Origin of the sequence: Mycolicibacterium pyrenivorans (assembly GCF_025821625.1) — a bacterium.
GTDB classification, from domain to species: Bacteria; Actinomycetota; Actinomycetes; order Mycobacteriales; family Mycobacteriaceae; genus Mycobacterium; species Mycobacterium pyrenivorans.
The window spans coordinates 57,289-104,759 of record NZ_JACKSH010000257.1; the positions used below are offsets into that span (position 1 = coordinate 57,289).

A 47,471-nucleotide genomic window follows, 5' to 3' on the forward strand; every position below is an offset into this window, starting at 1 on the left:
TGAACGGCGGTTCCTGGCCTCCTGCCGAGTACGAGGTCACCGAAGTCGCCGATCCCGGTGACAGGTCGCGGCGGGTAACGGTGCGGCATCGAACCGACATCGACCCCAAAGATCACCGTAACCACATCCGCCACATTGTTAACATCGCTCGGTGCGAATATCCCGGCGTGACGCACTGCGCTGCGCCACGGCTGCCTCGGCATTGGCCGGGCTCAGCGCTGTGACGGGTGCCCGCGCACCCTCGGCGGCGGCTGCCGCTCCCACGCTGATCGACTACGCCATGCGCCAGATCCCGGCACAAGACATCAGAGCTGCCGGCCATGCCGGGGTGATCAACTACGTCTCGACCTCGCGGCCCGGCTCGTCCTTCGGTGCCAAACCGATCACCCTGCCCTACGCGAAGTCGCTGAGCTCCTCCGGTTTGGTGATTGTCAGCAACTACCAATACGGCAAGCCGGGCGGGACAGCGCCGTCGGACTTCACCCGCGGGTACGCCGGTGGCGTCGCCGACGCTCGCACCGGTTGGCAGCTGCACAGCGCCGCCGGTGGTGGCCAGAGCGCGCCGATCTTCTTCAGCGTCGACGACGACATCGACCGCGAGGCGTGGAACACCGTTGTGCTGCCGTGGTTTCGCGGAATCAATTCGGTGATCGGAGTGCAGCGGACCGGAATCTACGGGGGCATCAAGGCGTGCCAATGGGCCGCGGCAGATGGGGTCATCGGAAGGTCGCGTTCGCCGGGCCGCGTATGGGCCTGGCAGACCCGGTCCTGGTCCGGTGGTCAGATCTACCCCGCCGCAGTTCTGTACCAGCGCATCATCGACACCGCATCGAATCCGGGACCGGTCGTCGGCGGCATCCGCGTCGACGTCAACGACGTGCTGGCCCAGGATTGCGGCCAGTGGAACTTCCATCCGTGAAGACAGCCGGGCTGCTCAGCGGCGTGGCGTCACGGTGATGTGCACGTGGTCGTAGTGGCCGTACCCCGATGCCTGTGGACCGGCCGGCGTGTAATACGTGCCGCGCCAGATCACGTCCTGTAGCCCGAATCGGCCCGCATTGCTCATCGCGAACGCGAGGATCTGGTCGCCGAGCGCGACGCCCTCGGGGCTGTCGTGGTTGGGAATCATGATGTCGATCGCCAGACCGCTGGGATGCCACGGCTTCGAGTCCGGCCGAACCCCGTCGATTGCGGCAATCTGAGGGAACTGTCGGCTGACGGCCCTGGCGGCCAGGACGGTGTTGGGCTGCAACCCGGCCTCTGAGGCAACACCGACAGGCAACGCCTCCGGAATCTCGGCGATAGCGGCTGCCATGGGCGGTGGCGCAACATCGCCGGCAGGCAGGCCGGGCATCGCGACGATCGCCGGGTTCGCCGGAGCGGGCGCACTCTGCGGCGGAGGGGTGCTATCGACGATCGCTTGTTGCTGCGGTGTCAACGCAGCGTACTGCGCCTCCGCGGCGGCGATCTGACGGAGCAAGTCCCTCAGCTTGGCCTGCAGCTCTGCGCGCACCGCGGCGGCCGACTCTGCCGCGGCGCTGGCGTCGGCGGCCGATCTCTCCGACGCCTGGGCGGCGGCGGCCGCGCGCTCGCGTGCTGATCGAAAGGCCTTCAACTGATCGGCGATCCCAGCGCCGACTGTCCGCTGCATCGACAGCTGATCGATCAGCTGTTGAGGAGAGGCCGCGGTCAGCACCGCCGCGAACTGACCGTCACGCCCATTCATGTAGTTCATCGCCGCGATCCTGTCGACAGCGGCCTGACGGGGCTCCAGTTCGGAGTTCGCGGCCTCCAGGGCCGCCAGGTCGGCGCGATGGCGGTCGACGGCCGCCGCCTGCTCAGCCAGCCTGGCATCGGCCTCGCGCTGGGCAGCTGTGACGGCCTCGCGACTCTGCACCGCCTGCTGGGACAACTCGTTGAGCCTGGACAACGCGTCGGCCGCCGGGTCGGCCGCGACATTCCCCGTCGGCATGCCCATCGACGCAGCCAGCACCAAGACTGCGGTCGCGAGAGCACACATCGTTTGTCGAAGGGAGTGGCGCAGCCCGGTCACGCGGATTATCACGATCCTTGGCTCGAGGACCGATCTCGGCCCGGCTGAAGATGTCCCGGGCAAGGCTACGAACTGGCAACGACGATGTCTACTCAGGCGGGACGGCGGGTCAGCTTTCGCCAAACCCAACTCGAGGGCACGTGCCGTCCGTGGACGACGTACTCCCGGGTGGCGTCGACCAGGAGCGTGGCGTCGAGTCCGCGCCGCGCGGACGGCCAGCCGACCAGCAGCAGCTCGTCGGCAGGGGCCAACACGAAGTCATTTTCCGGGGCGACCTCGATGTCTGTGCCGTCGTTAACCCCGGTCGCACGGGCGAGCAGAAGCGGGACCGCGTGCAGCGGCTCGTCGCGGTCGTCGGGGTTGCGCAGCAGGTCCCCCAGGCGCGCTCCACCCTCGGCGAGCCACGCCTGCAGCGCCGGCGCTTCTGTCGCCGTCAGCCGCACCTTCCACACCGCCTGCAGGTGCTCGCCACACAGCTGCGTCAGGCGATCGATGACCGCGGCGGCCCAGGCATCTTCGCGGCGGGGCACCTCCTGCAGGAAGCGCCACAGCAAGGGCGTAGACAGCAGCGCGTACACCTCGTGTGCGACGACGTCCGCTGGGACGAGCAGCGAGTCGACCTCCACGGCCGCGAATAACGGCGCGCTGGCCGCCTTGTTCTGTCGGGCTGCGACGAACAACGACGGGTTGGCCTTTCTGGCCGAAGCGATCAGCGAGAGATTGGTGGTGTCGTTGTCCGTGCCGGCGACGAACCCGGCGGCGCGGTTGATCCCGGCGCGCACCAGCACGTCGGGTTCGTAGCCGAACCCGACGATGGTGTCCGGGTGGTGCTCCGCCACGTCTGCAGGCTCCACCACGGTGACGTCCAGGCCCTCCGCCCGGAGGTCCTCCGTAATCTCCCGACCGAAGCGGCCGTACCCGCAGATCACCCAGTGCCCGTCCGACAGCGGTAGTCCCCGGGGCGGCAGCGGTGCGCCGGGCCCGCTCTCTAGCCAGGTCATCAGCTGGTAGGAGGCGGGTGCGCGCAGCGCAATGCGGAGGTAGTCGCCAAACCGGTCGAACGGGTTGACGACCGTGGGCGTGCCGAAAGCACGCATCCGCTCGGCCATGGTCGGCGAGACCGCCCGGCTGATCACGGGGAGATCGGGACGCAGCAGCGCGGCCGCTTGCACGACGGCCAAGTTGGCCTCGTCGTCGTCGGTCAGCGCGACCACCCCTTCACACGACGGAAGATCCAGACCCGCGACCGCGAGGTGCCCGGGGTCGCCGGCGTCGGCGACCAGGCCGGGTACGTCCGCACGGTAGGAAGCCATGTCGAGGTCGTCGATGCGCCCGTCGTCGGAGTCGATCACCACGAAACGCCGGCCCAGCGCATCCAGTGAGCGCGCGAGAACCTCGCCGGTGCGCCCGTAGCCGACGATCAGCAGAAAGGGTTCGCGCATCCGCTCGACCTTGCGCATGAAGTGCTGCAAGGACAGCGCCTGCCGGAAACCGCGTTCCTGCAGCAGAGCCAGCAGTGATCCGATCGCGTACGCCCAGCCCACCACCGTGAGGTAGATCGAGATCGTCAACCACATTCGCTGGTTGTAGGTGAACGGGTAGGGGATCTCGCCGAATCCGATCGTGGAGGCGGTGTAGCTCATGACGTAGAACGCGTCGAAGAAGCCCATCTTCACCGGGCGGCCCGCTGTGTCCTGACCGGGTATCAACGTGAGACCCAGGGTGGTGATTGCGAAGATCACGATCAGCACGATCAGTGGCACCCGCATCCGGCGCATGACCAGAAAGATTGTGGCCGAGGCTTTCCTGGACGTGTGCATCGGTACTCGCCAGCGTGGCGTGCGGCGCGCCGGTTCCGTGGCGAACAAGCGGGACCAGAACACCAGCAGCGGATTGCTCACGGCCGGCTTCCTAGCGGCGCTGGAACGACACGGTCTCGACCACCAGCAGGATCACCGACACGATGTTCGCCATCAGCGCTCCTCCGGACAGCGAGACCACGCTGGCGGTCGCCTCCCGGGTCAGCCCCTCGGTGGCGACGTAGGACGCGTACCCCCAGACGAGCGCTGCAGCAATCAGTTGGAGGTCGGCGACCAGGCTGGTGGCCAGGTGCACGGCCCCGATCTGGGTGCGGTCACCGAACTTGAGCACGGTCGCGATGAGGTTGACCACCACCGCCGCGTAGAGCTCGTAGCTGTTGTGCAGTTCGGGGTCGCCGAGATCGCCGATGAAGAAGCCGAAGTTCAAGGTCGCGGCGAACAGCACGAAGAATCCGAAGACGACCTTCTCCAGGTTCATTCATCCCTCTTCACACCCGCAGCGATCCCCTGTACCGCGCCCCGTCAAACTTAACCAAGACGACCGTCGCAGCACGTACTTTAGGGCAAACCGCCGACGTTGAGATTGTTCACGCACCGAGGTGGCGTGCGTCTCGAAGATGACCGCCCTGTCGGGCGCACACAATCAAAACGGCTCGGCGTCTGCCGGCCGGAAGCCTTTGGTTCTCCCTTCGCGGCATCGGTATCTTCACTGAACAGCCGTGACGAACCGCGGCGCATCGATCGGTGGAATGCCGTCGAGGCTGGGCCGCCCGAGAGTGCGGCAGCGGCGCCACCGATGAGTTCCATACGGCGGGTATTTGGGCCGCGAGAACGTCAGGCTGATGACACTTGTGGCGTGCGATCGCTGCAGCGGGTGCCACCGTGGTTGCCCTACGACGGGAAGACGATGACCGAACATCCGTTCCGGCGTGCCCTGCGCACCCCGACGAGCGGCTTCGGTTGAGACACCGAGCCTCTGATGTCTCTGAACTCCGGCGCCAAACTCCAATGGACGCAATGCCTCTAGGCACGGCTGCGAGATCGATTCGCCACGGCGATATCCCGAGAGGAAGCGCACGTTCTCAAGCAGGGCCTCGGGTGACTCGAGGGGCTCGACACGCGACATCTGTGGTGCGCAGACGTCAATGGGCTTCTGGTGTGCGGTGTCTACATGCCTCAGAACACTGTCAAGCTTCCCTACTGCGAAACGCTGATCGCGCAGGCTCGCGTCAGCGGGATCGACCTGTTGATTGGTGACTTCAACACTGGCAACAACGATCTCGACAAAGACTTGAAGGAATCCAAGTTCATCGGTCCGGAAATGCCTGGGCGACTTATAGACTCGGGATACACCGACCTGTGGAGATCGCTACATCCCAGGCAGCGTGAGTACTCTTGGTACAGCCGCCCCGGCAACAATGGCTTCCGTCTCGACTACATCTTCGCCGCCCCCGAGCTCACGCGGCAGGCGTTCACATGCGAGTTCGACCACGCTCCAAGCTCACGCGGCAGGCGTTCACATGCGAGTTCGACCACGCTCCAAGGCTCGCTGGAGAGACCGATCACTCCGCGCGAGTGGCGTCACTGGGTTGGCCGTGACCGAGGCGGACTAAGAACACTGACATGCTCGTTCGACATCCCGAATCTGTCTCACGCTCGGTGACCAATTGGTCATTCGGTGGTCATCTCAGATGGGATTTGGTCATGAAGTATGAGAAGTCACACCAATGACCTACTGCTTGGCCATGTTCGCGAACCGCGACAAATGCAGTTGGTGCGCAACGGTAATCGTCTTGGTCGGGCCGTTGCGGTGCTTGCCGAGGATCAAGTCCGCCTCCCCGCCGCGTGGGTCGTCGCGCTCGAACGCATCTGGCCTGTGCAGGAGGATGACCATGTCGGCATCTTGCTCGAGGCTGTTATGTAGGCTAACTAAATTTGCGACGAAATTGTGTGTCCCGCTTACTGTTCCGTCGTATACATCCTGTTCGCCAATGCTCGTGATCTCGACAATCCGGTCCCAGAACACGTCGTTCGTTGCCAGGTCATGGAGTTCGGAATCGTTCAGGAGCGCGGCGGCCTTGTGCAGGCGCTTACGGCCAACGGGACGCTTCCACATTGTCGAACCGCAGAACTGGGAGCCCATCGCGGTTGCGAATGCTCTGTGCGACATCCCTTTGTCGGCCAGCCCATCTCGAACACGATCCCAGACATCGACTGGCACCGAGTCAGAGTTCGCAGTAGCTGTGACCTTCTCCAATTTCGACAAGACTTCGCGAGCGGAGAAGAACTTCTCGCCGTTGACATCGACGTCGCGGATGAACTTGCGCTGATTCTCCGCGCCGAATATTCGCACATGCCACGAGTCACGGTAGCCGGCCTTACGTGCCACATGAATGCGGCTCTGAATTCCCAGGCGCAGCAACAGTTGCATAACGTCATCGACCAGTTCGCGGCTCGTCGATGCATAGTAAACGTTACCGAGCCCGTTCTTCTCGTTCCAAAGAACTGAGCCATCGGTGGCCCACAGGTGTCGCAGGAACAGCGCCACCTGATCGTTCGGCAGGGCGAAAACCTCCGTCGGAACGAACTTCTCGTGACTGCGCTTCCCGAACAACCCGAGCTTGTCGAGCCACGCCGCGATCGGATTGCGCTTCCCATGGGTCAGCCGATACGGCGCCGGCAACCGTAGAGTCGTCACTCGGGCCGCCGGGTACTCGTCACGAATCGCCGTTACACCGAAGTGCTTGGCTGCGTTGGTGACCGCGACCAGGTTCTGCTCGTCCACCGACGCGTACCGGATCGGCTGGCGCTTCACGCACGAGCCGTCGCCGATCATGTGCGCCAGCATCACGACCTCGGAGTCATGCATCCGCTGCGTGTGCACCGGTTCCGGCACCCGACGCGGCGCTGCGACCCGCGCACCGACTTCGAGTTCGCCCAAGGGAGTCCAGCCGTCGAACGTCATGAACGGGTGGTTCGCCGTCGCCTCGACCTCGCGTCCCGACGCCAGCCGCACCTTGAAGACTTCCTTGTGTCCGCTGTAGAACACGTTCGTCATCGGCCGCGCGACCATCCGCTTGCGCTCGTCGAGCGACCACACCAGCGGCCGCTCCCCGGTTGCCATCAACTCGCCGAACGTCACCTCCGCGCCGGTGTCGGCACGCAGGATGCGGGTGTTGGCCGTCAGACACCCGGACTCACGCAGGTCAGAGACCTGTGGGCGCTTGTCGGTGCGCTGCTCCGGACCACGGTTGAGCTGGCTGATCGCCACCACAGGGACGTCGAGTTCCTTGGCCATCAGCTTGATGCTGCGCGAGAAGTCCGACACTTCCTGCTGACGCGACTCGTACTTCTTGCCCGAACTCATCAGCTGCATGTAGTCGATCACGATCAGCCGCAGTCCCGCCTTCTGCGACAACCGACGGGCCTTTGCGCGGATCTCCATCATCGTCAGATTCGGTGAATCGTCGATATACAGCGGCGCTTCGCTGATCTCACTCATCCGGCGGGCCAGTCGCGTCCAGTCGTCGTCACTCATCCGGCCGGACCGCATGTCGGCCAGCTTGATCTTCGCTTCGGCCGACAGCAGACGCATGACGATCTCGGTCTTGCTCATCTCCAACGAGAAGATCACGCTGGGCAACTGGTTCTTGATCGAGCACGACCGCATGAAGTCGAGGGCCAGGGTCGAGTTGTGCGTGGGCACCATGCCGCGGCCGGCGAGATACAGGTGCTCGGCGTTGTCGACCTGGACGCAGCGCACCGGCACGGCCGGAACCCGCCGAATCCAGTTGACCCCGACCGCGATTCGGCCGGGAGCCAGCACCGCGCTGTTACCAGATGAAGCACCGGCCATTGTCGCGGCGGTCACGGTGTCGGCGACCGCACGCAGCATGCCCGTCGTACGGATGCCGTGGCTCGTCGGCCACTGGTGCATCTCGTCGGCGACGATCCTCGTACCGTCCGAGAACTCGATCTCGTAGCAGGGCCGACCTAACAGGACATCGGTCGCGGCGACCACCCGCGTCGGCGCCCCGTCGGCGTCGAGCAACAAGTCCCCGACCGCGACGTCGCCCATCGTCGTCCACCCGGAGGGGGTCGGCAGCGGGGTGTTCAGCGCCAGCGCTTTCCCGACGCCCGGCCTGGCCGCGACGATGATCATCTGACCCGGATGCAGACCGTTGGTCACCTCGTCGAGTTCCACGAACCCCGTCGGCACGCCCTTGGAGATGCCGCCGACCGAGGCGATCGCGTCGATCTCGTCCATCGTGGGCTGGAGGATCTCCTCCAGGATCACGAAATCCTCGGCCGCCCGCCGCTCGGTGACGTCGTAGATCTCGGCCTGCGCCCGGTCGACGACGTCGTTGACGTCTGCGCCGTCGGCACCGGCGTAGCCGTACTGCACCACCCGCGTGCCGGCCTCCACGAGGCGCCGCAGCAGTGCCTTCTCGGCGACGATCTCCGCGTAGTACCCGGCGTTGGCCGCGGTCGGCACCGTCGAGATCAGGGTGTGCAGATAGGGCGCTCCACCGACGCGCCGCAGCAGCCCGCGCCGGTCCAGCTCGGCGGCGACGGTGACTGCGTCAGCCGGCTCCCCGCGCCCGTACAGATCCAGGATGGCGTCGTAGACGTTCTGGTTGGCGGGGCGGTAGAAGTCACCGGGACGCAGCTTTTCGAGCACGTCGGCGACCGCGTCCTTGCTCAGCAGCATCCCGCCCAGCACGGCCTGCTCGGCGGCCGCATCCTGCGGAGGCTGACGTCCGAAATCTTCGTTCGGCGGAGCGTCTTGTTCCGACGATCCACCTCGACCCAGGTCATCAACGACGGCCACGCAGCGCCTCACCCCTCCTGATCGCAGTCGAACGTACGTTCGATATCCATGGCCGCGATCCTAGCTCGCACCTCCGACAAGTCCCCCGTGGAGGCGCGGAACCGACCCCGCGACGGCCAACGTTAGACGTTGCTGAGAGGGAATCAAGCCGGCCCTGTTAGTAGACGTGTGGATGGAATGTGCATAGGTCCGGTGGGCGATGTTGAGTCGCTGGGGAGAACCTGTGGATAAACGCCTTCGACAACCATGTCTGTGCAGCTGAAAGCACCATAGGCCGGTGGAAACTCTGTGGATGGGAAATTCGTCGGCGTGTCGTGGCCGGTTGCCACTTCGGGCGTGTTGTGTTGCGCTCCGGGGCCGCCCAGGTTAACAGCAGGTTAGATTCGCTGTCAGCGCTTTGGCGCGGAATGTTCGCCAGTTGGATACAGCAACGACCGGGTGAAGACCTCGCGGTCTCCACCCGGTCGTTCGAGAGCCGGTGCTGCTAGGTCGCGACTAGCCGGCGACCACGTTCAGCGACAGCGCGGCATCCACATTCGGATGCAGCCGCACCTCGACGGGATGGGTGCCCACGGACTTGATGTGCGCCTTGGGCAGGCTGACGGTGCGCTTGTCGAGGTTGGGTCCGCCGGCCTTCTTGATGGCCGCGACGACGTCGGCCGCGGTGACCGAGCCGAACAGCTTGCCGGAGTCACCGGCGGTCTTCGCGGTCAACTCGACCGTGCCCAGACCCTCGATCGCGGTCTTGAGCTCGTTGGCGTGCTCGAGGCTCTTGACGCCCTTGAGCTCCTGGGCGCGACGGATGTCCTCGGCCTGGCGCTGGGCGCCACGGGTGGCCACGATGGCCAGCCCGCGGGGCAGCAGGTAGTTGCGGCCGTAGCCGTCCTTCACCTCGACCGCGTCACCGGGTGCACCGAGGTGGTCGACCTCGGCTGTGAGAATCAGTTTCATCTCTTCGTCCTGTCCTGACTTATCGCGTCGACGAGCTGAACGGCAACAACGCGACCTCGCGGGCGTTCTTCACCGCGATCGCGATATCACGCTGGTGCTGAACGCAATTGCCGGTCACCCGGCGGGCACGGATCTTGCCGCGCTCGCTGATGTAGGTGCGCAGCAGTTGGGTGTCCTTGTAGTCGATGTTCTGCAACTTGCCCTTCTTGGAGCAGAACACGCACTTGCGAGTCTTGACCGGCTTTTCCGGAGCCGGCCGCCTCTTTGTGGAGGACTTGGCCATGTGTCTATCTCTTTCTACAAATCACCGATGAATAAGGGTTGATCAGAATGGTGGTTCGTCGTCGGCGCCGCCGAACGATCCCGACGCGGGCGCGCTGCCCCACGGGTCGTCCTTGGGCTGCTCCGCGGGACGGGCGTTCGCGCTCCCGCCGCCGCCACCGCCGCCGAAGCCGCCGCCACCTCCGCCGCTGCGGCTGGCCTTGTTGACCTTGGCCGTCGCGTACTTGAGCGACGGGCCGATCTCGTCGACCTCGAGCTCCACCACGGTGCGCTTCTCACCCTCGCGGGTTTCGAACGACCGCTGCTTGAGGCGGCCGCTGACGATCACGCGTGACCCGCGGACCAGGCTCTCGGCGACGTTCTCGGCGGCCTCCCGCCAGATGTTGCAGCGGAGGAACAGCGCTTCGCCGTCCTTCCACTCGTTGGTCTGACGGTCGAACATGCGGGGCGTCGACGCGACCGTGAAGTTCGCGACGGCCGCGCCCGACGGCGTGAACCGCAGTTCGGGGTCGGCGGTCAGGTTTCCGATGACCGTGATGATGGTGTCACCAGCCACGAGGTCCTCCTGGATGTCGGCGGTGTGCAGCGATGTGCGCTGACGGGATAGCAGTCGCAGGCGAGCCTACGGAACTGCCCCGACGTGCACAGCCCGTCACCAGACTTAGTGCTTGTCTGTCCTCATGACCTTGGTCCGCAGCACGGACTCGTTCAGGTTGAGCTGACGGTCGAGTTCGGACACGGTCGCCGGTTCCGCCTTGACATCGACGATGGCGTAGATGCCCTCGGCATGCTTGGCGATCTCGTAGGCCAGCCGCCGACGTCCCCAGATGTCGACCTTGTCGACACTGCCGCCATCCTTGCGGATGACGTTGAGGAACGCCTCGAGCGACGGAGCTACGGTGCGCTCGTCGAGAGTGGGGTCGAGAATGACCATGATTTCGTATGGACGCATAAGGAACCCATCACCTCCTATGGTCGTGTGCGGCCACGGACTGTCCGTGGCAGGAGGGTCGCCTGCGTCGGCAACCGGGCCAGGTTACCCGAACCGGCCCTGATCTGGGAAATCCCCGGCGGATCGGGCGCGGTAACCGACCGCAGATGTCGGGTTTCGCGCCGGATTCGCCGGCAAGGGTGACGGGCGCGGTTGCAGCCAGTCCGGCAGCCACCCCGGCGGCGCGTCGGGGGCGCGGTCGAACACCCCGCCGGCCGGGTCGTCGACACCGCCGCGGCGCACCAGGTCCAGCCCGGGACGGTAGATCTGGCGGATCACCAGCGCGCACAGCGTCACCACGGCGACGTCGCGCAGCAGCACGGTGGCCGTGAACGCCTGCTCCGGCAGGCCCATGTTCTGCTCGCCGAACAGGTAGAGCATCCGCGGCACCCACACCAGCATGTCGATCGTCATCCAGGCCAGCAGGATTCGCCGATGCGGCAGCGCCAACACCGCCAGCGGCACCAGCCACAGCGAGAACTGCGGACTCCACACCTTGTTGGTCAACAGGAACGCCGCCACCACGAGGAAGGCCACCTGCGCCACCCGCGGCCGTCGCGGGGCCGTCAGCACTACGTACCCGATGGCAATGCAGCACGCCCCGAACAACGCCGCGCTCACCGCGTTCAAGGTGATCGGGGGCTCCCAGAAGCCGAGGTCCGGATCGAACCCGCGCCAGCCGGTGAAGGATTTCACGACGTTGTAGATCGAGTCCATGTCGTCGCCGCGGCGGGTGTTGAGCCGGAAGAACTCCGACCAGCCACGCGGGAACAACACCATCACCGGCAGGTTGACCACCAACCAGGCCACCACCGCGGCCACCGCCGTCTTGCCGGCCTCCCGCAGCCGTCCCGTGCGAACCGCCAACAGCGCCAGTGGAATCAGCAGCAGCAACGGGTAGAGCTTGGCCGCCACCCCCAGCCCGATGAGCACACCGGCAAGCACGGGTCTTCGCCGTGCCCAGGCCAACAGGGCGCCGGCCGCGAAAGCCGTTGCCAGCGCGTCGAAATTCGTGAAGATCTGGAAGATGACGATCGGCGACGCCGCGACCAGGGCCGCGTCCCAGATCCGCCGCGGACCGGCCAGCATGGCGGTCGCCCACACCGTCGTCAGCCAGGCCAGCGCAAGACCGAATGCGGCGATGTTGAAGAACATCACCACCTCGGCGATGACCGGCGCGGACACCAGCTTGGTCAGCGCGGTGTAGGCCTTGGCCATCGACATCGACAGGTACTGGTAGATGCCCGTCAGGACCGGATACTCCATGTAGCGCACGGCCGGGCTGCCGTCGTACTGAACGTGCGGCTTGCCCGTGGCGTCGCTTTCGATCCAGCTCGATTTGTACGGAAACTTGCCCAGGTTCAACAACTCTGCGGTGTACAGCGGGACCGTGTCGGAGTAGCACAGCTGGTAGTAGGCGCGCTGGTTCTCCCAGTTGCCCACCCGCTGATCGGCCGTACCCGTTCCGGTGGTCTGCAGGCACGCGGCCTTCGTCGAATAGCCGAGTGCCAGGAACACCAGCGCGACGATCAGCATGACCCGCAGCGGTGTCATGAACCGGGTGCGGCCTATCAACGCGTGACGACCGACGGGACCGCCGATGGTTTCCGACAGTGCGGCGCCGATGGTGTCGGTGCGACTGGGCATGTCGCGGTCGTCGAGGCTCCGCAGGTCTCGTGCCGGCGGTGCCGGCGATTCAGCCCCTGCCGGCGGTGCCGGCGATTCAGCCCCAGCCGGCGAATCTGTCGTCGGCGGCTCTGTCACGGAGGCGGAAGAGGACCGGGTGGTGGGGCACCGGGCGGCGGCAGTCCGGGCGCCGGTGCCGGCGGTGCGCCGACGGGGGCCGGCGGCGGTACGCCGGGCTCCGGTGCTGGTACGCCGGGCGCCGGCGGAGCGCCGGGAGGCACAGCAGGCACGGTGGTCGGGGGTCCCCACGGGATGGTGATCCCCGGGGCGATCTCCAGCGTCGGCTGGATCACCGTCTCCGAGGGCGGCGGCGGCTCGGTCGACGTCGGTCGCGGAGGAGGCGGCGCCTGCGGCACGCCTGCGTAACCGCCGATCTCCTCCGGCTTCGGGAACGACTCGTCGTCGGTGCCGTCGAGGGCCCCGTCCATCGTGGCCTTCCAGATCTGTCCCGGCAGCCCGGAGCCGTAGACCGCCGATCCCGACGCGTTCACCAGTGGCTTGGTGCCCTCGGTGGTGCCCACCCACACCGCCGTCGACAGCGACGGGGTGAATCCGACCATCCACGCGTCACGGTTGGCGCCGGTGTCGCCCAGCTGGTTGGTGCCGGTCTTGGCGGCCGACGGACGGCCACCCGCCAGCGCTCTGCCGGAGTACCCGGCGATGGGCTGCATGGCCGCGACGACGTTGTCCGCGACGTCCTTGTCGATGCGCTGCTCGCCGCTGTTGTCCTCCTGGCCGGCGTCGAAGAGCACGTCACCCTCGGCGTTGACGACCTTCTGCACGAAGTGCGGCTTGTGATAGACCCCGGACGCGGCGAGCGTGGCATAGGCCGACGCCATGTCGATCACGCGGGACTGGTACTGCCCCAGCACGATTCCGTTGTTCGGGGGTCCGCCCTGGCCGTCCTCGGACAGGGTGTGCTCCACACCGGGGAAGCTCTCGGCGATCCCGGCCTGGTGCGCGGCGTCGGCGACGTCCTGCGGGCCGTTGTCGAGCTCCAGCATCAGGCGGTAGTAGCTGGTGTTCAGCGAGCGCTTCAACGCCTCGGCGATGTTGCACCGCCCGCAGCTGCCGCCCTCGACGTTGTTGATCTCGATGCCGTTGACGTCCAGCGGCGAGCTGTCCACCTGGTAGCCCAGGCCCATGCCCTGCTCCAGTGCCGCCACCAACGCGAACACCTTGAACGACGACCCCGTCGGCAACCCGGCCTGCGCGAAATCGAACCCGGCGGCGTCCGAGCCGCCGTAATACGCCTTGACCCCGCCCGTTCTCGGGTCGATCGACACCACCGCGGACCGCATGTCGGGGTCCTGGCCGTCCAGGTACTCCTCGACGGCATCGACCGCGGCGGACTGCGCCTGCGGATCGATCGTGGTGGTGATCTGCAGGCCCTCGGTGTTCAGCGCCTGCTCGTTGATGCTGAAGATCTCGAGCAGTTCGTCGACCACCTGCCGCTCGATGAGCCCGTTGGGGCCGGTGGTCTGGTTCTGGGTGCTCGCGGCGTCCGGCGGGATCGTCGGCGGGAACACCTGGGCGGCGCGGTCGGCCGACGACAACGCCCCGATCTCCTCCATCCCGTCGAGCACCCAGTTCCACCGCACCGCGGAGGCGTCCGGGTCGACCGCGGGATCGAGGACCGAGGGCCGCTGGATGAGCGCGGCGAGCAGCGCGCCTTCGGCGACGTTGAGCTGCTCGACAGGCTTGTCGAAGTAGGCCTTCGACGCGGCCGCCACACCGTAGGCGCCGCGACCGAAGTAGATGATGTTCAGGTACGACTCCAGCACCTGGTCCTTGGACCATTCGCCGGACATCTTGGTCGAGATCACCAGCTCCTTGGCCTTGCGGATGACGCCGCCGATGCCGGAGCGGGCATCGCCCACCAGAGCGTTCTTGACGTACTGCTGGGTGATCGTGGATCCGCCCTGCAGGTCGCCGCCGAAGATGTTGTTCTTGGCGGCGCGCAGGAACCCGGTGAACGAGAAGCCGGGGTTTGAGTAGAAGTCCCGGTCCTCGGCGGCCATCACCGCATCCCGCACGTGCACCGGGATCTGGTCGATGTTGACGTCGACACGGTTGCCTTCGGGCGGAACGATTTTGGCGATCTCGGAGCCGTCGCTGGCCAGAATCGTCGACACCTGCGCGGTGCGTATGTCTCCCGGCTTCGGTACGTCGACGATCATGTAGGCCATACCGAACGTGAGCAGCGGCAGCACGATCAGGACGACCACCATGGCGATCAGACCGCGTCGCACCCACGTCCAGTTGAGCTGGTGGCGCAGTGTCGGACGTCCATCCGACGGCCCGTTCCCGCCCGGCCCTCCGCCGCCCGGCGGTCGACGCGGTGGTGGCGGGGGTGGCTGCTTGGGTGGCGATCCGTCGAGTGCCCGCCTGACGTCGTCGATCGGGTCGCGCAGGTGGGCCGGGGCGCCCTCCCTTACCGGGGGCAGCACCGCGGTCATGCGGTCGTCGGGGGTGGGTCGCGGACGGCGCTGGGCGCCCTGAGGAGGCGGTCGGTGCCTGGCACCGTCGGCGGGCCGACGCGGCGGTTCGTCGGCGGGCCGACGCGGCGGTTCGTCACCGGGGCGGCCCGGCGGCCCGTCACCGGGCCGGTGCGGTTGTCGATCGCCGCGTTGGGGGGGTTTCGGGTTCACGCCTTCAGCCATCTGCCCCCCACGGGTGTCATCGGCTGACCGGTCGTGGCGCCCTTCGCTATTCACTGGCCGTGCGCGCACGACCGCGCGCTGTCTCTGTGCGCCGCGGTCCCCGGGACCCCTTCGGGGGCGGAACCGCGCCGAGCTTGTACGACTTGACCAGGTGATTCCAGCTGCAGGTGCGGCATACCTCCACCACGTGTACCGAGAACTCGTCGAACCGGGTGGCTAGCAGGACCAGCTCCTCTGCGGTGCGCGCGGACCCGGACACCGGGCCGAGGTGTTCGCCGAACACCCACGACACCAGGGTCAGCTGTTCCTTGCGGCAGATCGGACAGATCACCGAGCTGGGCTTGCCGTGGAATTTGGCGGCCCGCAGCAGGTACGGATTGGCGTCACAGACCTCGGTGACGCCGGTGCGCCCCGAATAGACCTCGGCCAGCAGGGACCGGCGCCGCAGGGCGTAGTCCACCACCTGTCGCTGCAATCGCACGAGGACCAGAGTACGTCGGGGCGGCAAGCGCCGAGCCGCGACGTGCGCCCCGCGACGCCATCGCGAAGGTCACGATCACGACTGGCCTGCGTCATCGCCACACCAACTCTTACGATCTTCGTCGTGGCTTCGGGCAGCTCGGGACGGCGGACGGCGGGGACGCGCGCCAAGGACAGTGACCGCAACGACACGTGCCAGATCCTCGACACCGCCCTGGCCGAGGGCCAGCTGTCGATGGCCGAGCACGGCGAGCGGGTGAAGACGGCCACCCACGCCGCCACGCTGGGCGAACTGCAGTCGCTGATCTCCGACCTGCAGACCGCGGCATCGCCCGTCCAGCTGCCGAAGCTGAGCACCCGGCGCCTACCCCCCATCAGCAGTGCATGGGGTTTCCGCGCCGCGATCGCTGGGGTGTTGGTGGTGCTGGGCATCGCCATCGGCTGGGGCCTGTACGGCAACACGCCGTCACCGCTGAACTTCACGTCCGACCCCGGCGCCAAGTCCGACGGGATTCCCGCCAAGGTCCTCACGCCGCCGCGGCAACTGCATTCGCTGGGCGGGCTCAAGGGCCTGCTCGAGCAGATGAAGCAGAAGTGGGGCGACACGATCGGCTACTCGCTGACCGTCTACCCCGACTACGCCTCGATGGAGCGTCCGGACCCGACCGACGACCGTCGGCTGCTGAGGTACTCCTACCGCGGCGGTTGGGGCGACCCGTCGACGTCGGCCAGGGACGACCGCGACGTGCCGGTCGATCTGGGCGCGTTCGACGTGCCGACGGTCGTGGGCATCATGCGGGGCGCACCCGAGACGCTGGGCATCAAGGCCGACGACGTCGACAACATGTACCTGTCGATCGATCCGAACAGCGACGAGACCGCGCCGCCCGGAAGCATCGACCTGACCGTCTACGTGTCCAGCGAGTTCGGCAGCGGCTACATCGAGCTGAACCCCGACGGCACCGTCAAGCAGATCAACTACCCCAGCAACTGACCCGTCGAGCACCCGTGTCGGGTGCCTTTTGCGTGCTCCGATGTAGCGGGATATATATCGGCGCGATAGTGTGCGAATATATCGGCGCGATACATTGCGCTCGGCGTTGAGCCGTCACAGCGACGGATGAGTTCTGCGAGGAGGTGGCCCGGATGCTTGAGCTGGCTGTTCTGGGTCTGCTGCTCGAATCCCCGATGCACGGCTATGAGCTGCGGAAACGCCTCACGGGCCTGCTCGGCGCATTCCGTGCGTTCTCGTATGGCTCGCTCTACCCGGCGTTGCGGCGCATGCAGGCCGACGGCCTGATCGTCGAGGACGCGGCACCCGAGGGCACCGTCAAGGTCCGCAGGGCGCGCCGCGTCTACCAACTCACCGACGCAGGTAAGCAGCGCTTCACCGAGTTGGTGGCCGACACCGGGCCGCAGAATTTCTCCGACGACGGGTTCGGTGTGCACCTCGCCTTCTTCAACCGCACGCCCGCAGAGGCACGGATGAGGATCCTCGAGGGCCGCCGTCGTCAGGTGGAGGAACGTCGGGAAGGTCTTCGTGAAGCAGTCGCGCGGGCCAGCAACTCCTTCGACCGCTACACCCGTCAGCTGCACCAGTTGGGGCTGGAGTCAAGCGAGCGGGAAGTCAAGTGGCTCAACGAGTTGATCGCGGCGGAGAAGTCCGCGCAGGGACACGCCGAACAAACGTGAGCACGTCGACCGGCGCAGCACAGCAGTAATACCGAAACAGCACTCGAAGTAGGACAAGAGGAGAAGCCGTCATGACCGCAAGCACTGACGTCCGGGTCGCCATCGTCGGCGTGGGCAACTGCGCGTCCTCGCTCGTGCAGGGCGTGCAGTACTACAAGGACGCCGACGAGAACGCCAGCGTGCCCGGCCTGATGCACGTCAAGCTCGGCCGGTACCACGTGCGCGACGTGAAGTTCGTCGCCGCATTCGACGTGGACGCCAAGAAGGTCGGCTTCGACCTCTCCGAGGCCATCTTCGCCTCCGAGAACAACACGATCAAGATCGCCGACGTGCCCCCGACCGACGTCGTCGTGCAGCGCGGGCCGACGCTCGACGGCATCGGCAAGTACTACGCCGAGACCATCGAGGTGTCCGATACCGAGGCCGTCGACGTCGTCAAGGCGCTCAAGGACGCCAACGTCGACGTGATGGTGTCCTACCTGCCGGTGGGCTCCGAAGAGGCCGACAAGTTCTACGCCCAGTGCGCGATCGACGCCGGCGTGGCATTCGTCAACGCACTGCCCGTCTTCATCGCCTCGGACCCGGTGTGGGCCAAGAAGTTCGAAGACGCCGGCGTGCCGATCGTCGGCGACGACATCAAGAGCCAGGTCGGCGCCACCATCACCCACCGCGTCATGGCGAAGCTGTTCGAGGATCGCGGCGTGCAGCTCGACCGCACGATGCAGCTCAACGTCGGCGGCAACATGGACTTCCTCAACATGCTCGAGCGGTCCCGGCTGGAGAGCAAGAAGATCTCCAAGACCCAGGCCGTCACCTCCAACCTGCAGCGCGAGTTCAACACCAAGGACGTGCACATCGGCCCGTCCGATCACGTCGGCTGGCTCGACGACCGCAAGTGGGCCTACGTCCGCCTCGAGGGCCGCGCCTTCGGCGACGTGCCGCTGAACCTGGAGTACAAGCTCGAGGTGTGGGATTCGCCGAACTCGGCCGGCGTCATCATCGACGCGGTCCGCGCCGCGAAGATCGCCAAGGACCGCGGCATCGGCGGCCCGGTCGAGGCCGCATCGGCCTACCTGATGAAGAGCCCGCCGAAGCAGCTTCCCGACGACATCGCCCGCGCCCAGCTCGAGAGCTTCATCGAGGGCTAAGTTCTCCCGCCGGAATTGCATTCCAGCAGTAAAAGTTCGGAAAGGCGCCTGCTGGAATGCAGTTCCGGCGTTGAGCTAGAAGCCGTCAACCCAGCCGGCAGGCATCGAGCTGCGCCACGCGTCAGCCGTCTCCTGCGGGCGCCGGACTCCGAAACCCGTTGCGCCCAGCAGTGCCATGGCCGGCCAGTCCGCGTCATCGGCACCACGAACGGCCAGGTCTGGCGATGTGTGTCCCGCCGACCGACCGTGACACAAGGGGGCGCCGCTCGCACGCGAATATCGACGGTACTGTCTGACCATGGACGACGCCGATGACGAGCTGGCCAACCTGTCCGAATTCATCTTCCTCAAGGAGAACGCCCGCCAGGCCGGTGTCGAGGATCCGCTGCCGAGCGTGACGCGGGTCGACGTCGGAGCGGTCAGCGCGCTGAAGTTCGGCGACGACGCACCCCGGGTGGTGTTCCTGCACGGGGGCGGCCAGAACGCCCACACCTGGGACACCGTCGTACTCGGTCTCGGCCTGCCCGCGCTTTCCGTCGACCTTCCCGGCCACGGCCGCTCCGGGTGGCGCGAGGACGGCGACTACGGTCCCAAGCTCAACGCGGAGGCCGTGGAGCCCGCGGTCCGCGAACTCGCCCCCGACGCCGAACTCGTCGTCGGGATGTCGCTGGGCGGACTGACCGCGTTGCGGCTGGCGGTGACCGCGCCCGAGTTGGTGCGCAAGCTCGCCCTCGTCGACGTCACCCCGTCGGCACCGGAACGGCACACCGAGATGACCGACGCACAGAAGGGCACCGTCGCGCTGGTGCAGGGTGAGCGGACGTTCCCGACCTTCGATGCGATGCTCGAGGTGACCGTGGCGGCCGCACCACACCGGGATCGGGAGTCGTTGCGGCGCGGCGTCTTTCACAACGCCAAGCGGCTCGAGGACGGCAGCTGGACGTGGCGCTACGACACGATCCGCAAAGGCGAAGGATTCGAGGGGTTGTGGGACGACGTCCCTCGGCTCACCACGCCCACGACGCTGATCCGCGGCGCCAACTCGTTCTTCGTCAACGACGACGACGCCGCGGCGTTCGCACAGTCGGCGCCGGGCTTTCAGCGCGTGCACATCGTGGCGGACTCGGGCCATTCGGTCCAGAGCGATCAGCCGCAGGCGCTCGTCGAGCTGCTTCGTGGTGTGCTCGACGACTGAGCCGTCACCGAGAATCCGGCAGAGCTTTCCGCTTTCGTAGCAGGAAGACGAACCCGACGAAAGCCATGGCCACCGGCGGTGATTGGGGAAGGCTGACCTGGTGTCCGAGGTCGCGCAGGATTCCGATCTCGACGGCACTGAGAACGCGGATGCCCAGTCCGTAGTCGGTCCTGGCGTTCATCATCTTCTGATCGGAACCGGTGAACGTCGCGTCATCGAGGTGGCTCCCCGAACTGCCTCCGGCCCACGGAGCGGGCGTGTACAGCGGAACGAGACCGCCGTAGGCCGCGACCGCATGCTTGCCACCGAAGTACATGCCGCCCTCGCCGCCGGTCAGTATGGGGTCGTCGCACTCGGCGATCCATCGGTAGCGCGAATCGCACCCCTCACTATTTTGACAGCCCGGTAATTTCTTGGAGCACACGCCATACCCGGGGTGGCGGTCGCACAGCAAATTCGAGGGGCGGCCTTTCCGGTCCCCCGGGGCCGTTCCGTCGACGGCCGTTCACCCATTCGTCTCCTGCTGCTAGTCCAATTGCCGTAGGTTTCCGCGGGTCCGGCCGCCAGCCCCGGCCGGCACTCGTGTCGGAAGGAACCCCGAACTCATGGCCCTCGTGCCGCTCAATCTCTTTGTCAGTCACAACGAAAAGTCCAAGCGACAACACGTCACCTGCGTCTACAGGTGCGGCGACGCGTGCTCGAAGCCGGTGCCGAATCGCAGCGACAACGAGTACTTCGGCGACATCGCCCAGGTGGTGTCGCGCCGCTCCATGCTGCAGGCCGGCGGCGTGGCCGTGCTCGCCGTTGGAGCGGGATCGGTGCTGGCCGCCTGCTCGGGTGACACCCCACCCGCGGCGACATCGACGGACTCCGCCGCCCCCGCCGAACCGTCACCGGGAATGAACTTCGCGACCGTCGCACCCAATAGCGAAGACGCCGTCGTTATTCCGGACGGTTACAAGCAGGCTGTGGTCATCGGCTGGGGTGACCCGGTGCTGCCCGGCGCACCGGTGTTCGACGTGACCGCACAGACGGCCGCCGCCCAGCGTCGGCAATTCGGCTTCAACACCGACTACGCCGCATTGCTGCCGATCGACGGGACACCGGACCGCTTCCTGCTCGTGACCAGTTTCGAGTACACCACCCCGCAGTTCATGTTCTCGGGATACAACGCTGACGCGCCGACCCGCGAGCAGTACGACATCGAGATCGCCGCGCACGGCTTGGCTGTCGTCGAAGTCGAACGAAGCCCCGCGGGCCTGCGGCCGGTGATGGGACGGTACAACCGTCGCGTCACCGGCGACACGCCAATGGTGCTGACGGGGCCCGGCGCAGGCAGTGAATTCGTCAAGACCGCCGCGGACCCGGACGGCCGCACTGTCGCGGGCACCCTCAACAATTGCGGTGGTGCCCTGACGCCCTGGGGCACTGTGCTTTCCGGTGAGGAGAACTTCAACCAGTACTTCGGCGCCACCGAGGGCGGGTCGGCGCCCAACCCGGTGGCCGCGGACCGGTTCGACCGCTATGGCCTCTCGATCGAACCCAGCGAACGCAAATGGGAAACCCACGACCCGCGGTTCGACCTCACCGAGACGCCGAACGAGGCCAACCGGTTCGGCTACGTCGTCGAGATCAATCCATGGGACCCCAACTCGCAGCTGGTCAAGCACACCGCGATGGGCCGGCTCAAGCACGAGGGCGCCAAGATTCACGTCGCCGACGACGGCACCGTGGTGTCCTACATGGGCGACGACGAACGCTTCGACTACATGTACAAGTTCGTGTCGAGTAAAAAGATGCAGCCGCGCGGCGGGGCGAGCGAAGCGACGGGAGGTGGGTACAGCGAGGCGGCCATGGCGAGCAACATGACGATCCTCGACGCGGGCACGCTGTACGTGGCGAAGTTGTCCAGCGACATTCCGGCCGGCGAGATCGACGGGTCGGGCAAGCTGCCGTCGTCCGGGTCGTTCGCGGGCACCGGCACCTGGATCCCGCTGCTGCGTTCCGGGCCGGATGGTAAGGCCGAATCCCTGGTCCCCGGAGTCACCGCGCAGGAGGCGGCGGTGTTCACCCGCTTCGCCGCCGACAAGGCCGGCGCTACCAAGATGGACCGGCCCGAGGACATCGCCACCAACCCGAAAACCGGCAAGGTCTACGTGGCGCTCACGAACAACAGCAAGCGTGGCGCATCGGGCGAGGCGCCCGCGGATGCCGCCAACCCCCGCAACGACAACAAGAGCGGACAGATCCTCGAGATCACCGACGACCATACGGGCACGGATTTCACCTGGGATCTACTGCTGGTCTGCGGCTATCCCGCGGCCGCCGATACGTATTACGGCGGGTTCGACAAGACCAAGGTCAGTCCGATCTCCTGCCCCGACAACCTGACTTTCGACAGCCACGGCAATCTGTGGATCTCGACCGACGGCAATGCGCTGGACGCCAACGACGGTCTGTTCGCCGTGGCGCTCGAAGGGCCGAATCGCGGGGAGACCAAACAGTTCCTCACGGTCCCGGTGGGTGCGGAGACGTGCGGACCGATCGTCACGGACGATGTGGTGCTGGTCGGAGTGCAGCATCCTGGCGAGAACGACGACAACAGCATCGACGATCCGCTGTCGCACTGGCCCGACGGCGGCAACGGTACCGCGCGTCCGGCGGTGGTGGCGGTGTGGCGCGACGGCGGCCAGATCGGCGTGTGACGGTGCGTCGAGGCTGCGTAGAGATCGCCGATTCGCGAGAATTCACGATCTCCCCCGCAGACTCGGCGCCCTTGCGATGCCTAACGTGGAGTCATGACCTCCCCCACCGACCGCCCCATCCGGATCGGCGTGCAACTGCAACCGCAGCACGCGCCGCGATACAGCCACCTGCGTGACGCGCTGCGCCGCTGCGAGGACATCGGCGTCGACGTCGCCTTCAACTGGGACCACTTCTTCCCGCTGTACGGCGACCCGGACGGCCCGCACTACGAATGCTGGACGATGCTGGGCGCCTGGGCCGAGCAGACCTCGCGCATCGAGATCGGCGCACTCGTTTCATGCAACTCCTACCGCAACCCCGAGCTGCTCGCCGACATGGCCCGCACCGTCGACCACATCTCCGGGGGCAGGCTCCTCCTCGGCATCGGATCCGGCTGGAAGAAAAAGGATTACGACGAATACGGCTACGAGTTCGGCACCGCGGGCAGCCGGCTCGACGACCTCGCCGAGGCCATGCCGCGCATCGAGGCACGGCTCGGCAAGCTCAATCCGCAGCCCCTGCGGGACATTCCGATCTTGATCGGGGGCGGCGGAGAGCGCAAGACACTTCGCCTGGTCGCCGAGTACGCCGACATCTGGCATTCGTTCTCCGACCGCGACAGCTACCCGCGCAAGGCCGAGATCCTGGCACGCCACTGCGCCGACGTCGGCCGCGATCCCGCGGTCATCGAACGTGCCGCCGAAGCGAAGGGGTCGGGGCTGGACTCGCTGCTCGAGGAGGCCGACGCGCTCACCGGGCTGGGGATCTCGATGCTGACGGTGGGGGTCAACGGCCCCGACTACGACCTCACCCAGGCCGAGGCCCTGTGCCGCTGGCGGGATCGGCGCGCCTGACCCACGCGGGTTCAACGTGCCGAACGGCTCCGAAGACTCAGGCGCCGTGAGAGACTGGCGCAGCCATGCCCAAGAAGTACGGGGTCAAAGAGAAGGATCTCGTGGTCTCGCACGTGGTCAATCTGGTCCTGACCGGCAAGCTCCGGTCGGGAGATCGGTTGGACCGCAACGAGATCGCGCACGAACTCGGACTCAGCCGGGTGCCCGTGCAGGAGGCCGTGGTTCAGCTCGAACACGACGGCATCCTGTCGACCAGATATCACCGTGGCGCCTACGTCGAGCGGTTCGACGAGTCCACGGTCCGCGAGCACCATGAGCTCTACGGCCTGCTCAGCGGCACCGCGTCGGCGCGGGCGGCCGCCGCATCGGACCCGGTGATCGTCGCCGAACTCGACAACCGGATAGCCCTCATGCGCAGCGGCAAGGACTCCCGCCTGTTCGACGAGAACGCTCGTCGCTTCCGCGCGGTCGTCAACGCCGAGTACGCGGGCCCGCGACTGCAGGCGGCGATCGTCTCCTCGCAGACCCTCATCCCGCCCGCCTTCTGGGCGGGCTACCTGGAGCACCACGACGCGTTGCTCCCGTCCTACGAGGCCGAACTCGCGGCGATCCGCAACGGTCAGCCCGAGTCCGCGCGCGCCGCGTGCATGCAGCGCTCGGAGGAGATGGCCCGGATCCTGCTGTCGGAATTGGTGCGCCGCGGCGTGCTGTACGCGATGCACTCCGATTGAGCCGAAGCCGCGGCCCGCCGACCTGGGCGCAGTACGTTGCTTGGGATGAGAACGTTGTGGCTCGCGCTCATCGCGTCGATGATCTGCGCCATGGGACTGGCCGCACCGGCCGCTGCCGACGCCGACCAGTGCGCTCCCCCGGGGATTCAGAGCGCCAGCGCCCTGCCGACCAACCTGGCCGCGTCCGCGGCGGGCCCGGAGGAGGACAGATACACGACACCGTCGGTCGTGCCTCTGGACTCGATCGACGTCGACACCCTCGGGTTGAGCCGTCCGGGCACGCTGACCGTCGGAACCCTGTCCGACGCGCCGCCGAGCATCTGCATCGACTCGACGGGTCAGTTCACCGGCTTCGACAACGAAGTGTTGCGCGCCGTCGCCGGAAAGCTCGGCTTGCAGATCGAGTTCGTGGGCACCGAGTTCTCCGGGCTGCTCGCCCAGGTCGCGGCGCGCCGCTTCGACGTCGGCTCGTCGTCGATCACCACGACCGACGCCCGCCGGCGCACTGTGGGCTTCACCAACGGCTACGACTTCGGATACTTCTCCCTCGTCGCGCCCACGGGGTCATCGATCACCGGCTTCGACCAGCTCGCCGCGGGCCAACGGATCGGCGTGGTGCAGGGCACCGTGCAGGAGGCCTACGTCATCGACACGCTGAAGCTGCAGCCGGTGAAGTACCCCGACTACAACACCGTGTACGCCAGCCTCAAGACCCGCCAGATCGACGCCTGGGTCGCCCCTTCCCAGCAGGCGCAGGGCACGGTACAGCCCGGCGATCCCGCCGAGATCATCGAGAACACCTTCAGCCTGGACAATTTCATCGCCTACGCGGTCGCCACCGACAACCAGCCGCTCATCGACGCACTCAACAGCGGGCTGGACGCCGTCATCGCCGACGGCACGTGATCACGGCTGTACTCCGAGTGGGTGCCCCGCGCGCTGCCGCCGGGCTGGAAGCCCGGATCCAAGGCCGCACCCGAGCCGGACCTGCCCGACTTCGACGCGATCGCGGCCGACAACCAGCGCGACACCGCGGCCACGACGCCCGCTCAGCCCAGGTCCACGCTGTCCCAGCTGGCGGCGTCGTTCCTGGACTGGGACCTGTACAAACAGGCCATCCCCGACCTGTTCAAGACCGGCCTGCCCAACACCCTGATCCTGACGTTCGCCGCCAGCGTCATCGGCCTCGTCCTCGGGATGGCGCCGGCGGTCGCGGGGATCTCCTCGTCGCGATGGCTGCGGTGGCCGGCCCGGATCTACACCGACATCTTCCGCGGGCTGCCCGAGGTCGTGATCATCCTGCTGATCGGCCTCGGTGTCGGCCCCGTGGTGGGCCACCTGACCGGGAACAACCCCTACCCGCTGGGCATCGCGGCGCTCGGCCTGATGGCCGCGGCCTACGTCGGTGAGATCTTCCGGTCCGGCATCCAGAGCGTGGATCCCGGGCAGCTGGAGGCATCCCGGGCGCTGGGGTTCAGCTATCCGACATCGATGCGGCTGGTCGTCATCCCCCAGGGTGTGCGGCGAGTGCTGCCCGCCCTGATGAACCAGTTCATCTCACTGCTGAAGGCGTCGTCGCTGGTGTACTTCCTCGGTCTGATCGCCAACCAGCGTGAGCTGTTCCAGGTGGGCCGCGACCTCAACGCGCAGACCGGCAACCTGTCACCGCTCGTGGCGGCGGGCCTGTTCTACCTTGCGCTGACGATCCCGCTGACCCACCTGGTCAACTTCATCGACACCAGGCTGCGGCGCGGCAGACGCCCCGACGAGGAGGATCCGCTGGTGCTGTCGACCTCGCAGGAGATGAACTGATGTGCGCCGCGTTCGAGCCGGTCTCGCTGTCCGCCAGGGACATTCATCTGTCCTTCGGAAACAGTGCGGTGCTGCGCGGGGTCGACCTCGACGTCGCGGCCGGGACCACGGCCGCCGTGATCGGACCGTCGGGGTCGGGCAAGTCGACGCTGCTGCGCACACTGAACCGGCTCTACGAGCCCGACCGCGGCGACATCCTGCTGGACGGGCGTTCGGTGTTGACCGACAACCCCGATCGGCTGCGGCAGCGCATCGGCATGGTGTTCCAGTAGTTCCAACTGTTCCCGCACCGCACCGTCCTCGACAACCTCACGCTGGCGCCCCGAAAGCTCAAGCGGCTCAGCGCCGACGAGGCCCGCGAGCTCGGAATGGCACAACTGGAACGCGTCGGCCTGCGGCACAAGGCCGAGGTCCGGCCGGCGACCCTGTCCGGCGGGCAACAGCAGCGGGTGGCGATCGCGCGGGCGGTGGCGATGTCGCCCCAGGTGATGTTCTTCGACGAAGCCACCTCCGCGCTCGACCCCGAGCTGGTCAAGGGCATCCTGGCGCTGATCGCCGACCTCGGCGCCGACGGGATGACGATGGTCGTGGTCACCCACGAGATGGGGTTCGCGAAGTCGTCGGCCGACGAGGTGGTGTTCATGGACCACGGGCAGGTCGTCGAGACCGGCCCGCCCGGGCAACTGTTCGAATCGGCCCGGACGGATCGCCTGCGCCGCTTCCTGTCGCAGATGCTGTGACGGGGCTGTGGACTTTCTCCGGGGATAACTGTCGTCCGCGCAACTTGACAGCTTCAGACAGGTTAGACTGGCTGAATTATGGGGACTGAACCGCACGTCAGCGAGCTGGCAGGGCAACTGCAGCGCGTGCTGTCGAAGGTGCTGTTGGTTCTCCGTCACACCGGCAGGACCTCGACCTCCGGCGACCTCACCCTGGCGCAGTTGTCCATCCTGTTGACCCTGCTGGACCAGGGCCCGATCCGGATGACCGACCTGGCCGCCCATGAGCGGGTCCGCACCCCCACGACCACGGTGGCGATCCGCAGGCTCGAGAAGCTGGGGCTGGTCAAGCGGTCCCGTGACCCGTCGGATCTGCGGGCGGTCCTGGTGGACATCACTCCCGAGGGTCTGGCACAGCACCGGGATGCGTTGGCCTCCAGGCAGGCTCATCTCGCCGCACTGCTCAGCAAGTTCAGCGAAGAGGAACTCGATGCGCTGGCCAAGGCGCTGGCCCCGCTCGAGCGGATCGCCGAATAGCGCTCAGCCCAGCCAGTCCAGCACCGCGGCCGCGGTCCACGACTGCTGCATGCTGCCCAGCGGCTCACCGGTGAACGGTTCGTAGTACTCCGCGAAGGTGCCGTCACTGGCCTGGCGCAGACCCTCCCGGCGCAGGATCGACGAGCGCTCGGCCCAGCCGCGCCTGGCGAAACACCAGGAGAACAGCCAGGTCATCACCGGCCACACCGGCCCGCGCCAGTACTCGCGGGGCCGGAAGTCGCGCGACACCGGCGACGTCGACGGAATGAGCGCGTAGGCGAGGTCGGGGTGGCCGCAGAACCGCGGGCCCTCCAACAGCCGCAGCAGCGCCCGCTCCCGGTCGTGCGGTAACCCGCCGCAGAGCAGCGGTGCGAACTGCGCCACCGTTTCGGTCGCGATCCACCTGTCCGCCCGAACGTCGTAATCCCTTGCCGCGCCCGTTCTTTCATCGGTCGTCTCGACCACACCCGTCCGGAACCGGTCGGCCCACGCGTACAGGTCCTTCACGTCGGCGTGCGGTCGCTTGTAGTCCTCGCCGATCTCGGCCAGCACCTGGCAAGCCACCGACAGGATCGCCGAGACGAACACGTCCTCCACGGCGAAGCTCACCGCCTTGGGGAGCAGGTCGTCGTCGTAGCGTGCGGCCTTCATCTCCTCGACCAGCCACAGGTAGCGGTCGTACTCGAGGTCGCTGGGACGCTGGCTGGCGTCGGTGTTGATCTTGTTGTCCTCGCGCTGGTACTCCGGCACCACGCCGGGGTTCACCTTCGCGTAGGCGCTGTCCCACCGGGGGGAGTTGTCCATGCCCGACTCCCAGCCGTGATACACCGTCACCCGGCCGTGGCCGTTCTGGTCCCGGCACTCGGCCAGCCAACGGTGCCAGCGCACCAGATCGCCCCAGCGGCGGTCCAGGAACGACTCGGCGACGGCCCGGGTGGAGCGGCCGCGGGTGCGCGCGTGGTCGAGGATGCGTTGCACCGCGATCGCGTGCACGGGTGGCTGCGTGATGCCCGAGGTATGGCGGGTGTGCGGCGCATCGGCCGACAGCGCCGAGCATGCCCAGCGCGCCGGGCCGGGGAAGTACCCGTCGACGCCGCTGGCGAACACGATGTGCGGGATCATGCCGTTGCGCCACTGCGCCGAGAGCAGTGTGTCGAGTTCCACGACGGCCCGTTCCACCGACAGCGGGGCAAGGCCGATCGACACGAAGGCCGCGTCCCAGCTCCACATGTGCGGGTACAGCAACGGCGCCGCGGTGGTCATCGCACCGAGGTCGTTACCGCGCAGCAGGTACGCAGCGCGGGCCGCCAGTTGCGTGGGCGCAAAGCTGGGATCGTGGGGCATCGCCTCCCATGATGCGACGGCTGGGCCCGATTTGCAGTGTCGGTAGGGTTCGGGTGTGCCGACCGCCATAATCACCGGGGCCGCCCGCGGGCTGGGAGCCGCCCTCGCCGAGGCGCTGGCCCCGACACACACCCTGTTCCTCGCCGGGCGCCCGTCACCGCAGCTGGATGCCGTCGCCGAGCGCTTCGGCGCCACCACCTGGCCCCTCGATCTCGCCGATCCCGAGTCCATCACCGCGGTGGTCGAGCCCATCGTCGAACTCGACGTGCTGATCCACAACGCAGGCGTGGCCTATCCGGGCCGGGTCGCCGAAACCTCGGTCGACGAGTGGCGGGCCACCATGTCCGTCAATCTCATTGGCGCGGTTGCCCTCACACTCGAGCTACTCCCGGCACTGCGCGCCGCGGGCGGGCACGTGGTGTTCATCAACTCCGGATCCGGAATCAACGCCTCCCCCGGGCTGGCGTCGTACTCGGCGAGCAAGTTCGCGTTGCGGGGGTTCGCCGACTCGCTGCGCAACGACGAGCCGTCCCTGCGCGTGACGTCGGTGCACCCCGGGCGCATCGCCACGGACATGCAGGAGGATCTGATCGCCTATGAGGGGCGCGACTACGACCCCGAACAGTTCCTCAGCCCGCAGACCGTCGCGCGGGTCACCGCCGACGCGATCAACGCGCCGCGCGACGCCCACATCCACGAGGTCATCGTCCGCCCCCGGTGATTTCGGCGTGTGCAGTCGCGCTGAGCGCTACCTGTCACGCCCTGATCGCTACTCTGATGGTCGCGAGAACGCGCTCCGGGTATTCGGTGAGATCCAACCACGTGAATCGCAGTACCTGCCAGCCCAAAAGGGCGATTCTGTTCTGCCGCGTGCGGTCGTTCTGGAACGCTTCCTGGTCGCTGTGGAAGGCGAACCCGTCAACTTCGATCACCACCTTGGCATCGACGAACGCGACGTCGACTTCATAGCCGCCCACCGGATGATTCGTCCGCCACCCTGTCAGCGCAGCTCGTCTCAGCAGCCGCACGAGGAGGCGCTCGGCCTCGGATCGTGCTCCGTCCTCGGCGCCCTGCAACAAGAGGCGTGCCTTCGACGATCCGTGCCGCCCTTTGTTCCGCAGATGGACCCGCCACAGGTCGTTCAGCTCGAAGCCTCCCTGCAGGGCCGAGTCGAGCAGTTTGGCGCCGTCACGTCGTCTCACTGCGGCTTCGAGCACGGTCAGGGACTCCGTCGTCACGCGCAACCCCCGCACGACTTCGACATCGAGGGCGGCCACATCGCGACGACGCACGACCGAGCCCTCGTGAATGCGGCCGTTGCTGTCCCGTGGCACCGTCACCTCCACGACGACGGCCGGCGCGAACCGGGTCAGGCCGTGCCACCACGCAGCGGCCAGCCCGCTGGCTGCGGCACGGTCGCCATAGCCCCACACCGCCGCTCTGACCCGCGCGGCGTCGGAGAACGGCCTGTCGTCTGCGAAGTACACGCCTCTGGAGCAGCGGCGCCAACGACCCGAGCGGACATTTCTGCTGACCGAATGCTTACTGAGGCCCGCCGCACGCGCTTGCGCCAGCGTCACCACGCCATCGTGCCTTCGCAGATATTCACTGACCACACGGCTAAGACGTCATCGAAAGGGAATCGGTTCCCTCCGCGGAGAATTCGGCGTCCGCGGTCGCGCCCACCGCTACTGCGCACGCCGAAATCGCCGGAGGGGTTAGACGACGACGTTGACGAGTCGGCCCGCGACGACGATCACCTTCTTCGGTGTCCGGCCGTCCAGGAACGCGACGACCTTCTCCTCGGCCAGCGCGGCGGTTTCCACGGCGTCGGCGTCCGCGTCGGCGGGGACCGTGACTCGGCCGCGGACCTTGCCGTTGACCTGCACCGGATACTCGACGGTGTCCTCGACCAGGTACCGCTCGTCGGCCACCGGGAACGGGCCGTGCGCCAGCGAGCCACCGTTCCCCAGCCGCATCCACAACTCCTCGGCCAGGTGGGGCGCCAGCGGCGCGACCATCAGCACCAGCGGCTCCAGCGCCGCCCGCGCGGTCACCGACTGTTTGGTCAGATGGTTGGTGTACTCGATGAGCTTGGCCGCCGCCGTGTTGTTGCGCAGCGCCGCGTAATCCTCGGCCGCGCCCGCGATCGTGCGGTGCAGCAACCGCAGGGTCTCCTCGTCCGGCGCGTCGTCCGTGGCCCGCGTCGCGCCGCTCTCCTCGTCGACCACCAGCCGCCACACCCGCTGAAGGAACCGGTACGCGCCGACGACGTCCTTGGTCGCCCACGGTCGCGACGCCTCCAGCGGCCCCATCGACATCTCGTACACCCGCAGGGTGTCGGCGCCGTAGTTGTCGCAGATCTCGTCCGGCGACACCGAGTTCTTCAGGCTCTTGCCGATCTTGCCGAACTCCTGGCTGACCTCGATCTCCCCGGTCGGGGACTCCCAGTAGAAGCGGCCGTCGCGCTCGACGACCTCGGCCGCGGGCACGTAGGAGCCGCGGGAATCGGTGTACGCGAACGCCTGGATGTAGCCCTGGTTGACCAGGCGCCGATACGGCTCCCGGGAGCTGACGTGGCCGAGGTCGTAGAGCACCTTGTGCCAGAACCTCGAGTACAGCAGGTGCAGCACGGCATGCTCGACGCCTCCGACGTAGAGGTCGACGCCGCCGGGGTCATCGGGGCCGTGCTCGGCCGGTCGCGGCCCCATCCAGTACGCCTCGTTCTCCTTGGCGCACAACTCTTCCTTGTTGTCCGGGTCGGTGTAGCGCAGCTCGTACCAGGAGCTGCCCGCCCACTGCGGCATGACGTTGGTGTCGCGGGTGTAGGGCTTGAGCCCGTCGCCCAGGTCGAGGTCGACGTTCACCCAGTCGGTGACCTTCGCCAGCGGCGGCGACGGTTCACTGTCGGCGTCGTCGGGGTCGAACGACACCGGCGAGTAATCGGGCACGTCGGGCAGTTCGACCGGCAGCAGCGACTCCGGCAACCCGTGGGCGCGGCCGTCGGCGTCGTAGACGATCGGGAACGGCTCACCCCAGTAGCGCTGCCTGGCGAAAAGCCAGTCCCGCAGCTTGTATTCGACGCGCTCCTGGCCCCGGCCGTCACGGACCAGTCGTTCGGTCATCGCCTTCTTGGCCGCGGTGACATCCATTCCGTCGAGGAAGCCGGAGTTCACCATCACACCGTCGCCGGTGTAGGCCTCAACCGAGACATCGCCTCCTGTAACGACTTCCACGATCGGTAGCCCCAACTCGGTGGCGAATTCCCAGTCACGCTGATCCCCGCTGGGCACCGCCATGATCGCGCCCGTGCCGTAACCGGCGAGGACGTAGTCGGCGATGAACACCGGAACCCGTTGCCCGTTGGCCGGATTCGTCGCATACGCGCCCAGGAACACCCCGGTCTTGGATTTGTTCTCCTGCCGCTCCAGGTCGGACTTGGCCGCGATCGCGGCACGGTAGGCCGCCACCGCCTCGGCAGGCGTGGCCCCACCGAACGTCCACTGCGGATCGACATCCGCCGGCCACGCCTCGGCGACGAGCTGATCCACCAGATCGTGTTCCGGCGCCAGCACCATGTAGGTCGCACCGAACAGCGTGTCCGGACGGGTGGTGAACACCTCGATGTCGCCGGCGTCAGGGGCCGAAGGCACCGCGAAAAACACCGAGGCACCGGTCGAGCGGCCGATCCAGTTGCGCTGCATGGTCTTGACCTTGTCGGGCCAGTCCAGCACATCGAGGTCGTCGAGCAGCCGGTCGGAATACGCGGTGATGCGCATCATCCACTGCCGCAACCGTTTCCGGAAGACCGGGAAGTTGCCCCGGTCGCTGCGGCCGTCGGCGGTGACCTCCTCGTTGGCCAGCACGGTGCCCAGGCCCGGGCACCAGTTCACCACCGAGTCGGCCAGGTAGACCAGTCGGTGGGCGTCGACCACATCGGCACGGCCGGCGGCGTCGAGCGCCGACCAGTCGCGGCCGTCGTCCAGCGCGCGGGTTCCGGCGTCGAACTCCGCGACCAGCTCGGCGATCGGGCGGGCCTTGTTCGCGGCCGGATCGAACCAGGCGTTGTAGATCTGCAGGAAGATCCACTGTGTCCACTTGTAGAAGTCCACATCGGTGGTGGAGAAGCTGCGCCGCGGATCGTGGCCGAGGCCCAACCGCCCGAGCTGGCGGCGAAAGTTGACGATATTGGCCTCGGTGCGGGTGCGCGGGTGGGTGCCCGTCTGGATCGCGTACTGCTCAGCCGGCAGACCGAAGGCGTCAAAACCCAACGCATGCAAGACATTACGGCCCGCCATCCGGTAGTACCTGGCGTACACGTCGGTCGCGATGTACCCCAGGGGGTGACCGACGTGCAGGCCCTCGCCCGACGGGTAGGGGAACATGTCCTGGACGAACATCTTGTCCGCGGGCACCGGGGCACCGTCGGCGGGCGCCAGCGAGCCGACCGGGTTGGCCACATCGAAGGTCCCCGACTCCAGCCACCGCTGCTGCCACGTCCGCTCGATGTCTCCCGCCAGCTCCGCGGTGTAACGGTGCTTCGGGGTGTCGGCGGCGGCAGTCGTTCCGGACGAGCGCTCGCGCGAGGACTGTGTTCCGGTCGGCGTTTCGGTCACGCCACCAGGGTATAAGCACCCCGATCGCCGTTTTCCCGGCCTCGGGCTTGGTCTCGGTTCCGTTGCGGATGCATCAGGGGTTGGTTCCAGCTCGACTCCGGGCCTGGCTACTGCGCGACCGCCGTGGATACATTCGTCGCCTGACGCGGGAGTGGCAGCCCGGACAGTCGGGGAAAGGAACCGGAGGACTACTGGCGATGAGCGAAATCGCCCGCCACTGGCGGGTTCTGGCAGTCAGCATCGGCACCACCGCGGTCGGTGCGGCCGGCGTGTTGGGCTGTGCCGGCGTGACGGCATCGGCTCAGCCGGTGATCCCGCAACCGTCGCTGCCCTCCCCTGCCACCGTGACGCAGACCGTCACCGTGGCACCCAACGCCGCGCCACAGGCCATCGGCCAACCGGTTGTGACGCCCGCCACCGGACCTGCCGCCGTACCCGCCGGGGTCACCGCACCCGCGGCACCGGCCGCACCGGCCGTCCCCGTGGTGCCCGCACCACCACCGTCCACCATCACCCCGGCGACGTCGGGAACAATCACCGAGTACTTCGCCTCCAAGGGCGTCGCACTCGAACCGCAGTCCAGCCGCGACTTCCGGGCACTCAACATCGTGCTGCCGATGCCACGGGGCTGGGCACACATCCCCGACCCCAACGTCCCCGACGCGTTCGCGGTGATCGCCGACCGGGTCGGCGGCAACGGGCTGTACTCGTCGAACGCCCAGGTGGTGGTCTACAAGCTCGTCGGCCCGTTCGATCCCAAGGAGGCCATCAGCCACGGCCTGGTCGACAGCCAGCAGCTGCCGGCGTGGCGGTCCACCGACGCGTCGCTCGCCGACTTCGGCGGCATGCCGTCCTCCCTGATCGAAGGCACCTACCGCGAGAACGCCATGACGCTGAACACGTCCCGCCGGCACGTGATCGCGCCCTCCGGCCCTGACCACTACCTGGTGTCGCTGGCCGTGACCACCAGCGTCGACCAGGTCGTGCCTGCGGCCGCCGCCACCGACGCCATCATCAACGGTTTCAAGGTGAGCGCCCCGTCGGCCGCGCCGCCCCCGCCTCCCGGCGCGCCACCCGGCCTGCCGGCACCCCCAGCTCCCGGCGTCCCCGCTGTGGTGGCCCCCCCGCCACAGCTACTGGGACTGCAGGGATAAAGACGGTCGTCCCCCGGGCGAAGCCTGGCGCCCGGGGGACGCCCCCCTGTGCCTGCGGGGGACGCCCCCCGGTGACACTGCGGGGAACGACCCGGTGCGCACCGTTATCCTGGGACCCATGACGGTGGCCGCGGTGTTGTGTCTGTGCGCGGCCGTCGTGACCGCCGCGCAGGCCGTGTGGTCGCTGACGCGCCCGCCGGCATTCGACTACGTGCGACAGGTCCTGCGGGCGGTGGCGCCCACCCAGCTGGCCGCGGCGGTCATGCTCGCCGCGGGCGCGGTGGTGGCGCTCTCGGCGAACCCGCCGATGTCGACGATCGTCCTCATCCTGTGCGTCGCCGGTGCCGTGGGCACCGTGGCCGCGGGCTGCTGGCAGAGCGCCAGGGCGGTGCTGCGCAATCAGCAGCGGGCCGCGGCGGCGTCCGCCGGTTGTGCTGGCGGCGCATGTGCGACGTGCACGTTGTCCTGCGGGTGAGTCAGTTGCGGCTGACGTCGATCGGATGCGTGGCCAGCAACGACAACGGCATCGGCTGACGCCGCAGCACCCTGGACCACAGGTCGACGCGGGGTTCGACCAGCACGTCGGCGGGTAGGGCCGACAGCACGATCCAGTCATCGCGCTCGATCTCGCCTTCGAGCTGACCTATCGTCCAACCGGAGTAGCCGGCGAAGATGCGCACTCCCTCGATCATCGGCGCGACCGATTCCGGTTCGGCGTCCAGGTCCACCATCGCGATGCGGCCCTGCACGTGCCGCAGACCCGACATCCCGGCGGTGTCCACCCCGACCCGCAGCGTCGCCAGGCACAGCGCGGCGTCGCGCTTGACGGGACCGCCGATGAACATCGTCTTCGGCTTGGTCGCCAGCTTCGCCCACTGCGGCAGCACGTTGTAGACCGCGGTCTCACTGGGCCGGTTCAGCACCACCCCCAGGGTGCCGCCGTCGTTGTGCTCGACGACGTAGATGACGCTGCGCCGGAACGTCGGCTCCATCAGATCGGTGTTCGCCAGCAGCAGGGTGCCGGCGCGCACCCGGTGCGCGGCGGGGGCGACTCCTTCTCTGAAGTCCTCCGGATCCTCTGGCTGAGCCACCCAACCATCATGTCACCACCGTTGCTCGATGGTGGCGAACAAGCGCGGGCCATCCGGATATTTGTACTGTGGGTCGGGTCGCGGGCACCCACCGCGCCGACTCCCACCAGGACGTGAACCCTTGCCCGATGCCCGCGCACCCCTTGGCTTGTGGCGCACGGTGCGGGCCCTGCCAGAGTTCTGGCGACTCCTCGAGGTGCGCGCGGTCAGCCAGTTCGGCGACGGCCTGTTCCAGGCCGGCCTGGCGGGCGCGATCCTGTTCAACCCCGAGCGCGCCGCCGATCCGTGGGCGATCGCCGGAGCGTTCGCGGTGCTGTTCCTGCCCTACTCGCTGCTCGGTCCGTTCGCGGGTGCGCTGCTGGACCGCTGGGACCGGCGCGTGGTGTTGATCGGCGCCAACAGCGGACGGCTGGCGCTGGTGATCGGGGTCGGCGCGCTGCTGGCCGCCGGGGTGGGCGACCTGCCAATCCTGTTGGGCGCGTTGATCGTCAACGGCTTCACCCGGTTCGTCTCCTCGGGGCTGTCCGCCGCGCTGCCGCACGTGGTGCCCCGCGGCCAGGTGGTGGCGATGAACTCGGTCGCGACCGCCACGGGGGCTGCGGCGGCGTTCCTCGGCGCGAACTTCATGCTGCTGCCACGCTGGGTGTTCGGCTCGGACGACTCCGGCGCTGCCGCAATCATTTTCATCGTCACGGTGCCGGTGGCGCTGGCGCTGTGGCTGTCGGTGCGCTTCCCGCCACGCATGCTCGGACCCGACGACAGCGCCCGCGCGGTCCACGGGTCCGTCGCCTACGCCGTGGCCACCGGGTGGGTGCACGGCGCGCGCACCGTGCTGGCCGTGCCCACCGTCGCCGCCACCCTCGCCGGGTTGTCCGCGCACCGCATGGTGTTCGGCATCAACACACTGCTGGTACTGGTAATGGTGCGCCACAGCGACACCGCGGCGGTCGCAGGTCTCGGCACCGCGGTGCTGTTCGTCGCCGCCACCGGCAGCGGATCGTTCCTCGCCACCGTCGTGACCCCCGCACTGGTCAAGCGGTTCGGCCGTTACACCGCACCCAACGCCGCGCTCGCGTTCGCTGCGGTCGTCCAGATCTTCGGGGCGAGCCTGCATCTGCCCGTGATGGTCGTCTGCGGGTTCCTGCTCGGTGCGGCCGGACAGGTGGTGAAGCTGTGCGCCGACACCGCGATGCAGGTCGATGTCGACGACGCACTGCGTGGGCACGTCTTCACGGTCCAGGACTCGCTGTTCTGGATGGCGTTCATCACCGCGATCGCCGCCGCAGCCTTCGTCATCCCGCCCGACGGTCACGCCCCGGCGCTCGCGGTCGCCGGCACCGGCATCTACCTGGCGGGCCTGGGCGCACACGCCGCCGTGGGGCGCGGCGCCCGACTGGGGTGAGGTTCGCGGATAAGGTGACCGACATGCCGGGAGCAACCCCGATGGTCGCCGATCTGCGCGCCGAGAGTGACGACCTCGACGCGCTGGTCGCCGACCTGCCACCCGCACGCTGGGCTACCGACACCCCCGCACCCGGCTGGACCATCGCCCACCAGATCGCGCACCTGCTGTGGACCGACCGGGTCGCGCTCACGGCCATCACCGACGAGCCCGGCTTCACCGAAGTCCTCGGCCGCGCCGCCGAGGATCCCGCCGGCTTCGTCGACGCCGGCGCCGCGGAACTCGCCGAGTTGCCGCCCGAGCGGTTGCTCGCCGACTGGCGGACCACCCGCGCCGCGCTGCACGACGAACTCCTGACCGTGGCCGACGGCCGCAAGCTGCCGTGGTTCGGTCCTCCGATGAGCGCCGCGTCGATGGCCACCGCACGCCTGATGGAGACATGGGCACACGGCCTCGACGTCGCCGACGCGCTCGGCGTGACGCGGGCGCCGACCGCGCGGCTGCGGTCGATCGCCCACATCGGGGTCCGCACCCGTGACTTCGCGTTCGCGGTCAACGGGCTCACCCCGCCTGCGGAACCGTTCCACGTGAAACTGACCGCCCCCGACGGCTCCGTGTGGACGTGGGGCCCCGAGGAGGCCGCCCAGCAGATCACGGGCTCGGCCGAGCATTTCTGCATGCTCGTGACCCAGCGCCGCCCCCGGGCGCAGCTGGATGTCGTCGCCGGCGGCCCGGACGCGGCACAGTGGCTGGACATCGCGCAGGCGTTCGCCGGGCCGCCCGGCCCCGGCAGGGACTGACCGCGGTTCAGGGGGCGGCGGCGCTGTCCGCCCGCCCGTCGCCGTCACGGTCGCCGAGCCGGACATCCCAGCGGCCGTCGCCGTCGGTGTCCACCCACGCAGACCCGGTGCCGAACGCGCGGTCCGCCACACCGTCACCGTCGGCATCGGCCAGCCGCTCCCCCGGCTCGCCGTCGCCATCGAGATCGACGGCCGGTCCGGTGGCGGGATGCTCGGTCCCGTCCAGCCCGAACCAGCGCAATGCTCCGCCGGAGCCGACCGTCCACGTCCCCGTGCCGTCGTCGGTGAAGTAGGCCTCCGGCACACCGTCACCGTCGAGGTCCATGACCGCGTGATCGGCCACGTCGTCGCCGTCGAGGTCGGCGAGGACGTCGTCGATCAACCCGTCGCCGTCGACGTCGAGTCCGACGGACTCCAGCAGACCGTCGCCGTCGAGGTCGCGATCCGCGTCGGCGCTCCACATGGTGGCCGACCCGTCGGGGTCACCAAGGCAGTAGTCCACACCGGATCAGACGCGCGGGGTGCCGTTCTCGTTCCACCACTTCAGCAATTCCGCGACCGCCTCGTCGTGGCTCAGCGGGCCACGATCCAGCCGCAGCTCCTTGAGGTGGTTCCAGGCCTGGCCCACCAGCGGACCGCCCGGGATGCCCAGGACCCGCATGATCTCGTTGCCGTCGAGGTCCGGACGGACCCGGGCCAGGTCCTCCTTGGCCGCCAGCTCGTCGATGCGGTGCTCCAGGTCGTCGTAGTTGGCCTGCAGCCGCGCGGCGCGGCGCTTGTTGCGGGTGGTGCAGTCGGCGCGCACCAGCTTGTGCAGCCGGCTCAACAACGGCCCGGCGTCGGTGACGTAGCGCCGCACGGCCGAATCGGTCCACCTGCCGTCCCCATATCCGTGGAAGCGCAGGTGCAGATAGACCAGCTGCGAGACGTCGTCGACCATCTGCTTGGAGTACTTCAGCGCCCGCATCCGCTTGCGGGTCATCTTCGCCCCGACCACCTCGTGGTGATGGAAGCTCACCCCGCCGTCGGGCTCGTGCCTGCGCGTCGCCGGCTTGCCGATGTCGTGCAGCAGCGCCGCCCAGCGCAACACCAGGTCGGGGCGCCCTGCCTCCTCGAGATCCATCGCCTGCCGCAGCACCGTCAGCGAATGCTGATAGACGTCCTTGTGCTGGTGGTGCTCGTCGATCGCCATCCGCATCGCCCCGATCTCGGGCAGCACCACCTCGCCGAGACCGGTCTGCACCATCAGGTCGATCCCGGCGACCGGGTCCGCGCCGAGCAGCATCTTGTCCAGTTCTGCGGCGACCCTCTCGGCGGTGATTCTGCCCAGCTGAGGCGCCATCTCCTCGAGCGCGCGCCGCACCCGCGGCGCCACCGAGAAGCCGAGCTGGGACACGAACCTGGCCGCACGCAGCATCCGCAGTGGATCATCGCCGAACGACACCTCCGGCGCCGACGGGGTGTCCAGCACGCGGTCACGCAGCCCGGCCAGGCCGTCGAGCGGGTCCAGGAACTCCCCCGGCCCGTCCGGGGTGATCCGCACCGCCATCGCGTTGACGGTGAAGTCGCGGCGTGTCAGGTCGCCTGTCAGGTCGTCGCCGAAGCGGACGTCGGGATTACGCGACACCTGGTCGTAGCTGTCGGCCCGAAAAGTGGTCAGCTCCAACCGGTCAGCGCCCTTTCCGACGCCGATCGTGCCGAACGCGATACCGGTGTCCCAGAGCGCGTCCGCCCAGCCACGCAGGAACGACTGCATCTGCTCCGGCCGGGCGTCGGTGGTGAAGTCCAGATCGGTGCCCAGCCGGCCGAGCAGCGCATCGCGAACACTGCCGCCAACGAGGTACAGCTCGTGCCCGTGGTCGGCGAACAACCGGCCGAGGGGGCGCAGCACCTCGCCGTGGCGGTTCAGCGACACCTGCGCGGCGGCCAGCAGCTCGGCGTCGGACGTGGGGTCGGGCACGTGGGGTGAGCCTACTGGTCACAGCCGTGTCACCGTCCGGCGAGTGCGGCGAGGGCTGCTGTTCACGCCAACTACTATCGCTTGGGTGTCGGACGGCGAGCAGCCCAAACCCCGACGGCGCCGAGGTCGGCGCCGCGGCCGACGCGCGGCAGGCCCGCCCGAACCGGGCGCCGACCAACCCGGCGGCCACCGCAAGCGCACCCCGTCCAACGTTGCCGGCGACCAGTCGACCCCGGCGCCCAAACCGCAGAAGTCGCGGCCCCGCCGGCCCCAGGAACGGCTGCGGACCGTCCATGAGACGTCTGCGGGAGGGCTGGTCATCGATGGTATCGACGGTCCCAAGGACACCCAGGTCGCGGCCCTGATCGGGCGCATCGACCGCCGTGGGCGGATGCTGTGGTCGCTGCCCAAGGGCCATATCGAGATGGGTGAGACCGCCGAACAGACCGCCATCCGCGAGGTCGCCGAGGAAACCGGGATCCAGGGCAGCGTGCTCGCGGCACTGGGCAGCATCGACTACTGGTTCGTCACCGATGGCAGGCGCGTGCACAAGACCGTGCACCACTACCTGATGCGGTTCTCCGGCGGTGAGCTGTCCGACGAGGACCTCGAGGTCACCGAGGTGGCATGGGTGCCACTGCAGGAGCTGCCGAAGCGGCTGGCCTACGCCGACGAACGGCGCCTCGCCGAGGTCGCCCACGAACTGATCGACAGGCTGCACTCCGACGGGCCCGCCGCGCTGCCACCCCTGCCGCGGACGACACCGAGGCGACGCGGCCAGACGCACTCCCACACCCGCAACCACCGAACCGACCCCACCGCTCAACAACAGCCCGGCCGGCGGACGAACGGCTGCGGACAAGGGCCGTGAGCCGCCCACCCGCACGGCTGCTCGTCGCGGTCGTCGCGCTGCTGATGGCCGTGCTGCCCGCCGCCGTCTCCCCTCTTGCCGGAGCCCAGCCCGGCACCACCGCGTTCCTTCGGGTGCAGATCGACAGCGTCACCCCCGAGGTCGTCACCACGACCAGCGAACCGCTGGTGACCGTCACCGGCAGAATCCGCAACGTCGGCGACCGTCCGGTCCGCGACGTGGTGGTGCGACTCGAGCACGCCGCCGCGGTGACCTCGTCGAGCGGGCTGCGCACCGACCTGTCCGGCAACGTCGATCAGTACCAACCGGTCGCCGACTTCATCACCGTCGCACCCGAGATGGGGCGGGGGCAGGAGGTTCCGTTCCGGCTGGCCTACCCTCTGCGCTCCACCGACCGACCCTCCCTGAACATCGAGAACCCCGGCGTGTACCCCGTCATGGTCAATGTCAACGGCACCCCCGACTACGGGGCGGAGGCCCGTCTCGACGACTCCCGCTTCCTGCTGCCGGTGCTCGGGGTGCCCGCGGACGAGGGCTCCGACGCCACCGCCAGCGAGATGCTGGACTCCACCGTGCCGCCCGACACCACCCGCCCGGTCGGGCTGACCATGTTCTGGCCGTTGGCCGACCGGCCGCGGCTGGCCGCCGGTGCGCCGGGCGGCACCACGCCGGTCCGACTGATCGACGACGACCTCGCAACGTCCCTGGCCAGCGGCGGCCGCCTCGACACGATGCTGTCCGCGGTGGACTTCGCCACCAGCCCGCCGGTCGATCCGGGCGGTGAGGTCACCCGCGCGCTGTGCCTGGCAATCGACCCCGACCTGCTCGTCACCGTCAACGCCATGACGACCGGTTACGTCGTCAACGACGGCTCCGACGACGGCGCGCGCACCCCGACCCATCCGGGCACCGGCCAGCAGGCGGCCGTCGACTGGCTCAACAGGCTCAAGGCGCTGGCGCAACGCATGTGTGTCGCGCCGACGACGTACGCGCAGGCCGACCTCGACGCCCTTCGCCGGGTCGCCGACCCCGGCCTGTCGGCGGCCGCCACGAGAGGTGCCGGTGAGATCGTCGACCAGATCCTCGGCATCACCGCGACCCGCGGCGTCACCCTGGTCGGGGACGGACCGCTGACCGGTCCCGCGGTGGAACTGCTGTCCGCGCAGGGGCCGACCGTGGCCATCGGCGCCGTCGACCTGACCGGGCCGGGCGTCTCGGACGGCGGTGCACCGGAAACCGCGGACACCGCACCGGTGCGCTACACGCCCAACGTCGTCGCGGCCCCGTTCGACCCGGCGGTGGGGGCGGCACTGGCCGGCATGGGCACCACCCCGGAGTCACCGTCCTACCTGCACCCGTCGCTGGACATCGCACTCAAACAGGATTCCGAGGTCGCGCGGCGCCAGGACGCGGTCGGCTCGCTGCTGTGGCGCAGCCTGCAGCCCGACGCCGCACCGCGGACGCAGATTCTGGTGCCCCCGCTGATGTGGAACCTGTCGCCGCCGGACGCGCAGGCGGTCCTCACCGCCGTCGCGACCAGCATCCGGGCCGGGTTGGCGGTGCCCCGCCCCCTGGGCGCGGTGGTCACCGAGGCGGCCGCCGTGACCGACTCCGTGCCGCTGCCCTCGGGACCGCTCGGCAACCCACGGGGGCGGTTCGACGACGCAGTGGTGTCGGGCATCGCCGCGGTGACGGGCCGGCTGTGGGGCCTGACCGCGGCACTCACCACCGACGAACGGACCGGCCAGACGGGCAGCAAGTACACCGCGCCGCTGCGAGAGGATCTGCTTCGCGCACTGAGCCTTTCGGTGCCGCCCGACGCTCGCAACGGCCTGGCGCAGCAGCGCCTCACAACCGTGGGCCGCACCGTGGAGGACCTGTTCCGCGCCGTCACCATCGTCAACCCTGGCGGCTCCTACACGCTGGCGACCGAACGCAGCCCGCTGCCTCTGGCGCTGCGCAACGACCTGCCGGTGCCGATCCGGGTCCGGCTGGACATCGACGCGCCTCCCGGCATGACGGTCACCGACATGGGTGAGATCGTGCTGCCACCCGGCTTCCTGCCGCTGAAGGTTCCGATCGAGGTGCACTTCACCCAGCGGGTGGCCGTCGACGTCGCGCTGCGCACCGCCGAAGGGCTGCCCCTCGGCGAACCGGTACGGCTGTCCCTGCACTCCAATGCGTACGGCAAGGTGCTCTTCTTCATCACGCTGTCCGCCGGCGCGGTACTGGTGCTGCTGGCGGGCCGACGGCTGTGGCACCGGTTCCGCGGCCAACCCGACCGCGCGGACCTGGACCGTCCGGATCCGATCGAGGTGGCGCTCGCCTACCGCGACGAAGCCGCCGACGGGGGTCGCCAGGACCGTCCGGGGACGGCGGCCCCCGACGTCCCGGGGCGGCCGGGATGAGCGGCCCCGGCCGCCGGATGCGCGCACCCGCTCCCCCGCCCCGCGTCCCCCCCAGGCCGGTGCCGCGTCAGCCGACCCCACGCCCCGAGCTGTCCGACTCGGCGGTCGTCGGACGGTCGTGGGGCATGGCCGTGGCCACGCTCGCCAGCCGGCTCACCGGATTCGCCCGGATCGTGCTGCTCGCCACCATCCTCGGCGCCGCCCTGTCCAGTGCGTTCACCGTGGCCAACCAACTGCCCAACATGATCGCGGCGCTGGTGCTGGAGGCCACGTTCACGGCGATCTTCGTGCCGGTGCTCGCCCGCGCCGAACGCGACGACCCCGACGGCGGGGCCGCGTTCATCCGGCGGCTGCTCACGCTGGCGGTGACCCTGCTGCTCGTGGTCACCATCGTCTCGACGCTGGCGGCGCCGCTGCTGGTCGACCTGATGCTGGGTACCGAGCCGTTGGTCAACCGACCGCTGACCACCGCGTTCGCGTTCCTGCTGTTACCGCAGATCGTGTTCTACGGCCTGTCGTCGGTGTTCATGGCGATCCTCAACACCCGCAACATCTTCGGGCCTCCTGCGTGGGCTCCGGTGGTGAACAACGTCGTCGCGATCCTCACGCTCGGCCTGTATGTGCTTGTCCCGGGCGAGCTTTCGATCAACCCGGTCGAGATGGGCAATGCCAAGCTGTTGGTGCTCGGTGTCGGCACCACGCTCGGGGTGGTGGCACAGGCCGCGGTGCTGTTCGTGGCGATCAGGTCGGAACGGGTGAGTCTGCGTCCGCTCTGGGGTATCGACGATCGTCTCAAGAAGTTCGGCATGATGGCGCTGGCGATGGTGCTCTATGTGCTCGTCAGCCAGGTCGGTTTCATCGTCGGCAACCAGATCGCCAGTGCGGCAGCCGCATCCGGGCCCGCGATCTACAACTACACGTGGTTGGTGCTGCAGCTGCCGTTCGGCATCATCGGGGTCACCGTGCTGACCGTCGTGATGCCGCGACTGTCCCGCAACGCCGCCGCCGACGACGGGCCCGCGGTTCTTGCCGACCTGTCGCTGGCCACCCGGCTGACGATGGTGACGCTGATCCCGATCGTCGCGCTGATGACCGTCGGCGGGCCCGCGATCGGCAGCGCGCTGTTCTCCTACGGCAACTTCGGTGAGGTGGACGCCGGCTATCTCGGCATGGCGATCACGCTCTCGGCGTTCACGTTGATCCCGTACACGCTGGTGCTGCTGCAGTTGCGGGTGTTCTACGCGCGCCAGGAACCGTGGACGCCGATCGTGCTGATCGTCGTGATCGCGGTGGTCAAGATCGCGGCGTCGCTGGCGGCCCCGCACCTCACCGACGACCCCGATCTGGTCGCCGGCTACCTCGGCATGGCCAACGGCCTGGGGTTCCTGGCCGGCGCAACCGTGGGCTACCTTCTGCTGCGCGCCCGCCTCGACCCGCCGGACGGCCGGCTCATCGGGGTCGACGTGGTCCGCACGATCCTGGTCACCATCACCGCGTCGCTGTCGGCAGGCCTGATCGCCCACGTGATCGACCAGCTGTTGGGGTTGGAGAAGCTCACCAGCGCGTGGGGCGGTGGGGGCTCGCTGTTGCGGCTGGCCGCGCTCGGCCTCGTGATGGCGCCGATCATCGTCGGGATACTTCTGGCAGCGAAGGTGCCCGACGCGCAGGCCGCGCTCGCGGCCGTCCGCAGGCGGCTTCGCCTGGGCGGGGCGCCGCCGGCACCCGCGACGCCCGTCCGGCCACGTCCCGACCCTGGCCTCACGTACCCTGATCAGAGGAATCCGTCCCCGCCACGCCGACGCCGACAGCCCCGGCCGGTGCCCCGGGGACCTTCGGCCGACGTTGCCGACGACTGGAGGCGGAAAGGATCTGCGGTGAGCGACACATCCGCCGGCGGTTCCCCACCGGAGCCCGATTCCGCCGGGCTTTCCCAGACCACCCGAATCGACCGGCCGCTGGCGGACGACTTCCAGCCCGACGTCCCCGACACCTCCGACGAGCACCCGCGGCCGTCCGACGAGACCGCGACCACCGCTCTGCCGTCGGCCCCGTCGGGCCCCTCCCGCCCCCGCTCGGACTACGGCGGCGACTCGACCCGTGAACCGCTGGCCTTCGATCCGCCCCGCGAACCACCCATCGAGACCGCCGTCCCCGCCGAGGACATCCACCTCATCCCCGGCGCGATGATCGCCAACGGCCGCTACCGCCTCCTGGTCTTCCACGGCGGCCCGCCCCAGCTCCAGTTCTGGCAGGCGCTCGACACCGCGCTGGACCGGCAGGTGGCCCTGACCTTCGTCGACCCCGACGGCACCATGCCCGAGCGCCAGGTGCAGGAGATCCTGACCCGGACCCAGCGGCTCGGACGCATCGACATGCCCGGGGTGGCGCGCGTCCTCGACGTCGCCGCCACCGGCGCCGGCGGCCTGGTGGTCTCGGAGTGGATCCGCGGCGGCTCGCTGGCCGAGGTCGCCGACACCTCCCCGTCGCCCATCGGCGGTGCCCGCGCCATCCAGTCGCTGGCCGCGGCGGCCGAAGTCGCGCACCGCAACGGGGTGGCGCTGTCGGTGGACCATCCCAGCCGTATCCGCGTCAGCATCGAAGGCGACGTGGCGCTCGCGTTCCCGGCGACACTGCCCGACGCGACACCCGACGACGACATCCGCGGAATCGGCGCGGCACTGTACGCGCTGCTGGTCGATCGCTGGCCGCTACCGGAATCCGGCGAACCGAGCGGCCTCGCTCCCGCCGACCTCGACGCCGCCGGCCAGCCGATCGAACCCAAGGCTCTCGACCGCGACATCCCGTTCCAGATCTCGGCGGCCGCGGTGCGCGCCGTGCAGGAGGGCGGCGGGATTCGCAGCGCCCCCACGCTGCTGAACCTGCTGCAGCAGGCCACCGCGATCGCCGACCGCACCGACAACATCGCGCCCGTCGAGGACGCCGCACCCGAGCCGAGCGGCGGGGGGTGGCTCACCCCGCTGTCGGACCCGGACGCCGAGGCGCGGCGCCGTAAGGGGCTCATCGTCGGGCTCACCGTCGCGGCCGTGATCGTCGTCGTCGCGGTGGTGCTGCTGGCGACGGTGCTGAGCCGGATCTTCGGCGATGTCGGCAGCGGGCTCGGCGGCGACGAACTCGGCCTGAACGCGCCGTCCTCGTCGGAAGAGGCGGGGGCACCCAGCCAGTCCGGTTCGGTCATCGAACCCGTTCGCGCAACGGTGTTCTCACCCGAAGGCGAGGCCGACGCACCGGATCTCGCCGGGCTGGCGATCGACGGTGACCCGGCGACGGTCTGGCCCACCGACACCTACACCGACTCGACGCCGTTCCCCGGCTTCAAGAACGGCGTCGGCCTGATGCTGCAGCTGTCGCAGCCGGCCACCATCGGGTCGGTCACCATCAACGTCAACAGCACCGGTACGGCCGTGCAGATCCGGTCGTCGTCCTCGGCGACGCCGTCGTCGCTGGACGACACGACCGCGCTGACCCAGCCCACCACCCTGACACCCGGGTCGAACACGATCGAGGTGGACGACGCGTCGCCGACGTCGAACGTGCTCGTGTGGATCTCCACCCTCGGCTCGGTGGGCGGTGAGAGCCGCTCCGACGTCTCGGAGATCACCCTCAACGCAGCGTCCTGACCCGCCATCCCCAGCCGCACCGCGGCCGCCATCCCCAGCCGCACCGCGGCGTCGGCCCACGTGGGCGTGCCTGCCGAAAACTGGTGTGCGGAGCCACCCCCGGCGCCGTTTAGTGTTCGGCTGTGGGGATATTCTCCGGGTCGCGGCAGCAACCCGAACGGCTGCGCACCGACGCCGAGTTGCTCACCGCACATGTCGGCGGTGACCGGTACGCGTTCGAGGAGTTGTTCTACCGCCACCATCGCCAGCTGTACCGACTGGCACTGCTGACCAGCAGGGACCGCGACGACGCCGCCGACGCACTCCAAGACGCGCTGCTCGCCGCGCACCGCGCCGCCCGAACCTTCCGCCACGACTCGGCGGTCAGCAGCTGGCTGTACCGGATCGTCGTCAACGCGTGCCTGGACCGGTTGCGCCGCAACAAGACCCATGCGGCCGAGGAGCTGGACGGCGACCTGTGCCAGGTGGCGGACCCGACCGCGCGGGTGGACACCGCGATCGTCGTGGAGCGCGCCCTGATGCGGCTGCCCGTGGAGCAGCGCGCCGCGGTCGTCGCCGTCGACATGCAGGGGTTTTCGGTGGCCGAGACCGCACGCATTCTCGGGGTCGCCGAGGGCACCGTGAAGAGCAGGTGCGCACGCGCCCGCGGCAAGCTGGCGGAGTCGCTGCACTACTTCGCCGCGGGCACCGCCCCCGCCGAGTGACCGCCGTCGGATAATCTCGAACCCATCTTCAAAGGTGACGACCGGCGGGGGCAGCGATGGGCAGCGGCGCGGGACCCGGTCCTGACCCCACCCCCGACCGCGACCCCGCCGCTGCCACCGCTCTCACCCCCGAACTGCTCGCCGACCTGCAGGCCGGCCTGCTCGACGACACCACCGCGGCCCAGGTGCGCAGGCGGGCGCGCGCCGATCCCGAGGCGACACGCGTGCTGGCCGACCTCGAAGCGGTCCGCCGCGACCTGGCACACCTGGGATCCGACCCGCGGACCGCACCC

The 47,471-nt window shown here is 68.5% G+C and carries 38 protein-coding genes and 2 pseudogenes; 22 read left to right on the forward strand and 18 right to left on the reverse strand.

Going from position 1 to position 47,471, the window contains the following annotated elements:
* Positions 1 to 151 precede the first annotated feature (151 nt).
* A complete protein-coding gene (locus tag H7I57_RS28340; protein WP_264027776.1) occupies positions 152 to 919 on the forward strand; it encodes a DUF1906 domain-containing protein in 768 nt (255 codons plus the stop codon).
* Between the two features lie 15 nt (positions 920 to 934).
* Here the strand turns inward: H7I57_RS28340 and H7I57_RS28345 are convergent, their stop codons facing one another.
* The 3 genes from H7I57_RS28345 to H7I57_RS28355 all read right to left on the reverse strand — a co-directional run bounded on the left by H7I57_RS28345 (position 935) and on the right by H7I57_RS28355 (position 4,351).
* Positions 935 to 2,053, reverse strand: a complete 1,119-nt coding sequence (locus H7I57_RS28345; protein WP_264027777.1) for a VldE C-terminal domain-containing protein — start codon at positions 2,051 to 2,053, stop codon at positions 935 to 937.
* Between the two features lie 92 nt (positions 2,054 to 2,145).
* Positions 2,146 to 3,954, reverse strand: a complete 1,809-nt coding sequence (locus tag H7I57_RS28350; protein WP_264027779.1) for a potassium channel family protein — start codon at positions 3,952 to 3,954, stop codon at positions 2,146 to 2,148.
* Positions 3,955 to 3,964: 10 nt separating this feature from the next.
* Positions 3,965 to 4,351, reverse strand: a complete 387-nt coding sequence (locus H7I57_RS28355; RefSeq protein WP_264027780.1) for a DUF6394 family protein — start codon at positions 4,349 to 4,351, stop codon at positions 3,965 to 3,967.
* A gap of 693 nt (positions 4,352 to 5,044) precedes the next feature.
* On the opposite strand from H7I57_RS28355, the gene H7I57_RS28360 reads away from it, so the two are divergent.
* Positions 5,045 to 5,536: an exonuclease/endonuclease/phosphatase family protein gene (locus H7I57_RS28360; RefSeq protein ID WP_264027781.1), complete on the forward strand. Its 492-nt coding sequence runs from the start codon at positions 5,045 to 5,047 to the stop codon at positions 5,534 to 5,536.
* A 69-nt stretch (positions 5,537 to 5,605) separates the two neighbouring features.
* Here H7I57_RS28360 and H7I57_RS28365 read toward each other — a convergent pair whose 3' ends face one another.
* From H7I57_RS28365 to H7I57_RS28400, 8 genes are all read right to left on the reverse strand, one after another.
* Positions 5,606 to 8,704, reverse strand: a complete 3,099-nt coding sequence (locus H7I57_RS28365; protein WP_264027782.1) for a replicative DNA helicase — start codon at positions 8,702 to 8,704, stop codon at positions 5,606 to 5,608.
* A 495-nt stretch (positions 8,705 to 9,199) separates the two neighbouring features.
* Positions 9,200 to 9,655, reverse strand: a complete 456-nt coding sequence (rplI, locus tag H7I57_RS28370; RefSeq protein WP_264027783.1) for a 50S ribosomal protein L9 — start codon at positions 9,653 to 9,655, stop codon at positions 9,200 to 9,202.
* Between the two features lie 19 nt (positions 9,656 to 9,674).
* Positions 9,675 to 9,938 carry a 30S ribosomal protein S18 gene (gene rpsR / locus H7I57_RS28375; protein WP_159230485.1) on the reverse strand — a complete coding sequence of 88 codons (264 nt, stop codon included), beginning with the start codon at positions 9,936 to 9,938 and terminating at the stop codon, positions 9,675 to 9,677.
* Between the two features lie 42 nt (positions 9,939 to 9,980).
* Positions 9,981 to 10,493, reverse strand: coding sequence for a single-stranded DNA-binding protein (locus H7I57_RS28380; protein WP_264027784.1), 513 nt, complete (start codon positions 10,491 to 10,493; stop codon positions 9,981 to 9,983).
* Positions 10,494 to 10,598: 105 nt separating this feature from the next.
* The gene (gene rpsF / locus H7I57_RS28385) at positions 10,599 to 10,889 is read right to left on the reverse strand and encodes a 30S ribosomal protein S6 (RefSeq protein ID WP_135459650.1); all 291 of its coding nucleotides are present in this window, start codon (positions 10,887 to 10,889) and stop codon (positions 10,599 to 10,601) included.
* Between the two features lie 84 nt (positions 10,890 to 10,973).
* A complete protein-coding gene (locus H7I57_RS28390; protein WP_264027787.1) occupies positions 10,974 to 12,575 on the reverse strand; it encodes a glycosyltransferase family 87 protein in 1,602 nt (533 codons plus the stop codon).
* 113 nt (positions 12,576 to 12,688) lie between these two features.
* Complete coding sequence (locus tag H7I57_RS28395; RefSeq protein ID WP_264027829.1) at positions 12,689 to 15,073, reverse strand: transglycosylase domain-containing protein; 2,385 nt, start codon at positions 15,071 to 15,073, stop codon at positions 12,689 to 12,691.
* Between the two features lie 250 nt (positions 15,074 to 15,323).
* Positions 15,324 to 15,758: a DUF5318 domain-containing protein gene (locus H7I57_RS28400; RefSeq protein WP_264027789.1), complete on the reverse strand. Its 435-nt coding sequence runs from the start codon at positions 15,756 to 15,758 to the stop codon at positions 15,324 to 15,326.
* 123 nt (positions 15,759 to 15,881) lie between these two features.
* Here H7I57_RS28400 and H7I57_RS28405 point away from each other — a divergent pair, with 123 nt between their 5' ends.
* The 4 genes from H7I57_RS28405 (at position 15,882) to H7I57_RS28420 (ending at position 19,792) form a co-directional block, all read left to right on the forward strand.
* Positions 15,882 to 16,751, forward strand: coding sequence for a DUF1707 SHOCT-like domain-containing protein (locus tag H7I57_RS28405; RefSeq protein ID WP_264027790.1), 870 nt, complete (start codon positions 15,882 to 15,884; stop codon positions 16,749 to 16,751).
* 152 nt (positions 16,752 to 16,903) lie between these two features.
* On the forward strand, positions 16,904 to 17,449 hold the full coding sequence (locus H7I57_RS28410; protein WP_264027791.1) for a PadR family transcriptional regulator: 546 nt from the start codon (positions 16,904 to 16,906) through the stop codon (positions 17,447 to 17,449).
* 71 nt (positions 17,450 to 17,520) lie between these two features.
* Positions 17,521 to 18,597, forward strand: coding sequence for an inositol-3-phosphate synthase (locus tag H7I57_RS28415; protein WP_264027792.1), 1,077 nt, complete (start codon positions 17,521 to 17,523; stop codon positions 18,595 to 18,597).
* A 298-nt stretch (positions 18,598 to 18,895) separates the two neighbouring features.
* Positions 18,896 to 19,792, forward strand: coding sequence for an Rv0045c family esterase (locus H7I57_RS28420; protein ID WP_264027793.1), 897 nt, complete (start codon positions 18,896 to 18,898; stop codon positions 19,790 to 19,792).
* 4 nt (positions 19,793 to 19,796) lie between these two features.
* Here the strand turns inward: H7I57_RS28420 and H7I57_RS28425 are convergent, their stop codons facing one another.
* On the reverse strand, positions 19,797 to 20,108 hold the full coding sequence (locus tag H7I57_RS28425) for a hypothetical protein (RefSeq protein WP_264027794.1): 312 nt from the start codon (positions 20,106 to 20,108) through the stop codon (positions 19,797 to 19,799).
* Between the two features lie 289 nt (positions 20,109 to 20,397).
* Between H7I57_RS28425 and H7I57_RS28430 the strand changes: the two genes are divergently transcribed.
* The 6 genes and pseudogenes from H7I57_RS28430 (at position 20,398) to H7I57_RS28455 (ending at position 27,190) form a co-directional block, all read left to right on the forward strand.
* Positions 20,398 to 22,497 (forward strand): PhoX family protein, encoded by a 2,100-nt coding sequence (locus H7I57_RS28430; protein WP_264027796.1) that lies wholly within the window; start codon positions 20,398 to 20,400, stop codon positions 22,495 to 22,497.
* A 93-nt stretch (positions 22,498 to 22,590) separates the two neighbouring features.
* Positions 22,591 to 23,391, forward strand: a complete 801-nt coding sequence (locus tag H7I57_RS28435) for an LLM class F420-dependent oxidoreductase (protein ID WP_264027797.1) — start codon at positions 22,591 to 22,593, stop codon at positions 23,389 to 23,391.
* Positions 23,392 to 23,456: 65 nt separating this feature from the next.
* Entirely contained in the window at positions 23,457 to 24,122 is a 666-nt protein-coding gene (locus H7I57_RS28440) for a GntR family transcriptional regulator (protein WP_264027800.1), read from the forward strand.
* A gap of 45 nt (positions 24,123 to 24,167) precedes the next feature.
* Positions 24,168 to 25,934, forward strand: a pseudogene (locus H7I57_RS28445) (ABC transporter substrate-binding protein/permease).
* Positions 25,934 to 26,674, forward strand: a pseudogene (locus H7I57_RS28450) (amino acid ABC transporter ATP-binding protein). Before H7I57_RS28445 ends, H7I57_RS28450 begins: the two co-directional pseudogenes overlap by 1 nt.
* Positions 26,675 to 26,752: 78 nt before the next feature.
* Positions 26,753 to 27,190 (forward strand): MarR family winged helix-turn-helix transcriptional regulator, encoded by a 438-nt coding sequence (locus H7I57_RS28455; RefSeq protein ID WP_275081818.1) that lies wholly within the window; start codon positions 26,753 to 26,755, stop codon positions 27,188 to 27,190.
* Positions 27,191 to 27,193: 3 nt separating this feature from the next.
* Here H7I57_RS28455 and ggh read toward each other — a convergent pair whose 3' ends face one another.
* Positions 27,194 to 28,534: a glucosylglycerate hydrolase gene (gene ggh / locus H7I57_RS28460; protein ID WP_264027802.1), complete on the reverse strand. Its 1,341-nt coding sequence runs from the start codon at positions 28,532 to 28,534 to the stop codon at positions 27,194 to 27,196.
* 55 nt (positions 28,535 to 28,589) lie between these two features.
* Between ggh and H7I57_RS28465 the strand changes: the two genes are divergently transcribed.
* A complete protein-coding gene (locus tag H7I57_RS28465; protein ID WP_264027804.1) occupies positions 28,590 to 29,255 on the forward strand; it encodes an SDR family oxidoreductase in 666 nt (221 codons plus the stop codon).
* Between the two features lie 34 nt (positions 29,256 to 29,289).
* Here H7I57_RS28465 and H7I57_RS28470 read toward each other — a convergent pair whose 3' ends face one another.
* Both H7I57_RS28470 and leuS read right to left on the reverse strand, forming a co-directional pair.
* Positions 29,290 to 30,150 (reverse strand): type IV toxin-antitoxin system AbiEi family antitoxin domain-containing protein, encoded by an 861-nt coding sequence (locus H7I57_RS28470; RefSeq protein ID WP_264027805.1) that lies wholly within the window; start codon positions 30,148 to 30,150, stop codon positions 29,290 to 29,292.
* Positions 30,151 to 30,252: 102 nt separating this feature from the next.
* Positions 30,253 to 33,150: a leucine--tRNA ligase gene (gene leuS / locus H7I57_RS28475; RefSeq protein ID WP_264027806.1), complete on the reverse strand. Its 2,898-nt coding sequence runs from the start codon at positions 33,148 to 33,150 to the stop codon at positions 30,253 to 30,255.
* A gap of 197 nt (positions 33,151 to 33,347) precedes the next feature.
* On the opposite strand from leuS, the gene H7I57_RS28480 reads away from it, so the two are divergent.
* Together H7I57_RS28480 and H7I57_RS28485 are read left to right on the forward strand one after the other, a co-directional pair.
* Positions 33,348 to 34,304, forward strand: coding sequence for an LpqN/LpqT family lipoprotein (locus H7I57_RS28480; RefSeq protein ID WP_264027807.1), 957 nt, complete (start codon positions 33,348 to 33,350; stop codon positions 34,302 to 34,304).
* Positions 34,305 to 34,422: 118 nt separating this feature from the next.
* Complete coding sequence (locus H7I57_RS28485) at positions 34,423 to 34,779, forward strand: hypothetical protein (protein WP_264027808.1); 357 nt, start codon at positions 34,423 to 34,425, stop codon at positions 34,777 to 34,779.
* Between the two features lies 1 nt (position 34,780).
* On the opposite strand, the gene H7I57_RS28490 is transcribed toward H7I57_RS28485, so the two are convergent.
* On the reverse strand, positions 34,781 to 35,395 hold the full coding sequence (locus H7I57_RS28490; RefSeq protein WP_264027810.1) for a YqgE/AlgH family protein: 615 nt from the start codon (positions 35,393 to 35,395) through the stop codon (positions 34,781 to 34,783).
* 121 nt (positions 35,396 to 35,516) lie between these two features.
* Here H7I57_RS28490 and H7I57_RS28495 point away from each other — a divergent pair, with 121 nt between their 5' ends.
* Both H7I57_RS28495 and H7I57_RS28500 read left to right on the forward strand, forming a co-directional pair.
* Positions 35,517 to 36,797: an MFS transporter gene (locus tag H7I57_RS28495; RefSeq protein WP_264027812.1), complete on the forward strand. Its 1,281-nt coding sequence runs from the start codon at positions 35,517 to 35,519 to the stop codon at positions 36,795 to 36,797.
* 23 nt (positions 36,798 to 36,820) lie between these two features.
* A complete protein-coding gene (locus tag H7I57_RS28500; protein WP_264027813.1) occupies positions 36,821 to 37,597 on the forward strand; it encodes a TIGR03084 family metal-binding protein in 777 nt (258 codons plus the stop codon).
* A gap of 7 nt (positions 37,598 to 37,604) precedes the next feature.
* On the opposite strand, the gene H7I57_RS28505 is transcribed toward H7I57_RS28500, so the two are convergent.
* Together H7I57_RS28505 and H7I57_RS28510 are read right to left on the reverse strand one after the other, a co-directional pair.
* Positions 37,605 to 38,099 (reverse strand): pullulanase, encoded by a 495-nt coding sequence (locus H7I57_RS28505; RefSeq protein ID WP_264027814.1) that lies wholly within the window; start codon positions 38,097 to 38,099, stop codon positions 37,605 to 37,607.
* Positions 38,100 to 38,105: 6 nt separating this feature from the next.
* On the reverse strand, positions 38,106 to 39,557 hold the full coding sequence (locus tag H7I57_RS28510; protein ID WP_264027815.1) for a CCA tRNA nucleotidyltransferase: 1,452 nt from the start codon (positions 39,555 to 39,557) through the stop codon (positions 38,106 to 38,108).
* Between the two features lie 85 nt (positions 39,558 to 39,642).
* Here H7I57_RS28510 and H7I57_RS28515 point away from each other — a divergent pair, with 85 nt between their 5' ends.
* From H7I57_RS28515 to H7I57_RS28535, 5 genes are all read left to right on the forward strand, one after another.
* Entirely contained in the window at positions 39,643 to 40,428 is a 786-nt protein-coding gene (locus tag H7I57_RS28515; RefSeq protein ID WP_264027816.1) for an NUDIX hydrolase, read from the forward strand.
* The gene (locus H7I57_RS28520; protein WP_464489896.1) at positions 40,425 to 42,836 is read left to right on the forward strand and encodes a DUF6049 family protein; all 2,412 of its coding nucleotides are present in this window, start codon (positions 40,425 to 40,427) and stop codon (positions 42,834 to 42,836) included. The genes H7I57_RS28515 and H7I57_RS28520 overlap by 4 nt, the downstream gene beginning before the upstream one ends.
* Positions 42,833 to 46,474, forward strand: a complete 3,642-nt coding sequence (gene murJ, locus H7I57_RS28525; RefSeq protein ID WP_264027817.1) for a murein biosynthesis integral membrane protein MurJ — start codon at positions 42,833 to 42,835, stop codon at positions 46,472 to 46,474. Before H7I57_RS28520 ends, murJ begins: the two co-directional genes overlap by 4 nt.
* 122 nt (positions 46,475 to 46,596) lie before the next feature.
* A complete protein-coding gene (gene sigM / locus H7I57_RS28530; RefSeq protein WP_264027818.1) occupies positions 46,597 to 47,178 on the forward strand; it encodes an RNA polymerase sigma factor SigM in 582 nt (193 codons plus the stop codon).
* A gap of 56 nt (positions 47,179 to 47,234) precedes the next feature.
* Positions 47,235 to 47,471 (forward strand): RsmA family anti-sigma factor (locus H7I57_RS28535; protein WP_504928649.1); only part of this gene is annotated, 237 nt, incomplete at its 3' end.

Excerpts from the sequence above, each read along its gene's own strand:
- H7I57_RS28355 (WP_264027780.1), bottom strand. The coding sequence starts at position 4,351 with ATGAACCTGGAGAAGGTCGTCTTCGGATTCTTCGTGCTGTTCGCCGCG.
- H7I57_RS28360 (WP_264027781.1), top strand. The coding sequence starts at position 5,045 with ATGCCTCAGAACACTGTCAAGCTTCCCTACTGCGAAACGCTGATCGCG.
- rplI (WP_264027783.1), bottom strand. The coding sequence starts at position 9,655 with ATGAAACTGATTCTCACAGCCGAGGTCGACCACCTCGGTGCACCCGGT.
- rpsR (WP_159230485.1), bottom strand. The coding sequence starts at position 9,938 with ATGGCCAAGTCCTCCACAAAGAGGCGGCCGGCTCCGGAAAAGCCGGTC.
- rpsF (WP_135459650.1), bottom strand. The coding sequence starts at position 10,889 with ATGCGTCCATACGAAATCATGGTCATTCTCGACCCCACTCTCGACGAG.
- H7I57_RS28390 (WP_264027787.1), bottom strand. The coding sequence starts at position 12,575 with ATGCCCAGTCGCACCGACACCATCGGCGCCGCACTGTCGGAAACCATC.
- H7I57_RS28395 (WP_264027829.1), bottom strand. The coding sequence starts at position 15,073 with ATGACCGCGGTGCTGCCCCCGGTAAGGGAGGGCGCCCCGGCCCACCTG.
- H7I57_RS28410 (WP_264027791.1), top strand. The coding sequence starts at position 16,904 with ATGCTTGAGCTGGCTGTTCTGGGTCTGCTGCTCGAATCCCCGATGCAC.
- H7I57_RS28415 (WP_264027792.1), top strand. The coding sequence starts at position 17,521 with ATGACCGCAAGCACTGACGTCCGGGTCGCCATCGTCGGCGTGGGCAAC.
- H7I57_RS28420 (WP_264027793.1), top strand. The coding sequence starts at position 18,896 with ATGGACGACGCCGATGACGAGCTGGCCAACCTGTCCGAATTCATCTTC.
- H7I57_RS28425 (WP_264027794.1), bottom strand. The coding sequence starts at position 20,108 with ATGTACTTCGGTGGCAAGCATGCGGTCGCGGCCTACGGCGGTCTCGTT.
- H7I57_RS28430 (WP_264027796.1), top strand. The coding sequence starts at position 20,398 with ATGGCCCTCGTGCCGCTCAATCTCTTTGTCAGTCACAACGAAAAGTCC.
- H7I57_RS28435 (WP_264027797.1), top strand. The coding sequence starts at position 22,591 with ATGACCTCCCCCACCGACCGCCCCATCCGGATCGGCGTGCAACTGCAA.
- H7I57_RS28440 (WP_264027800.1), top strand. The coding sequence starts at position 23,457 with ATGCCCAAGAAGTACGGGGTCAAAGAGAAGGATCTCGTGGTCTCGCAC.
- H7I57_RS28455 (WP_275081818.1), top strand. The coding sequence starts at position 26,753 with ATGGGGACTGAACCGCACGTCAGCGAGCTGGCAGGGCAACTGCAGCGC.
- ggh (WP_264027802.1), bottom strand. The coding sequence starts at position 28,534 with ATGCCCCACGATCCCAGCTTTGCGCCCACGCAACTGGCGGCCCGCGCT.
- H7I57_RS28480 (WP_264027807.1), top strand. The coding sequence starts at position 33,348 with ATGAGCGAAATCGCCCGCCACTGGCGGGTTCTGGCAGTCAGCATCGGC.
- H7I57_RS28485 (WP_264027808.1), top strand. The coding sequence starts at position 34,423 with ATGACGGTGGCCGCGGTGTTGTGTCTGTGCGCGGCCGTCGTGACCGCC.
- H7I57_RS28500 (WP_264027813.1), top strand. The coding sequence starts at position 36,821 with ATGCCGGGAGCAACCCCGATGGTCGCCGATCTGCGCGCCGAGAGTGAC.
- murJ (WP_264027817.1), top strand. The coding sequence starts at position 42,833 with ATGAGCGGCCCCGGCCGCCGGATGCGCGCACCCGCTCCCCCGCCCCGC.